This is a genomic window from Arthrobacter sp. MYb224, assembly GCF_002975455.1.
Lineage (GTDB): Bacteria > Actinomycetota > Actinomycetes > Actinomycetales > Micrococcaceae > Glutamicibacter.
Window position 1 is genome coordinate 400,314 of record NZ_PCPU01000002.1, and the last position, 56,664, is coordinate 456,977.

The following is a 56,664-nucleotide window of genomic DNA, read 5'->3' on the forward strand; positions in this document are numbered from 1 at the left end:
GAGATTATGGGCATCGGTTTCCAGCTGCCCGCGGAGTGGTACGTAGAAGAAGATTGCGATGGCGAATGCATCGAGTACGACAAATGGGAGATCAAGGATCGCAGCGGCGCACATGTGATGACCCTGCTCCCGAATACCGCGACCTCTCCGGACGGCGACATGAACCTCTATGAACGCGAGCTGCTCAAAGAAGTTCCGATACCCGCACTGGAAACTCCAACGAGTCTAATCGCCGAGTTTTGGACGGGCACCAGCCAGGATGACGGCGAAAAGGAAACCGGTTTCTCCTTGGCGCTCGTCGATGACCAGGTCCTGAAAGAGCGCACCGAACAACCCGATCTGGACTATTTCAAAATCGGCGACAGCCAGGCGCCGATGCTCTGGGTGGAAGAGGAATATATGGAGGATCAAGGCATCGGCGACGATCCCACTCGTGAGGGCGTGGACAACTTCCTGGCCAGCGACGAGTACCGAACCATCGAAAGCATCCTGCTCACCGTGCGCCATGCGGCGGGTTAAACACCAATGGTGTGGAGCCCGCTAGAACTCCACACCATTGGCAGGGTGATTAGACCAGTGCCTTCTCATTTCCCGAGTCGCCATTGCTTGCGCGCTCTGCAGCCAGGCGTGCGCTTGCCAGCTCGTTGATCCGCTTCCGGCTGGCGTACCAGCCGAGAATCAGCAGCGGAACGATGATCGCCAGCGAAGCGATGGTCCAGGTGCCCACCGGATTGTCGAAGGCCATCATGACCAGCACCGCGGCGAGGAAGACCAGGGTTACCCATCCGGAGATGGGAGCCAGCGGCATCCGGAAGCTCGGACGCTCCAGGCTGCCGCGGCGTGCGGCCTTGGCCAACGCCATCTGGCACAACACGATCATGCCCCAGGAGGCCAGGATTCCCACGGCGGCGAAGTTCAAGACGATTTCGAAGGCCTTGGCCGGAACAAAGGCGTTCAGGACCACGCCGAAGACCGCGACGGCCGCGGTGATCAGGATGCCGCCATAGGGCACCCCGGACTTGTTCATGCGTCCGGCGAAACGCGGGGCCGAACCGTTCAAGGACATGGAGCGCATAATGCGCCCGGTGGAGTACAAGCCGGCATTCAACGAAGACAGCGCGGCGGTGAGCACCACCAGGTTCATCACCACATCCATGCCCTGAATGCCGATGGAGCCGAAGAAGGTCACGAACGGGGATTCGCCGGCCTTGTAGGCGGAGTAGGGAAGCAGCAAGGAAAGCAATACCAGCGAGCCGACGTAGAACACCGCGATGCGGATGATCACCGTGTTCACCGCCTTCGGCATGACCTTCTCGGGATCCTTTGCCTCGCCGGCCGCGGTGCCGATCAGCTCGATCGACGCGTAGGAGAAGACCACGCCCTGCATGAGCACCAGCACCGGCAGCAAGCCGTTGGGCAGCAGCCCGCCGTTGTCGCTGAGAATCGAGAAGCCCACCTCATGGCCGTCGATCGGGGTGCCGAAGATGACGAAGTAGCAGCCAACAATGAGGAAGCCCACCAGCGCGACGACCTTGATCAAGGCGAACCAGAATTCCATCTCGCCGAAGGCCTTGACCGAAACCAGGTTCATGCCGAGCACCAGGGCAAGCGCCGCCAACGCCCAGACCCACTGCGGAACCGCGCCAATCCAGGAAACGTATTTGCCGAAGAACGCCATGTACAGGGCCACCGCGGTGATGTCCACAATTGAGGTCATGACCCAGTTCAGCCAGTACAGCCAGCCGGTGGCAAAGGCTGCCTTCTCGCCGTAGAACTCGCGGGCATAGGAAACAAAGGAACCCGAGGTCGGGCGGTGCATGACCAGTTCGCCCAGTGCGCGCAGGATCAGGAATGCGAAGAAGCCGCAGACCGCGTAGCTCACGACGATGCCCGGACCGGCAGCCGCCAGGCGCCCGCCGGCGCCCATGAACAGGCCGGTGCCGATGGCGCCGCCAATGGCGATCATCTGCATCTGGCGGGAAGAAAGCCCCTTGTGGTAGTCGTCGTCACCGGCGGTGAGACCCGCCTCGGGCACGTGCGCCGCGGTGGCGTGGGTGGTGGAATGCTCCATCGGAATCCTTGCGTGTTAGTCGGAGAGATTTGCCAGGCGCTCTGGCTTGAGCAGTTCGTTCAGGTCTGCGGCCGAGAGCAGGCCGCGTTCGAGCACCAGCTCGGCCACGCCGCGTCCGGAATGCAACGCTTCCAGCGCGATCGAGGTGGACTGGGCGTAGCCCAGCCGTGGGTTCAACGCGGTGACCAGGCCGATGGAGTTCTCCACCTCGCGGCGCAACGCGTCCTCATCGACGGTGATTCCATCGATGCAGCGGGTGGCCAGGGTGAGGCAACCGTTGGTCAGGTGCTTGAGCGAAAGCCCAATGGAGTGCGCGATCACCGGTTCGAAGGCGTTCAGCTGGAGCTGGCCGCCCTCGGCCGCCATAGTCACCGTCATATCGTGGCCGACCACCTGGTAGGCGATCTGGTTGACGACCTCCGGGATGACCGGGTTGACCTTTCCGGGCATGATCGAGGACCCGGACTGCACGGCCGGCAGCTGCAGGTCGTTGAGTCCGGCACGTGGTCCGGAAGAGAGCAGGCGCAAATCGTTGCAGATCTTCGAGATCTTCAGCGCCACACGCTTGAGCACTCCGGAGAGGTGCACGAAGGCTCCCACGTCGCTGGTGGCCTCGATCAGATCGGGACTGGTGGTCAACGGCAGGCCGGTCAAAGCGGCCAGATGGCCGCGCGCCGATTCGGCGTAGCCTGCCGGTGCGTTCAAACCGGTGCCGATCGCGGTGGCCCCGAGATTGATCTCGGTGACCAGCGACAGCGATTCGGCCAGCCGATCGCGGTCCTCGCGCAAGGTGACGGCCCACCCGCCAAATTCTTGGCCGACGGTCATCGGCACCGCATCTTGCAACTGGGTGCGTCCCATCTTCACCACGCTGCGGAATTCGCCGGCCTTGGCCAGGCAGGAATTCTCCAGCACCAGCATGGCTTCAAGCAGCGGCTGGGTGGCGAAGTGCGTGGCGATGTTCACCGCGGTCGGGTACGCGTCGTTGGTGGACTGCGAGAGGTTCACATGGTCATTGGGGTGCAGGTAGGAGTACTCGCCCTTTGCATGACCCATGATTTCCAGGGCGAGGTTTGCAATGACCTCGTTGGCGTTCATATTGGTGCTGGTGCCCGCGCCGCCCTGGATGGGGTCGATGATGAACTGTTCGTGCAGGGCGCCGGCGGCGATCTTTTCGCAAGCTTGGTCGATGGCCCCGGCGCGCTCGGCGTCGAGCAGGCCCAGCTCGTGGTTTGCCCGGGCGGCCGCCTGCTTCACGCGGGCCAGCGCGGCAATCAGATGCGGGTTGCCGGTGAGGCTGGTGCCGGTGATATCGAAGTTTTCCTTGGCGCGCAGGGTATGCACGCCCCAGTAGGCGTCGACCGGGATGTCGCGGTCGCCGATCAGATCGTGTTCGCTGCGTGTGACGGGAGCCTGAATGGTTTCAGACATGAGTGCTCACTCCTGATTTTAGGCGCACTAAATGCACCATGGGTGTTGGATAGAAATTGAAAATCGTCGGGTTAGAGTGCTGTCAGTTCGCCGACAGGCTCTCCGCCGCCCAGGGCGGGGGAAGACGCCAAATCTTCCAGCGCCGCGGGCGCCTGGTCTCCAAGATGGCTGGCCAGCAGCTTGACGGTGATCGGCATGCGTGCCCGGTCTGAGCCGTCGGAGATCTTGACCGCCAGCGAGGAACCGTCGGGCAGGCCAACGGCCTGGATTCCTTCGAAACCATCCTTGGCCACGGCACCGGGCACCGCGCGCATGAGCTCGGTGACGTCGCGCCCTTCGCCGGCGACCAGTTCTGGATAGGCGCGCATGGAAGCAGCTACGCGGCCCTCGGCGGTGTCCGGCGCGGCCTTGGCCAATTTGGCGAAGCCGCGAGCCAGCGCGGCGAGGGTCATGGGGTAGACCTGGGTGCCGCAGCCGTCGGTGCTGATCGTGGTGATGCGCTCTTCGGTGAGTTCTTCAACGATCTCGCGCAGCGCCGCCGCCAGCGGGTGGGAGGCAGCCAGATAGTTTTCGGTCGCCCAGCCGTTGTGCTTGCACATGGCCAGCAGCGCCGCATGCTTTCCCGAGCAGTTCTGCGCCAGTTGGGTGGCGCTGCCGCCGCCGGCAAGCCAGCTGGCCCGTTCGGCCACACCGTAGGGCAGGTCGGTGGAGTTCCCCAGCTCCGCGAGCTCCAGCCCTGCGTCGCGCAGCGTCGAATGGGCTACCTGCTGATGGCGCGGCGCACCGGAATGGCTGGCGGCAGCCAGCGCGATCTGCTCCTGGCTCAGTTCCAGGCCGGAGCGCAGAATGGCCACGGCAAAGAGCGGCTTCAGCGCCGAACGCGGGTAGAAGCGCGCCTGCTGATCTCCCAGCGCGGTGATGACCTCACCCTGCGGATCGAGCAGCACCGCCGAACCGTAGTGGATCGATTCGAGCATTTCGCCACGGCTGGCGGAGACCAGCGGCACATGTTTTGGAAGCTCTGCACCAGCGCACTGCGCCAATCCCGCGGAAGCGGCGGCTGAGGGGGTCACTTGGAACTCCTGACGATAGTTGAAACTGCTTGTTGCACGGCGCTCAGGTGTTCGGCCATCGCCTGGCCGGCGGCTTCGGCGTCGGACGAGCAGATGGCGGCGACGATCTTGCGGTGCTCGGAATTCGAGGGGGAGCGGCGTCCGGTGACGAGGTTGACCGTCTCGGATTGGCGGGCCATGGCCTCGCGGATGTCGCCCACGACGCGGTCGAAGACGGAGTTGCCGCTGGCGCGGGCGATCGCCGCATGGAAGGCGGCATCGAGTTCCACCCAGGCTTCGGCGCCGTCTTCGGCTTCCATCTCCTCGATGAGGCCGCTCAGCCGCTCCAGGTCCTCGGAGGTGCGCCGGGCGGCGGCCAATTCGGCGGCGGGGATCTCGATATGCGGGCGTGCCTCATAGAGGTCCGCCGAGGAGAAGGTGCCGAGCACCAGATCCCGGGTGGGCCGGTGGGAGATGACGAAGGTGCCGCGGCCGGTTTCGGTGCGGGTCAATCCGAGCGCGGCGCAGGAACGCAGGGCTTCGCGGACCACCGAGCGGCTGACCCCGTAGGTCGAGGCCAGACTCGCTTCGGAGCCGAGCTTGGCGCCGAGCGGGATCTCCTGGGCCTCGATGGCTGCGCGCAGGGTGTTGAAGACCGCTTCGGAGGCGCTGGTCCGGGCGATCGGTTGCTGTCCGGCTGTCCAGCTGTCTGACAGGTTCATGAGTACCAGTGTGCGGGTGTGATGCACCCTACGTCAAGTTGATTCGGCAGGGCTTGCGATCGGACTAGTCAACGGCGTGCGGACACCGGGAGAGTGGGGCGTTGCCCACTCTCCCGGCAGCCTGATTCAGCGTTCCGTGGATTCCAGGATCTGCTTCAAGGCCCGCAGGTCCGCGGCGTTCGCGCGGCGCATCAGCGGTGCCATGAGCGGAGCGAAGATCCGGCCGAAACCCGCCGGCTGGCCATCGTTGCGCAGGCGCACGCGGGTGCTGTGGGCATCGACGGTTTCGAAGCGGTAGCTGGTGCGCATCGGAAACGGGCCCTGCGCGGTGGACATCACGAGCAGCTTCTCAGGCACCAGCTCGATCACCTCGTAGACGTAGGACAGCTCCCGGCCTAGGAAGCGGGCCTCGAAGGCGGCGCGCGCTCCGATCGAGAATTCCCCGTCCGTCAACCGGCGCACCGAGCGGATGTTCCGGTACCAGGCCGGGGCATTAAGCGGATCCACTGCGTAGTCGGCCACCGCCCGAAGCGGGCGGTGGATGACGATGCTGGTGGTGACGTCGACCATGCTGCGTGGCCCCTACGCGCCGCTCGGAACTCGGCCGGTGAAGGCGACCAGTCGATCGAGGCTGCCGGCCGATTCGGCAACCACCGTTTGCGGCCCGAAGGAGCCGGATTCGCGTTGCGCTGCGCCGACGGTTCCTTGGGCAATTCCCAGCACGTAGTCGGCAAACCCCGGATCCACCGCATAGTCCTGGCCGGTGGCTTGGGCCAGGTCCCAGCCGTGCACCAGCAGTTCCAGGTTCAGAATTCCGGCGACCACCGGAGCGGGCAAAACCGCAAAACCGAGGTCGATCTCTCCGGCCAAGCCGCGCGCGTTGAGGGCTTCGAGGGCCGCTTGGGCGAGATTCGCGATGCGCGGTTCCGGCGCCAGCTCGGGAGCGTCGGCTAGCTGGGCGCCAAGGGCCGATCCGATGCCCGCGAGATTGCCGGCCAGGTGGTCAATCAGCTCCGAAACATTGAAATCCTCGCAGGGTGTAGGGCGCGTGGCATCCTCGGCGGTGAGGTGGTACAGCGCGAGCTGCAGTGCCGTGAGGGCGGCTTCGGCGGCTTGGATCGCGTTCTCCGGTTCCGGGGTGGCGTTCCATTCATCGGCCACGGCCTGCCCGGTTTCGGCGAAGCGCGCCAGCCGGTCCAGGAAGTGGTTCCAGCCCTCGGCATGGCCGGCGGACTGCTCGGCGTTCAGCCCCTCGTGCCGCAAGGTGACCGCGGTGCCTTGGGCGAGCGGTTCCAACGTGATGAAGACGGTGGAGTCGCCCGGCGGCACGGCGTCCGAGCCTTCCCAGCCCCAGGTGAAGACGAGGCGGCGGCCCGGCTCGATTTCGGTGAATGTGCCCGATGCCTGGTGGCCCGGACCCATGGTGAAGCGGAATCCGCCGCCAACGGTGAGGTCTACGCGGCAGGCGACGGTTTGCCAGCGGCGCAGGCGTTCGGGTTCGGTGACTAGTGCGAAGGCCGCGTCGGCGTCGACTGGAAGGATGACGGTTCTCTCGTAGCTCATGATGATTCTCCATCTCTCGGGGTTGCTGACGGGGCGGGCAGCTCTGCGGCGAGTTGCTTGGCCTCGGCAACGAGGAGGTCTAGCTCGTTGTTCCAGAATGAATCGAGCAGGGCTTTTAGCCGCAAGACCCCCGTGGTGTTGAGCGAATAGTAGCGGCTGCGGCCTTGCTTGCGGGCGTCCAGAAGCCCGACCTCGCAAAGCAGCAGCAGGTGCTGGGATATCGCGGAGCGAGAGACGGTGAAGTGTTCTGCCAGTTGCGACACCGTGCATTCACCTGAACCCAGCAATTGAAGCAGCCGCCTGCGGTTAGGCTCCGCGGCAACTTCCAGTAAATCCTGCATGGTTAATACGTTAGCGTCGACTAACGCATTAAGGCAAGGTTTTTCTCGGTCTATTTCGCCAGTTCCGTCGATACCCGTGGCGTTTTGATTGGCCGAATCGGGAAAGCAGTAATCATCCGGATTGCCTCGCGGGATATTGAGCGGAAAGTTTAATCAAAAAAAGGGGAGGACCGAGCGTACGCTCGGTCCTCCCCTTTGGGGATTCGTTGCTACTACGGGATTGTGATGATCTGCCCGGCGTAGGACAGGCCGCCGCCGAAGGCGAAGAGCAGGGCCTTGGAGCCCGAAGGCAGCGGATCATCCGAGGCCATCAGCTTGGAGAGGGCCAGCGGCACCGAGGCGGCGGAGGTGTTGCCGGAGTAGACCACATCGGTGGCAACCCGGGCGTTCGGTGCACCGATCTTCTCGGCCAGCGGTTCGATAATGCGCAGGTTCGCCTGGTGCAAGACGATTGCATCCAGCTCTTCGGGCTTCATATCTGCGCGCTCGATGATCTTCGAGGCGATCTTTGGAAGCTGCGTGACGGTCCAGCGGTAAACGCTCTGGCCATTCTGCGCGAACTTCATGTCGTTCTCAGCTTCGATGCGCACCGCGTCGGAAAGCGAAGGAACCGAGCCCCAAACCACCGGGGAAATCTCAGCGGTTTCCGAGGCGGTGATAATGAAAGCGCCCGCGCCATCGGCGGTCAGCACGCAGGTGGTGCGGTCGGTGTAGTCGGTGTAGTCGGTCAGCATTTCCGCGCCGATCACCAGCGCCTTGGTCGAGCTGCCGGCGGCGATGGAACCCTGGGCCAGGCCTACCGCGTGGGCAAAGCCGGAGCAGGCAGCGTTGACGTCCATCGTTGCCGGGCCCTGCTCCATGTCCAGCGCCTGCGCCACGCGGGCGGCCATATTCGGCGAACGGTCCTCGGCGGTGCAGGTGGCCACGATGATCAGGTCAATGTCCGTGGCATCGATATCCTCGGCATTGTCCAATGCCATTTTTGCGGCCTTGATGGCCATGGAATCGACGGTCTCGACTCCGGTGCCCCAACGGCGCTCCTGGATGCCAACGCGGCGGGTGATCCATTCGTCACTGGTTTCGACCAGCTTCTCCAACTCGGTGTTGGGCACGATGCGCTCTGGCTGGAAGTGGCCAAAGGCTACGACTTTGCTGCCGGTCATGAGTTTAGCTCCTTGGAAAATTAATACTCTTGCACTCAAGGTTAGTCGTTTTGTTGCCTACTCGCTGTTCACATCTGCTCTGCGGCCTATGAGATTGACCGGAAAACCGGCGAAGCCTCCGAGAAAAGCGTACTTTTCACGGCTTTTCGGCCGGATTCATGACGTTGTGGTTCGTTGTTCACCTGTCGGCCAACAGTGTGCGGTGCAATGGTGGGAAAGCTCCGGATCAGGAATCGAGGATAGGGGAGAACGATGTCTGCAACTCACGTAAAGACTGCCGAACTAATGAGCCTACGCCCGGTTCCGGGAATCGGGCCGAACCGGCTCTATCGGGCCACAGCCCTGAGCAGCTTTGGCCCGCGTGCTATGGAACAATTTCAGGGTTTAGACGTGGGCACGCTCATCGATCTGCGCGAATCTCAGGAAATCCAGCCAGAGTCCATTCCGGTGCTGGCGGGGCTGCGCTACCGAGCGATCTCGCTGTATTCCGGTCAGCTGCCGGTGGACAGGACCCTCGGCGAGGTGCAACGAATCCTCCTGGACGGCCGGGGTGCGCGGCTAGTGGCGGCCCTTCGTGCGATTGCCAATGCCACCGGCGGAAGCACCGTGGTGCAATGCCGAACCGGAGAAGAGCGTACCGGGTTGGTGATCGCTCTGTTGTCGGCGGCCCTCGGCATGGACCGGGCCCAGATCGTGGCCGATTTCGCTCCAGAGTCTTTTCGAACTGCAGACACGCAATGGCAACGTGACCGAGCGACCCTGAGCGACACCCTCGATTGGTTGACCGATAGCTACGGTTCGATCTCCGGCTACCTGCTCAGCAAGGGGTTCACCGGGGCAGAACTTCGACGGCTGCAATCGCTGGCCAAGCATGCGGCACCCCGTGAGCTGCGCAGCCTGGTGGCAAGCTGATGAAAACGCTGAACGTAGTTCATCTGAGCGACACCCACCTGTGTGCCGAAGGCAAGCTCCTGCACGGCACCATCGACGCGTGGGCTCGCTTGCGCGCCGCGCTCCACGCGGCCAAGCACTTCACTCCGGACGTTGTGGTGGTGACCGGGGATATCGCAGACCGTGGGGCACCGGTCCATGAACGAGCCGCGAAGCTATTTGCGAAGTTCGAAAATGAACTGGGCTGTCCCATCATTGCCGTGCCGGGCAATCACGACCCCCAAGAGTCGGTCAATGAAGCATTTAATACCTTCCGCCTGTCCACCGGACCCCATATCGCAAATACCGTGCACGAGATCGACGGACTGCGCATTATCGGTCTGGATAGCGGAGGCTATCGCGAGGCTCGCGGATGGCTCGATGCGCCGCAACTTCGCTGGCTATCCTCTCTGCTCACCCAGCCGGCCCCGCGCGGTTCGCTGATCCTGATGCACCACCCGCCGGTGGAAGCGATGGCCGCGGAGCTATCCGGACGCGGACTGGCAAATCCCGAAGACCTCGCCCTGATACTGAGCGGCAGCGATGTGCGCGGGATCCTATGCGGCCACTTCCACCAAGCCGGTGTCGGGCAGCTGAAGGGTACAAACGTTTTCATGGCCCCGGCAACCTCCTACAACACCAACGCCTACGCACCACAGGAGATCTTGAGCGGACCGGAAAGCTCATGGTTTTCCTTGCTGCAAGTTGATGCGCAGTCGATCCGGAACAGTCCCGTCCCGGTCCGGCACGGTACACGCAAGAACAAGAACCAAATCGCAAGTAAAACGACTAACGCAACACGTGCCAGAATTCCGGCACATTCGAGAGAGACATCATCATGAACGCAACAGAAATCGTCTTCGTGCGGCACGGAGAAACCGAATGGAATCGCGCCGGGCGCTTGCAAGGCCGCAGCGACCTGCCCATGAACGAAACCGGGCGCCGCCAGGCCCAGCAAGCGGGCATGGAACTGGCAGCGGCCGGGGCATGGGACGCGGTAGTTTCTTCCCCGCTTTTCCGCGCTCGCCAGTCTGCGCAGGTCATCGCCGATCTGCTCGCCGTGCCCCGCGTGCAAGAGTTCTCGGAGCTGATGGAACGGGACTACGGCGACGCCGAGGGCACCATCGTGGCCGGGTTGAGCGAGGAAAATATCCACCGCCTGATGGACCTGGGGGAGAGCGAAGAGCACCTAGTGGAACGCGCGATCAACGTGCTGTTCAAGATCTCCATGCAGCACCCGGGGCAGCGAGTAGTTGTGGTCAGCCACGGTTCGCTGATTCGCTCGGTGCTCACCGAGTTGCACGGACCGGGCCAGGAGAGGGTTGCGAACGGAGCGGTCATCCGGGTAGAGGCCGAGCTGCTGACCAATTATGTGGCCCGTGAGCCACTGTGGCACTGACTCCGTACTGAAAAGAGAAATCCACGTTGACCTCAAGTCAACGTGGATTTCATTTTTCGGCTGGCAACTGCCGCCGAGCTAGAGCGAACGCAGGAGCACCGAAGTGCCCTGACCGCCGCCGCCGCAGATGCCGACTGCCCCGAGCGAACCGGAGCCAAGTTCCTGCAGCTGGCGTGCCAGCGTACCGATGATGCGAGCGCCGGAGGCCCCGATCGGGTGGCCCAGCGCGATCGCGCCGCCGTGCGGGTTCACAATCTTGGCATCAAGGCCCAGCGTGGCCGTCGACTGCACCGAAACGGCGGCGAAAGCCTCATTGATTTCCACGACCTGCAAATCTGCGGCCTTGGCTCCTGCCTTGTCCAACGCGGTATTGATCGCGTTGGACGGCTGGTCGTGCAGGGTGCGGTCCGGGCCGGCGACGAATGCGTGGGAGAGGATTTCGGCCAGTGGCTTCAACCCCAGACGTTCCACGGCGGCATCGCTTGCCAGCACGATCGCGGCGGCGCCGTCGGTAATCTGCGAAGAGTTGCCGGCGGTCACGGTGCCGTCCTTGGCGAAGGCAGGACGAAGACCCGACAGGGAATCGACGGTAGTCTGCGGGCGGATCCCGTCGTCGGCAGCAAATACGGTATCGCCCTTTCGGCTGCTCACCGTGAAGGGGGCGATTTCCCCGGCAAAGAATTCCCCGGAGGCTGCGGCGCGCTGGTGCGAGGCCGCGGCGACCTCGTCCTGCGGCTGGCGGCCCAGCTTCAGCGTGGTGTTGTGTTCCTCGGTGGAGATGCCCATGGAACGCTTCTCATGCGCATCGGTCAAACCGTCATAATCCAGGGTGTCGAGCATTTCAATGGCACCGTACTTGGTGCCCGCGCGGGCGCGCTGCACATGGGGTGCCAAGGACATCGATTCCTGGCCGACGGCCAGCACCACGTCAATCTCGCCGCTGGCGATCAGCCGTTCGCCGGCCACCACGGCTTCGGCGCCCGAAAGGCATACCGCGTTCAGCGTGATGGCCGGAACATCCAGCCCCACCCCGGCGCCGACCGCGGTCTGCCGTGCCGGGTTCTGCCCGGCGCCAGCCTGCAATACCTGTCCGGCGATCACGCGCTGGACCTCGCTCGGTGCAACCCCGGCGCGTTCCAGTGCAGCCTTGGCCGCGTGGGCGCCCAGCTCGGTTGCGGGGATGCTTGCCAGCGCGCCGTTGAAGCGCATAAACGGGGTGCGTGCGTAGCCTACAATTTTGACGCTCATGCTGTGAGGTCCTCCTGGAGTTCGACGATGAATTTTGCTGCGGTGATGTCCTTGATGCTTTCCGGAGTTTCGCCCGGGGCCACCTGGCGTAGCACCAGTTTTGCATTAACTATGTCGAAGACGGCGCGGTCCGTGATGATTCGATCCACCACGCCGACCCCGGTCAGCGGCAGGTCGCACTTTTCCACGATCTTCGAGCTGCCGTCCTTGGCCACGTGATCGGTCAGCACGATGACCCGGGGGGTGCCTGCGACCAGATCCATGGCGCCGCCCATGCCCTTGACCAGCTTGCCCGGGATGGTCCAGTTGGCCAGGTCGCCGTTGGCGGCAACCTGCAGGGCACCGAGGATCGCCGTTTGCACGTGGCCGCCGCGGATCATGCCGAAGGACATGGCCGAATCGAAGAAGCTTCCGCCGGGAAGAATCGTCACCGTCTGCTTGCCGGCGTTGATCAGGTCCGCGTCCTCTTCGCCTTCGAAGGGGAAGGGGCCCATGCCCAACAGGCCATTCTCGCTTTGCAGCTTGACCGAGACGCCCGCCGGTAGGTTGTTCGCCACCAGGGTGGGAATGCCGATCCCAAGGTTTGCGTACTGGCCGTCGGTCAGTTCGCTGGCGGCCAGTGCCGCCATCTGATCTCTATTCCACATGCTTAGGCCTCCTGCTTCGGGCGGACGGTGCGCTGTTCGATGTCCTTGACGTCGTCGGCATCGACGAGCGTCGAGACGAAAATACCTGGCGTTTCCACCAGAGACGGATCGAGGTAGTCCGCACTAATATGCTCGGCCTCGGCGAAGGTATGCCGCCCGGACATGGCGGCAAGCGGATTGAAGTTCTTCGAGGTCATGCGGTAGCGCAGATTGCCTTCGCCGTCCGCCTCATAGGCGCGGACCAACGCGATGTCGGCGACGATGCCGCGTTCCAAGATCGCCAGCTTGCCGTCGAATTCCATGACTTCTTTGCCCTCGGCCACGGGGGTGCCGACGCCGGTCGGCGTGAAGAAGGCGGGGATCCCGGCGCCCCCTGCGCGCAAGCGTTCGGCCAAGGTGCCCTGGGGGACGAATTCAACTTCGAGATCCCCGTCGAGGAACTGCTGGGCGAAGAGCTTATTTTCCCCCACGTAGGAGGCCAGCACCTTGGAGACCTGCTTGTTCTCCAGCAGCACGCCTAGCCCTTTTCCATCAACGCCCATATTGTTGGACACGATGGTCAGGTTGCGAGCCCCCGAGTCGCGCAGGGCGGTGATCAGGCGGTTGGGTATCCCGCTGAGCCCAAAACCGCCAACGGCAACGGTCATTCCGTCCTTGACCACGGCGGCAAGTGCCTGAGCGGCGTCCTCACGATACTTCGTTGACATTTTCTGACTCCATCCGTCCATATTATGGATTTGAGTGTTCCCTATCTTCGAAGGTAGTAACTCGAAGTCCGTAGCTCAATAGTTATGGGAAAAGAACTCGATATTGCTCGACAGGTGAAGAGCAATCCCCAATTCGTTCACACTATGGACACTTGGAGGAGTAGTAGCCGCGCCGCCCAAAGTGCATCCGCGCCATTGCGTTGGGCCGCTTATTGAATGCGTCATGTTCCTCATATTATGGACTGCTTCGTTCATAATATGGTCATGAGCAAATCTCCTGCCGGTGCACAGGTCGTCGGACGCTTGGCCGCGGTATTGCGTGCGGTCAGCACCTCCATGCCGGAAGGAATCACGACCACGCAGGTCGCGCGGCTTACCGGGCTCGCGCGGCCGACGGTGCACCGGCTGCTGACAGCGCTGGTCGCCGAGGGCTTCTGCGACCACGACCACCGGGCGGGGCGCTGGCTGCTGGGCCCCGAGCTCTATCTGATGGGTGCGGTAGCGGCCGAACGCTACGACATCAGCGAGCTCGCCAGGGGGCACGTGACCGCGTTGGCCGAAGAATCCGGGGAGAGCGCCTTTCTCTCAGCCCGGCGCGGAGACGAAACGGTCTGCCTGCTGCGCCAAGACGGAGCATTCCCGATCCGTTCGTTTGTCCTCTATGAAGGCCGGCGCTTCCCGCTCGGGGTCGCCTCGGCAGGCATCGCGATTCTCGCCTTTCTTCCCGAAGAGCTCGTCGAACGCTATCTGGCTAGCAACAACCTCGTGGCCGAGTACGGCCAAGCGCACAGCGCCAAGCAATTGCGCCGCAAAGTGGAAGAGACCCGCACCCTTGGCTACTCGGTTAATCCGGGGCTCATCGTCGAAGGCAGCTGGGGGATCGGGGCCGCGGTCTTCGATGCCTCGGGCCAGCCAGCCTGGGCGCTGAGCCTGACCGGAATCGAATCGCGCTTCGAGGTGGCCCGGCAAGAATCGCTGGGCCAATTATTGCTGCACCACGCGCATGAGCTGTCGCTGAAACTTCGCGGATCGGGACTGCCGGCCAACAGATAGGCCAGGTCGTCCGATCCCACGCCAGGTCGCTGGGACTCGCTGGGTGTCAACGACGAGCCGGGCATTTTTCTCGGGTAACGTACGAATCAGATCGCCCGAGCACGAAGAGGAAAGCTGGCATTGGTGAACACCATCCCGCAAGGCTTATTAACCCCGCAAATCCTGGTCGACGTCGATATTCTCGAGCGGAACATCGACCGCGTGGCGCAGAACGTTGCAGGCAAAGGACTTGCCCTGCGACCGCACGCGAAAACGCACAAGATGCATGAGATCGCCGCCCGCCAGCTCGATTCCGGAGCAGTGGGACTGACGGTCGCAACCATCGGGGAAGCCCTGACCTTCGCGCTGCACGGGGTGGCGGATCTCTTTGTCGCTTTCCCCTTGTGGGTATCCGAGGTCCAAGCGGCACGCATTCGCAAGTTGCTGCGCTATGTCAGGCTCTCCTTGGGCACCGACTCCGTTGCAGCCGTCGAGCAGCTTGCCCGGCAGCTGGGAGACAAGGCCAACAAATTAGGATTGATGATCGAGATCGACAGCGGTCACCACCGCAGCGGTGTGCACCCCCGCGGCGCATTGGATGTCGCCCGCGCCGCCCGCGATGCCGGGCTGAACGTCATTGGCATTTTCACCTTCCCCGGTCATAGTTATGCACCGGGCCGGGCGCAAGAGGTAGCCGCGGAAGAACAGCAAGCGCTCGCCGAAGCGGCCGGCTTGCTCCGCGAAGACGGCTTCGAACTCAAACGCATCAGCGGCGGCTCCACGCCGACGGCAGAGCTTGCGGACAATTCGTTGCTGACCGAGGTGCGCCCCGGCGTTTATGTATTTGGCGACGCGCAGCAGTTCGAACTGGGACGCTGCCGCTGGGAAGACATCGCCTTGAGCGTTGCCTCCACGGTGATCAGCCGGCATGAAGGGGACGAACTCATCCCGCGGCGGATCGTCCTGGACGCGGGCAGCAAGATCCTCGGCGGCGACCGCCCCGCCTGGGCCAGCGGATTTGGCCGGATCCTTGAAAACCCGGACGCGCGGATCAGCGCGGTATCCGAACACCACGCAACGGTGGTGTGGCCCGAGGACCAGCCGCTTCCCGCCCATGGGGAGCAGCTCCGCGTGATCCCCAACCATGTGTGCGTGGCGGTGAACCTGGTGGATCAGGTCACCGTGCTCCGCGCCGGCGAGGTCGCCGAACGGTGGGACGTGGCGGCCCGCGGGCTGAACTACTAGGGTTTCGTATCTCGGATTCACTGAGGGCGCGAAAGGCAATATTTCGCGTTCAGGCAGTCTATGCATCCGGGATGGCCTGTAGCGCTGATGCGACTTCGCACCAGCGCTACAACGTGGTTAGACGTGTGCGGCGTGGTTGTCTGACCGCGCTGTTGCGGCCGGCGAAATCTGGTGCGCCGGGTCAAGGTCGATTTGCGACATATGCTCAAGGTATCCGCGCTGGATATCGATTTGCTCCGCGACATATTTGGCATCGTGCCAAACTCCCCAAATGAAGCTCGAGCCGCGGCTTGACTGCCAAGGCTGGCCCAAGAAGTAGACGCCGCTCTCTTCGGATACACCTCGCTGATGGAGAGGCCTTCCCTGCTCATCGAAGGTATCCACCTGCAGCCACTGGTAGTCGACAGCAAAACCCGTGGCCCAGATGATAGTAGTCACTCCAGCGGCTTCCAGATCCATTTCCAGGATGGGATGGACAAGTTCTTCCGGATCATCGCCGAGGACTCGGGCCTGCGGCTCTTCGGGGAAGTTCAACCCATTGCGCGCAATGTAGGCATCCGCCTCATCGAGTACTGACAGGAAGTTCGCATCTCCATTGGCAATGTTGCGGGCCAGATCCGGGGCGAAACGCATTTTCCCCATCGAATAAGTTTCGGTGCGTCCGAGCAGTTTGATGCCGCCTGCCGCCAGTTCGCGGAAGTTCACGGTATGTCCGCCGTTGGCGCCGCTGACCGCGATGGTGACGTGCTCGGCACCCTTGGGAGGCGCTGCGGCTGACCATTTATCCAGAACGCCAAGCCACCAGCAGAAGTCCTGGCCGCGATACTGGCGCGGCGGTCGATCGTGGGGACCAACCGACAGGTAGACCTGCCGGCCGGCTGCGCGCAGCTCGTTGGCGATCTGCACCCCCGAAGATCCTGCTCCGACTACCAGCACGCCACCATCCCGTAGCTGCTGCGGGTTTCGGTACGAATGCGAATGCATTTGGGTGAGCGGGGAAGAATCCGCGACGATGGGAGGAATAACGGGTATCTGGAATGGGCCGGTGGCCGCAACGACGAAGCGGGTGTTTATGATCCCCTCGGACGTTTCAACTTTAAAGCCCGGCTTGCCGTTGTTCCTCTGCACGGATTTAACTTCGACGCCGCTGCGAATTGGTGCCCCAAAGCCTTCTGCATAAGCGGCGAAGTAATCCGCAACGCTCTCCTTGGGTGCAAATCCGTCGGCGGGAACATCCGCAAAAGTCATGCCTGGGAAACGGTCATGCCAAGCCGGGCCATTGGCAACTAGCGAATCCCAGCGTCCGGTGCGCCAGCGTTCGGCTATGCGGTCCTTTTCCAGGACGATATGGGGAACCCCTAGATTTGTTAGATGTTCGCTCATCGCGACTCCGGCCTGTCCTGCGCCGACAACTAGAACTTCCGTCTCTTGACTCGACATGCCAACCTCCATTGCTATTAATAGTCAGATTCGATGCGACGTGGCACTGTCGTGTGCTCCCGATTCACCGCGTCGCGGGGAATCTTTCGTCTATTGGGGTACCTTCAGAAAACCGTATTTCAGCACATCATTCAAACATTTGTTCTCGCTAATCTGCATCGGATTTTCAGATGTAGAGTGGCGCTCAAACCAGGATGCCGGTGCGCCGATAGGCGATTCGAATTCCAGCCATCGAAGAATTCGCGGTTAGGCAACCCAAGCTGAGCGGGAACGATGCTTCTGCGCTTTGCTATGCCAGCGGAACGCTCGCCGCGACGCCAGTTAAGTTAGCGGGCGAGAGCAAGGTATCGAGGAGGCCGGGATCCACCAGGCCGTAGGACAGCACTAATTCCTTGATGCCTTGCCCGCTGGCTAGGGATTCCTTGGCCAGGTTCGCCGCGTTCGCGTAGCCGATATGGGGTGCTATTCCCGTGATGATGCTGACCGATTCGGACATGCGTCGTGCCAGAACTGGTTCGTTGGCCGTAATGCCGTCGACGCATCTGGTGCGCAGGGTATGGCAAGCGGAGGCCAGCCACTGCAACGACTCGAGGAGGCAATCGACCATCACCGGTTCAAAGGCGTTCAGCTGCAACTGGCCGGCTTCTACTGCCATTGTCACGGTTGCGTCGGCACCCACCACCCGGAAGGCGACCTGGTTCACGACCTCCGGAATCACCGGGTTCACCTTCCCCGGCATGATCGAAGAGCCGGCTTGGACCGCGGGCAGGAAGATTTCATTAAATCCTGTTTGCGGGCCGGAGGAAAGCAGGCGCAAATCATTGCAGATCTTCGACAGCTTGACGGCCGAACGCTTGAGCACGCCCGAGAGCAGCATGAATACTCCGGTGTCGGAGGTCGCTTCAACCAGATCGCGGGCGGATACCAATTCCAGGCCGGTCAGGTTGTTGAGTTCCCGAGTTACCAATGCGCGGTACTCCGGGTGGGCGGTGATTCCGGTGCCGATGGCCGTAGCGCCGAGGTTGATTTCCGATAAATGCGCCGGCAGCTCGGATAACCGGGCCAAGTCTTCGCGCAAGGTTTCGGAAAATGCAGCAAATTCCTGGCCTAAGGTCATCGGGACGGCATCCTGCAGCTGCGTCCTGCCGATCTTGAGGATCTGGGCAAACTCGAGTCCTTTGGCCGCAAAGGAATCAACCAGGAGCTGGTGTTCGGCGCTGTAGTCTCGCAACGCCGAGAGCAAGGCGATCTTCACCGCGGTGGGGTAGGTGTCGTTGGTGCTTTGGCCCATGTTGACGTGGTCAATCGGGTCGAGCTCGTGGTACGCGCCCTTGGCGAATCCCAGAATCTCCAGTGCACGGTTGGCGATGACCTCATTGAGGTTCATATTGGTGCTGGTGCCGGCGCCGCCCTGGATGCGGTCAACGGGGAAATGCGCGTCGAAGAGCCCGTCGCGGACCTCCAACGCGGCTTGGTCGATGGCGGCCGAACGTTGCGGATCGAGCAGCCCCAGGCTGGTGTTGGCCCTGGCCGCTGCACACTTGACTGCGCCAAAGGCCCAGACCAGTGAGCGCAGGCTGCCCACGGGGCGCCCGCTGATGGGGAAGTTCTCGACGGCTCGGAGGCTGCTGATGCCCCAATAGGCATCGGCCGGCACTAGGCGTTCGCCAAGCGAATCACGCTCAAGGCGTGTGGCGGGAACGTGGCGCTCTTCGGCTCCGGCGGCATTGGGTAGAGAGGTATTCATGATCGGTTCACTCGTTTCCTGCGTTTCGGGGTATCCCGACAAAATCCAGTGCCGTCAGCGCCAAAGCGATGGCACCGTCGTGGATGGCAAGGTTGGCCGCGCCGCCAATGCAATGTGCGGCAAATTCGGGTTGGTGATTGGCCGCAGGGAAGCAGCCCAACCCGATGTAGGGGTGGATCGCAGGGACTATTTGGGAGACGTTGCCCATGTCGGTTGAGGCGCGGTTCATGGTGGCTTGTTCTGGCGGGGCGTCGAAGGTTCGGCCCAGTGCCTGGGCATGGGCCGTATAGATATCCAGGGCCCGCTGCTCTGTGCGGAACTCCGAGTAGGGTTCGGACTCCGGGGTGATCTCCAGTTGGGCTCCGGTTGCCAAGGCCCCTGCTTCGAAGCACTTGTTCACGCGCTCGTGCAGCGGTTCCAGTTCGGCCAGTGTTTCGGCGCGGACGTACCAGCGGCCCCGGGTGGTCTCCGGAATCGCGTTGGGCGCTTCCCCGCCCCGGGTCTGCACTCCATGGACGCGGGTTTCCTGGGGCAGCTGCTGGCGCAGCAGCCCCAGAGCCACCTGGGCGATGACAAAGGCATCGTTGGCATTGATTCCTTGGTCTGGATACGCCGCGGCATGGGCAGATTTCCCGCGGTACTCCACCTGCTGGTGGGCGACGGCGAAGGGATTCGCCACCGCGGAGTCAACGGGGCTGGGGTGGACCATCATCGCCAAGTCGAGGCCTTGGAACGCGCCCTTCTTGAGCATTTCGATTTTTCCGCCGCCGCCTTCTTCCGCCGGGGTTCCGTACAGCTCGATGCACAGGTCGTACTCGTCGGCGAATCCAGCCAAGGCGCAGGCTGCGCCCACCGAAGCAGCGCTGATGATGTTGTGCCCACAGGCGTGGCCCAGCCCGGGCAGCGCGTCATATTCGGCCATCAGTCCGATACGGCGGCTTCCGGTGCCGAAACTGGCGCGCAGGGCTGTGGGAAAACCCAGGTATCCACCTTCGATGATGAATCCGCGCTCCGCCAAGAATTCTGCGGTCCAGCCCGCGGCGCGGTGCTCTTCCCAACCGAGCTCCGGATTCGCATGAATCCTCTCGGAGTAGGCGACCAGCGCTGGCTGTTCCCGGCGGACGGCATCCATCACGCGTTCCCGATTGGTGGCGAGGCCTGCCGTCAAGGGCGATGGTGGATTATCGATCATCGCCGGGCACTCCATAACCCTCGGAGACCAGTGGATCCAAGCCGCGAGTCACGTAGGCATCTCGCTGCGGCATCCAGATTTCCAGCAGCTTGCCCAATTCGGCAATCGGGCGCTCGTGCCAATCCACGCGCAGATCGGTATCCCGCCACCCATGCCCAGAGACCACCGACATGCCTGCGGAATAGACCGGCCCGGCTTCGCCGCCCGCGGCGATGGCAGCCTGGAGGCCCGCCAGCAGCTGCTCTTCAAGTTCGCCATCGGCCGCTTCGAATGCGTCGCAGGCTGCCTGCAGAACTCCCGGGTCGGCCAGCATGTTGCCGGCCGCTACGCAGGAAGCTCCCTTGCCCTGTCCGTAGACGCCCAGCGTCCGGGATCCGTTGAAGACCGCGGAACCGCCCTGGGAGTCCAGGACGACGAGCTGTCGGAAGTCGATGTTTTCGGCCGAGTCGGCCACGGCGTCCAATGCCTGTTGGGCGCTGTCTCCCGCTTCGAGACGGTCAAGCAGGGCCGGCCCCAGCCGGGGGTCGGTGATGTTCTGCGAGCTGACTGCCCCGACCCCGTCGCGCAGATGGATGCATCTGGCCGCAACGGCAGGAGACGAGGAGCAAACTGCCATGCCGAAGCGGCCATTGCCGTCGGTGCCTGCAATGCTGAAAGTCATTTTCTCTATTCCCCCGAAAGCACTGCGGTGGCATCGATTTCGACAAGCCACTCGGGGCGGGCCAGCGCCGAGACTACCAAGCCGGTGGATACGGGGAAGACGCCCTTGAGCCAACGGCCCATGGTCCGGTATACGGTTTCGCGGTAACGTGGGTCAATCAGGTAGACGGTCACCTTGACGATGTCCTCAAGTGATCCTCCGGCTTCCTCCAGCAGCATCTTGATATTGGCCATGGCCTTGTCGGTCTGTGCTTCCACATCGCCGAGGCCCACCGATTCGCGGGTGTCCAGATCCTGGCCGATCTGACCACGGAGGTATACGACGCCGCCGGCAACAACGGCCTGGCACAGGTCGTTGTCCAAGTTCTGTTCGGGGTATGTCTCTTTGGTATTGAAGGTGCGGATACGAGTGTGCTTCATTGTTTTACAACCTTTTCCTCTGACGGGTGGATGTCGGAATGCGCGCTTGGTTAGGGGCCATTCGTTGCCTCGGCACCCGCGCCAGTTGGCACGCGTGCTTTGACTCCAGCATTCACCGCGCCATCAAATCTGTCTAACAGTTTTTTTCGAGAAACTAAATCTGATATTCAGATTTAGTGGAATTTGCTGGTTGGCTGCCACGCCTACGCGGATGGGGGCGCAGCCGGTTTCCGTTTTTCGATGTTGGCGGGCTGCAAGGACTGCCGGCGCGGTTGCCGTAGCCTGCGCGGCATTAAGCGTGGGCTAGTTCCTTTGAGGGGTTCTCGCGGGATCCTTCGCTTGCTCCGCGACGGTGAATCCGCGCTTGGCCGCATCTTCTCGATCCAGCGTCATCAAGTCGATGCCCTTGGTTTCTTTCATGGTCAGCAAGGTCGCCAGGCCGAGGATGCCGATGGCGATCATGTAGAAGGCCGGTGCCATGATATTTCCGGTTTCTGCGATGAGCCAGGTCAAGATCAGCGGGACGGTGCCGACGAAGATGGCTGCGGTGACGCTGTAGGCAATGGAAAGGCCGGATTGCCGGGTGCGCGTTGGAAAAATCTCCGCGACGGTCACTGCATGGACGCCAAGGACAATGGCCAAGATGACGCCCAGTCCAATGGTGCTCACCGTACCGGCCCACGCGGTGTCCAGCTGCATGATCGAAAAGAGCGGGTAGGAGCAAACGATCATCAGCACCGCAGAGCCAACCATCAGTGGTTTGCGTCCAATCCGGTCGGACCAGGCGCCGAATAACGGCACAAGGACCAAGGCGGTCACAGAGGCGACGGTCGAGAGCAATGCGGCCGACTCAATGCTCATGCCAATGAATTCTTCCTGGTAGGTCAGCAGGTAGACCAAGACGATGTAGAAGGCGACGTTCATCATGATCTCGATGCCGCTGGTCTGCAGCAACTGTTTCCAGTTGTTCCGGAACACCTCCTTGAGCGGGCTTTGGGCGACTTCATCCAACTTCTCCAAGGCCTTGAACTCTGGAGTGTCCTCTACCTTCGCCCGGATATAGAAGCCAATGATGCCCAAGGGAGCGGTCAGGATGAACGGAATGCGCCAACCCCAATCCTGCACTGCATCGGGACCCAAGACGTTATTCATCAGCAGAACCATCAGCGAAGCGCCGAGGAAACCCAATAGGCTGCCGACCTCCAGCCAGCTGACGCCGAAACCGCGATGCCTAGCCGGGGAGGCTTCCGCCAGGAACGCCGCGGCGCTGCCGAACTCGCCGCCTGCGGCCAAGCCCTGGACCATCCGGGCGGCGACCAGCAGGATTGGCGCCCAGATGCCGATCGTGTTGTAGCCCGGGAGCAACCCGACGACGAGGGTAGCGACGGACATGGAGATGATGACCATGGACAATGTGCGCTTGCGGCCGAACTTGTCGCCGATATAGCCGAAGAGCAGCGCACCCAAGGGGCGGACTCCGAACGAGACGGCAAAAACGGCAAAGACGGCCAGCAAGCCTGCGGTCTTGTCCTGTGCGGGGAAGAAGACTACGGCAATGGTGGAAGCCATGTAGGCATAGATGGCCCAGTCGAACCAGTGGACAAGCACGCCGATGGAGCCGGCGGCCACTGATTTGCGCAGGCTCTTCTGTTCGATCGCAGGAGACGGTGGGATGCTCATGGTGGTCCCTTCGGTGAAGATGAACGCGGGGTCGAAGCTGGCATGGCGGCGGCCCGCTGATGGTCGAATGCTTGGTTCGTCTAAAATGCAGCTGAATTTCAGCTGCATCGATCCGCGGCTCCGGTGCAGTCCCCGCAGCGGAGGCGAGCGTCGTGCCTTGTGGTTGACGTGCAGGAGGCTCAGGTCGAGTGAGTTGCGCCCAAGCGTGAAGTCCGCTGTCCGGCGGGCAGCTGACTAAAGTATTCACGGCGCCATGAAACCTGTCTAACAGTTTTTTCAGAGGGCTGGCATCTGATATTCAGATGCAGTGCTCTATGCTGTAGGGATGGATGTCACTCTCACTCAAATGAGGTATTTCGCCGAGGCGGCGGCCCGGCTGTCAATGACTGGCGCCGCCGAGCGGCTAAACGTCGCGCAGTCTGCGGTCTCCAGTGCCGTTGCCCAGCTCGAACGCCAAATCGGTTCGCAGTTCTTCATCCGCCAACGCTCCAAAGGGCTGGTGCTCACTCCCGCGGGTGAGTCATTCCTCAGGGACGCGCGAGCCGTCCTGGCCCATGTCGAAGAGACCGTGGAGCACGCCCGCGGTGAACAGACGGCGCTCGCCGGACGAGTGCGCCTCGCCTGCTTCAGCACCTTGGCGCCATTCCTGCTTCCCGGTGTGCTCGGCAGGTTGCATGCAGAGCATCCGGATCTTGAACTGGAAGTGGTGGAGGCCGATGCGGCGGGCTGCTCGGCGGCATTGCTGAACGGCCAAGTTGACCTGGCGCTGTGCTATGACCTGGGGCTGCCAGAGGAGGTGGCCGCCACCTCGGTGCATGCGGCCCGCCCCTACCTGGCGTTGCCTCCGGAGCACCGTTTCGCGCAGCGCAAGGAAGTGGAGCTCAAGGAACTGCGCGATGAACCGTTCGTTTTGCTGGATCTGCCGCATACGCGGGAGCTGATGCTTTCCATCCTTGCCGCGGCGGGCCTGGAGCCGAATGTACGGTTCCGCTCTGGCAGCTATGAGACGGTGCGCACCTTTGTTGCCAACGGCCATGGGTATTCCATCTTGCATCAGCGCCCGCGCCATGACTTCACCTACGACGGCGGACGGGTGATACCGGTTGCGCTCAAGGGAAAGGTGCCGGAGTTGCAGACCGTCATTGCCCGATTGCGGATTCAGCGCCCGACGGCAAGAACGCGGGCGGTGGCGCAGGCGGTGCGGCAGCAGATCGCCGGGCTTCTGGCAGAATCCCCGGAGGGGTCCAGCTAGTTCTTCGCCTAGGAGATCCGCTCCAGCATGAAGTCGATCAGCCGGCGCTGGCGAGAGCCGCTCACGGTTTCTGGATCGAGCATCGCGGTGATGTGCAATCCCATCATCGTGTTCAACAGCTCGTGGGCAACCAGGTCGGGATCCCCGAAGGCCGCCTCCGGCCTGTCAGTTATTTCTTCTGCGAGGCAGGACATGATGGCCGCATGCCATTGGGTAAGCGCATCTCGGCCCACCCTGCGTAATTCGGGGTCGCTCTGTGCCCGTTGCCAGAAGGATACGGCCACCCTGGCCTCCACCGTGGTCAGGTCCTCGGCCGGGATGATCTCGAAGCACAGCGCGCGCAGGGCGTGCCGGCCCCGCTTGGCCTTCGTCGACAACGCAATGCGCTCATTGGTTCGTTGGCAGATGAGTTCATAGGCCGCTAGGAGCAGCGCGTTTTTATTGGGAAAGTAGTGCGCCAGGATCCCGGGGGCCGCGTATCCGCATTCGCGGGCGATGTCACGCATGCTGGCGTTCTCGATGCCCTGCTCGGCAATGATTCTCCACGTAGTCTCGATGATGACTTTACGGCGTTCGGTGTGGTCAACTAACCGGGGCATGGAGTTACTCCTTGAAAGATGAGGGGCTGGTGGAGGCCCTGAGCGTCTCCACCAGCCGTCACTGTACCATCGCCGAAGGCGAGCGCTATGGCAACTATTCGCCGCTGCAGCCGGTGGGGGTGCAATGGCCTGTCGCCGAAGCCGGCAGATTCAGGGTTGGATTCTGGTCGAAGAATCCATGGGGCTTGAGTTTGAAGCCCGTGGTGTCAACCGGCATGATCGGCCAATCTTCGGGACGGGGGAAGTGCGTGAGCCCGAATGAGTGCCACAGCACCAGATCCTGGCCATCGATATCCCGATCCTGCGCGGCGTATGCGGGAAGGCCCGCTCCGCCGGGATGCTGGTTGACGAAGTCTCCGGCGGCGTAGAGCTCGTTTTCCGCGAAGCGGGTGACCCACAGGTGGTGGCGGGCAAAGGCGGCGCGTGCGGCGATGGAGGAGTCCTCGGCCATGGCCAGGGTGGGGGCGCCTTCGGGGTAGAGGGTGTAGCCGACCGGCTCGTCCATCTGGTTCAGCGATTCCGGGTTGCTGATATGCCAAACCCTGCCCACGCTGCCGTCCGCGTCGCGGATGGCAGCGGTTTCGGAGCCCAGCACCTTCCGGGTTTGGGTGAACGCATTGCCGTGCGGATTGCCGGGCCCCTTGGGCAGGCGCTTCAGATCCAGCTCCTCCACGCGGTTGGTGGCCCCGTCGATCATCATGTCCATGCGGGCGCTGAACAGGTGCTGGTGGTAAGGAGCGCCGAGGCCCGGCGCGATCTCCGAGGCATATTCGTAGCCCTTGTGCGGCAGCGCGGCGGTGAAGACGATGCCGGTGGCCTTGGCCTCGAACTCGATCGTGCCATCCAGATAGAGGTACCAGTAGAAGCCGTAGTCGTAGTTCCCCACGGTGGTGAAGAAGGAAACTACCAGGCGCCGGTTGCGGCGCACCTCGTTGGATCCGGCCCACTCGTCGGTGTGCTTCCACGCGATCCCGGCGTCTTCCTCGTGGATGCAGATGCCATTGGGAATGGTCCGTGGATTGCCGAAGTCATCGGCCACCACGGGGGAGAGGTAGGTGATCTCGCCCAGGCAGTCGCAGCCGAGCTGCAACGAGTTCGCATCGCGGCCGACCAGGTATTCGCCTGAATCGAAGTAGTTCTGCCAGCTGCGGTAGGGCGCCGGGTCCCCGTAGGGGACGACCATTTCGGAGATGGCGGCCCGGTGCATCACCGGACGTCGCCGGCCGTCGAAGGTGTGGTGCAGCTGGTGCAGGACAAGTCCCTCGCGGGCGTCGAAGCCCACGCGCAGGTCCCAGCCTAGCCAGGACAGGTGGTTTCCCTCGAGGGTGAAGCTGGCGCCTTCGGGCTGGATGACCTCGATCGGCTTGAGGTCGGTGCGCAGCTCACCCTGAATTGCCGGATCGGTGTAGTTGCCGTTGACCTCCGGCACCGGGACCGGGCCGTCATCGATCAGGTGGTTCACGCGCCGGTTCTCCACGTCAACGAAGGCGACCAATCCGTCGATCGGGTGTGCCCAGGCGTGGTCCCCGGGATGGTCCTGGCGGAACCCCAGGCCGCGCAGCAGGCGCTTGCCGGTTTCGTTCTCGTACTCGAAGACCCCTGCGGACAAGGGGGCAACCCGGACCTGCTCGGAGGTCAGCCCGCGGGAAGCCAATGCGGCGATCCACTGCTCATCCGCGGCCAGGATTTCCTCGATGATCTCGAACTCTTCGAGCAGCACCGGCATTTGTCCATCCACCGCGGGGTCGAGCTCGCGCTTGGTGAGTACGGCCCGGCTGTCGAGGGACAGGGTGATGTCGAGGGAGCGGGATAGCGCGGCATCCCAGAGCATCACCCGGACACGGCGGTCAATATCGCTGGACGGGACTGGATACAGGGCTTCCTTGGCAGGTTCAAGCAGACCCACATAGGCGAACCTGGTCGAATCCAGCACCAGGCCTGCACCTTCCAATATGGCGCGAGTTGCCTGGTATTCGTCGGCTGTGAGCTGTTCCAGGGGATGCGCGGGGCGCGTCACTGCGCGATCGCTTTGGAGTGTCATGGGGCTTCCTTAATGCATGGTTTTGATGATACAACTGTTCAATCAACAATTTTATGTTACCCAAGTCACCCCCTCTCGTAAAGGGGTGTCTTGAAAAGAATCAGCCACCTGCCCGGAGAAGTCGAGATCCGAACATGGACCCAAAAAACAAGAGCTCGAAAACGCTGTGCGCGCTGCGCTATTTGCTGAGCATCGTGGTGCTCGCGGTTTCGACCGCGCATGTGCTCGCCGCGTTTCAGGGGCCCAAGTCCATGTTTTTGGCCATGAGCGCGATGGGGGTCCTGTGCCTGGTTTGCCTGCCGCATCTCGTGTCGGCGACCTGCGAAATCGAGAAGTCGACGCTTCAGGTCATGCTCATGTCCGCTGCAATGGCAGTGGCCCATTTGCTCTGGATCAGCATGTCCGGCCACCAGGGGCACGGGCAGGCGCATGGGCACGTCGCCGATCGGCTCTCCCCGCTTGCGGCAGACGCTGCCGGGCAGCACTCCGCCACGATGCTTGGCCTGATTGCCCTCGAACTTGCGACGTTGGCGGTGGCATCCATCGTGTTGCGCGCCAGCCGTGCACTGCGCAATCAACCAGCTCTGCCAGTCAATTAACCTGTCACCCAACCAACCCAGATACCCAACCAATGGAGATCAACATGAGAAACCAAACCCTTTCCTCCTGGGATGCCGCCGCAAATGCCCTGCGAATCGACGGGCGCGCCTTCATCGGCGGGCGGCGCCAGGAGGCCTCGTCGGGAATCCAGCGACTGACCACCAGCCCTATCGACAACCGTGAGCTGGCCTTGCTGAGCTCGTGCGGCCAAGAGGAGGTCGATTTGGCTGTTTCTGCCGCCCGGCGTTCATTCCCGGCGTGGTCGCGTTCGGGGGCGGAGAGCAGGAAGGCTGTGCTTCTGGCCTGGGCGGACCTCATGGAAGCGCAGGCCGAGGAATTGGCCCTGCTTGAGAGCCTCGACAGCGGCAAGCCGATCCTGCAGACCAGCACGGTGGACGTTCCCGGCGCCATCTCCACCCTGCGCTGGTATGCCGAGGCCATCGACAAGCAATCCGGGGAATTGCCTGCTGTTCCGCCGGGAGCCACGGCACTGGTGACGCGCGAGCCGCTGGGTGTGGTGGCGGCCATCGTGCCGTGGAACTATCCGCTGGAAATTGCCATGTGGAAGCTGGCGCCAGCGCTGGCAGCCGGGAACTCGGTGGTCTTGAAGCCCGCGGAGCAGACGTCGTTGAGTATCTTGCGTACCGCGGAGCTGGCGGCCGAAGCGGGGGTGCCCGATGGTGTGTTGAGCGTGCTAACCGGCTCTGGGCGAGAAGTGGGTTCGGCGCTAGCCCTGCACATGGATGTTGACGCCCTGGCCTTCACCGGCTCGACCGCCGTTTCGCGGACGCTGCTTGAAGCCTCGGGGCAGAGCAATCTCAAGCGTTTGAGCCTGGAGGCGGGTGGCAAAAGTTCCAATCTGATTTTTGCAGACACCGCCGATCTGGCGGCGGCCGCCGAGAAAGCTGCTTTCGGTGCTTTTTATAATCAGGGCCAGGTGTGTTCGGCAAATTCTCGGATTCTGGTCCAGCGGTCGGTCCATGATGAGTTCGCCGAGTTGCTCGAGCAGGCGACAAAAGCCTACCTGCCGGCCGACCCGCTGGCTGGGGTAGGCGGAAATGGGGCACTGATTTCAAGTGCGCACACGGATTCGGTCGAGGCGTGGATCGACCGCGGACGCAAAGAATCCGCAGTACTTTTCGGCGGGCGCAGGTTGGAGATACGCGGGTCAAGCGCGTATTTGGAGCCGACGGTGCTAGGCGGGCTGGATTCCGCGCATGACGTGCACCGGGAAGAGATTTTCGGGCCCGTGGCTGTGCTCCAATCCTTCGATACGGAAGCGGAAGCGATTGCCATGGCCAATGCCACCGATTATGGGCTGGCCGCTTCAGTGTGGACCGCCGATCTTGGACGTGCGCACCGGGTAGCTACGGAACTGGTGGCCGGTACGGTTTCCGTCAACACGGTTGACGCGCTGGGCAATACCACGCCGTTCGGAGGCTTTAAGCAGTCAGGGTTCGGGCGTGATCTTTCGCTGCACGCATTCGATAACTACACGGCCGCCAAGACCACCTGGATCCAATTCGGCTAAGCCTGTTGGTGCGGTAACCCCGACCGGAGAGGCTGCATCTATTATTCAGATGACCCGCATCACACGAAACTTCTTTACGTGATGCGGGTCATAGCTTTAGCGTTGACCTAAGTTCACACCCCCGGTGCCGAGTTTGTTGCACGTTGCCGCTCCCAGTCAGGAATGCCATGAGTACTCACAACTACTCCCAGTTATTTGAAATTGAGCAGGAATCCATCGCGCCCATCCCTGAAAATGCCAGGCACGGCAAGGCAAAAGACCTGTTCACCATCTGGTTTGGCATGAACATGACGCCATTGACGGTAGTCACCGGCGCCACCGCCACGACGTTGCTGGGCCTTCCGCTGCTTGGCTCGCTTATTGCGATCCTGCTGGGCCACGCGCTGGGCGGTGTCGGCATGGCTTTGCACGCCGCGCAGGGACCGGTGCTAGGCGTACCTCAGATGCTGCAGGCACGCGGGCAGTTCGGTTCCAAAGGTGCCAGCCTGATCGTGGCAGTGGCAATCCTGATGTTCGTGGGCTACTTTTCGTCGAATCTCATTGTTTCTTCGGAATCGATTATGACGCTCCTGCCGGGCGCCAACAAGACGTTCTTGATTGTCGCCTGTGCAGCTCTAAGCTTTGTAATCGCCGCATTCGGCTACAACTTAGTTCGAAAGGTAACTCAGCTAGGCGCGGTCATCGTTGGCGGCCTAGTTGTGGTTTCCTTTATTGCCCTATTCCTGAACGGGGACTTTTGGGGCAACATATCCGCCGGAGCATTCACCTGGCCCGGGTTTTTCGCCATGCTGGCCATTGGCATCGTCTGGCAGCTGACTTACGCGCCGTACGTTTCGGACTATTCCCGCTATATGCCCGCCAGCTCGGGCACCAAGGGTGCGTTCTGGGGCACCTATCTCGGCTGCGTTATCTCCAGCGCGCTACTTATGGTGCTCGGCGCGGGCGTCGGACTGGCGGTCAATGGCGTCGATGCGATGGCGGGCCTGCATGGAATCCTGGGTCCGGTTTTGGGCGCGCTGGTCCTGATCGGTTTTGCCCTTGTTGCTGCGTCGGGAAACGCCGTGAACGCATATTGCAGCGCGCTGTGCGCCTTGACGCTGGTCGAGACGTTCCGCACCGGCTGGCATCCGGGAGTCAAGGCCCGCCTGATGACTTCGACCATCCTGCATGTGCTCGGGGTCGGCTTGGCGGTGACGGCCGCCAGCAGTTTCGCTTCGTCCTACTTCAGTTTCCTGAGCGTACTGCTCTACGTGTTGATCCCATGGTCTGCCGTAAATCTGGTGGACTACTACATCATCCGCCATGGCTCCTACGCGGTCTCGGAATTCTACGCTGCGGACGGTGGACGCTACGGCGCATGGAATACCGGAGCGTTGCTGGTATTTGCCGTCGGAGTGGCGGCCCAGATCCCCTTTATGGCGACGGCCTTCTACACCGGCCCGCTAGCGGCAGCATTGAACGGCATCGATATCGCATGGTTTATCGGCTTGACCGTCAGCTCGGTCGTTTATGTGGCAGTAGCCCGTTTTGCTCCCGCTCTGGTGCGTTTGGACAACAACACCGAGCCCACCAACTCCCTTCGAAAGTAGGCAGTCATGACATACGCAGATCTGCTGTTCGCCAACGGACCAGTTTTGACAATGGACACCGCCAACCCCCGGAGCCATGCGCTGGCGGTGAAGGATGGACGGATCCTAGCGCTGGGCGATCGAGCCCTCGGTCTTCGCGGTCCCGGAACACAGGTCATAGACCTTTCCGGAAAAGCACTGCTCCCTGGCTTCCAAGACGCCCACGTGCACCCGCTCATGGGCGGGCTGCAGATGGTGGCTTGCGACCTTTCTGAAGTGCATTCATTGTCAGAGTACCGAAGGATCATCGCAAATTATGCCCGCACGCATGCGGAACAAGACTGGATTGAAGGCGCCGGCTGGTATGGAGACGTCTTCGACGGTGGATTCCCGCACCGAGACTTGCTCGACGAGTTAGTCCCGGACCGCCCCGCCTATTTTCTGAGTCATGATGGACACGGAGCGTGGGTCAATACCAGAGCCCTGGAATTGGCAGGGATCACCGATTCAACGCCTCACCCCGATGGGGGAATCATTGCCAGGGAAGAAAACGGCCGTGCGACCGGCATGCTCATTGAACACGCCGCCGATTTGGTGTCCAGAATGCTCCCGGCACCGGATAAATCCCATATTAGAAATGCCTTGCTAGAGGCGCAGAAGTTCATGCATTCCAAAGGGATCACCGCTTGGCAGGATGCCGCGGTGGGAGAGGCCCTCGGTTCCCCGGATGCTTTTGAGCACTATCTGGCATTGGACGAACAAGGACTTCTGACCGCGACCGTGACCGGGGCGCTTTGGTGGCATCGCGAACAAGGACTGGAACAACTTGAGTTGTTCCGGGACCGGCGTTCCCGAGCTCGGGGCAGGTTCCGGGCATCGGCGGTCAAACTCATGCTGGATGGAGTGTGTGAAAATCTGACGGCCGCGATGACGCGTCCCTACGTGGGGCACCCGCAGCAGCGGGGAATGACGTTGATCGAGCCAGAAGTGCTGTGCGACATCACCCGATCGCTGGATGCCGAAGGGTTTGATCTGCATCTTCACGCGGTGGGCGACCAGGCGGTTCGGGACAGCCTTTCGGCGTTGGAACTGCAGGCTAGGACGGGGTGGGATCCACGGCACCAGATAGCGCATCTGGATATCATCGACGCGGGCGACATTGCGCAGTTCTCCCGGGTTGGGGCCATCGCCAATATCCAGCCGTTGTGGGCCCGGCAGGACCCGGTGCTGACGGAGACAAAACTTCCCTATCTCGATTCAGCTCACCAAAGCATGCACTTTGCCTTCCAATCCCTTCACGAGGCGGGCGTGCCGCTGGCTATGGGCAGCGACTGGCCTGTTTCGAGCCCGGATCCGATGTGGGGAGTCCATTCGGCGGTGAATCGTACGGCACCACCAGCCGATCCGCATGCCAAAGATGAACGATCGCAAAACAGCCCCCTGCTCGGGCACGAAGCTATTGCCCTGGATGCGGCCTTGCATGCGGCAACCGCCGGTGCTGCATTTGCCAACAGGCTTGATCAGGATCGTGGAACGCTTCGCGAGGGCATGATCGCCGATCTTGCCGTCCTGGAGGCTGACCCCTATGCCGTGCCCGCCCGCGCTCTCGGCGATTTAGCGGTTGAACGAACGTATGTGGATGGGGTGCTGATCTTCCATCGGGCAACTAGCGAATAAATTCTTAATCCAGTTTTTGATGTTTTTCAAACTAGCGGCAACGCAGATCTAGAACCAATTCCTAGATCGTGTCATTTCTCGGTCCCAGCGACCGCAAATTCCACAATCAGTTACGACAGAGGACTGAGCATGAAAAATTCCGAATCGTCCACGTTTCTTGCACAGGAGCAGAGCAAGCATCTGCAAAAATCCCTAGGCAGAATGGACATTCTCCTGCTGGTGGTTGCAGCAGTTATCTCCATTGAAGTCTTGGGCCAGGTCTCCGGTTTTGGAGGTGAGACGTTTACCTGGACGTTGGTTCTCGCTATTACCTTCATGATTCCCTACGGGCTGATCTTTGCGGAGACTGGCGGTGCCTTCACCGAGGAGGGTGGCGTTTATGTCTGGACGAAGATGGCCTTTGGCCGAGTAGTTGCGGCCATCGCTTCCCTCTTCACTTGGGTGACTCAGCCGGTATGGGTTGGCGGTGCGATGGCATTCGTTGCCGTGGAAACCTGGTCGGAGTACGTGGGGCACATTGAGGCTGGTGGGGTGGGCGATTATCTATTCAAGCTCGGGTTCATCTGGATCACGGTCACCTCGGCGGTTATCAGCCTCAAGCATGGCAAATGGCTGCCATCGCTTGGAGCGATACTCAAGATCCTCTTCCTTTTCTGCTTCTTGGTGGTAACCGCAATCTATGGATTCAAGAATGGATTTAACGGTCTGAACCTGGGGTTCTTCTCGCCGACGATGGCCGGCTTCCTCGGGGTCACCCCCTTGCTGCTTTTCTCGTTCCTTGGCTTTGAATCGGGGAACAGCGCCGCAGGGGAGATGAAAAATCCTGCCAAGGATGTTCCGGTCTCTATCGCCCGCACATCCATGCTCGCAGCCGCGAGTTACTTGTTACCTGTCTTAGCTATTTTGCTGGTCGTTCCGCTGGACGAAATTACCGGTATCGGCGGACTCTTCGGGGCAATTGCGACGGTCTTCACGGTGTTCGGACCGGCCGCCGATGCCATGCTCGCGTTGTTTGCCATCGTATTCTGCTTTGTCCTGGTTTCGCAGGGCGCCGCCTGGATGATCATCAGCGACCGGATGCAGGCCATGGCTGCTGCGGATGGGTCGTTCTTCGGTGGATTCTTCGGGCACTTCAATCCAAAACTCGGTACTCCAATCCGAGTTAATACTCTTTCGGGTGTAGTCGCTACCATCTTCATGCTTGCCGCAATGCAGATGTCAGGATCAAACGGGGCGATGTTCGGAGTGGTCCTGACCATCTCGATTTCGACGTTCCTCCTGAGCTATTTGATTGCGATTCCCGCCGTGGTGATGCTCCGGTTCAAGTACCCCTCGGTAGTACGCCCCTTTAGAGTTCCAGTTTCAAACTCAACGTTTGCGGTGCTCGGGGGTATCTGTTTCGCATGGATCCTCATCGGTTCCTGGATCGCCGTATTCCCAGGCAGCCTGGAATATGCCTTTGGCATGGACTATGACTTCGAAGCGATCTGGGGCCTTTCATGGAGCCAGTTTGAGTCGTTTGCGCTAGGCACCTTGGCCAGCATCCTCGCGCTGGGCATCGTCGGATATATTCTCGGCAGAAAAGTCCGCGAAGAAGAGCGAACCGAGGTGGACGCAATGGCGCCTCCGGAAGTTTCCGTTTCTCATAAATAAGCATCAATTGCTATCTACGAGGCCGCCCGAGCAAGGGCGAATGGAAAATCATTCACCCTTGCTCGGGCACCAAGTACGTGGGTGGTTCTCCGGTTGCCAAGACCTTCTATCGGTGGACTCCTAGTTCCCGGAGGTTTTCAGCTGAGGCAACGGGTTGATCGTCGGCTGCTGGAGCAGCTCGAAACCCCCAGTGCAGGTTGCGTTGCCGAGCTAGCCGAGGCCTTGGCGAACTACGCCGAATCGTGAATTCCAATGAGCAAGTGCCGCTGATTAATCACCGAAAGTCCACCTCGCGTTTAACCTGAAACCGTGGGTATCGGGCATGATTGGAGGCATGGAGAATACTGCTGCCCCGGCCTGGGTCGCCAACTATCAGCCGGGCGTCCCTGCCGAAATCAAGCTTCCTACCGAGTCGTTAAGCCATATGTTCGAGCGTTCGGTCCGCGAGGCCGGCGAGAGCCCGGCCACCGAATTCTTCGGTCGACGGATGAGCTACCTCGAATTGGGCCGACAAGTCGAGAAGGCGGCCAAGGGGCTGCGCCAGCTGGGTGTGAAGCCCGGAGATCGGGTTGCGCTGGTCCTGCCCAATTGCCCGCAGCACGTCGTCGCGTTCTACGCGGTGCTTCGGCTGGGCGCGGTGGTTGTGGAGCACAACCCGCTGTACACCTCGCGCGAACTGCGCCACCAGTTCGAAGACCACCAGGCGCGGGTGGTGATCGCCTGGGACAAGGTCGTGCCGAACCTGCAGCAGTTCCCCAAAGACGTGCGGATCGATACGATTGTCGCCGTCAATCTGCTCGAGGCATTCCCTGCGGTCAAGCGCCTGGCACTGAACTTGCCGGTGAAAAAGCTGCGCGAGACCAAGGACTCGCTGACCGCCTCCACGGCAGGCACCATGGCTTGGAGGCAATTGCTGAAATCCGGGCGATTAAATCCGGCACATCGATACCCCGAGGTTCAGGATCTGGCGGTCATCCAGTACACCTCGGGAACCACCGGGCGTCCAAAGGGCGCAATGCTTACCCACTACAACCTGTATGCCAACGCGTTGCAGGGCGAAGCCTGGATGGAAGGCGCCGAAGAGCGCAAGGAAATCCTGTATGCGATCCTGCCGATGTTCCATGCATTCGGAATGACCTTGTATCTGACCTTCGGGGTGAAAAAGCAGGGGCTGCTGGTGCTCTTCCCGAAGTTTGAACCGCAGATGATCCTGGATGCGTGGAAGAAGTCCCCGGCCACCGTGTACTGCGCGGTCCCACCGATCTACGAGCGTACCGCCATGGCAGCCAAAGAGCAGGGCATTTCGCTGCGTTCGGCCAAGTACTGCATCTCGGGTGCGATGAATCTGCCTGACCACGTGGTGGAGCTATGGGAGTCGATGTCCGGCGGACTGCTGGTCGAAGGCTACGGGATGACCGAATCCTCACCGGTGGCCTTGGGCAACCCGTTCCACCCTTCGCGTCGAAACGGCACTATCGGGGTGCCATTTCCTTCGACGCTGATGAAGGTTGTGGATGTGGATGAACCTGGCCGTGAGGTGGAACAGGGCGAAGCGGGCGAGCTGCTGATCAAGGGGCCCCAGGTGTTCCGCGGATACTGGAATAACCCGGAGGAGACCGCGAAAACACTTACCGAGGATGGCTGGCTGCACACCGGCGACGTAGTCACCGTCGACCAGGACGGGTTTACCCAGATCGTCGATCGCGCCAAGGAGCTGATCATTACCGGCGGATTTAATGTCTCGCCTAGCGAGGTGGAGAACGCGCTGCGCCAGCATCCTGCTGTCGCCGACGCCGCGGTGTTCGGCAAGGCGCTGGAACGCGGCGGCGAAATGGTGGTCGCCGCGGTACAACTCGACGAGGGGGCAACCCTGGACGAGGCCGACCTGCGCGAACACTGCCGCACCTTGCTGGCGGCCTACAAGGTGCCTAAGCGCATCGTTGCCATCGAGGAAATGCCCCGCTCGATGCTGGGCAAGGTGTTGCGCAAGCAGGTCCGCGAACAGTTCGGTGAAGGGCTCTAGCCCAAACGATACGGTTCGAACCGGCCATGCCGCGGTTGCTAACGCAGCCGCGGCATGGCTGTCAGCAGCGAGCGGGTGTACTCGTGCTGCGGGTCGCCGAACACGTCGGCGGTAGCGCCCTGCTCGACGATGCTTCCCCGGTACATCACCGCTACGGTATCGCTCATATGCTCGATGACCGACAGATCGTGGCTGATGAACAGGTAGCTGGTTCCGGTCTCTTGCTGCAGCCGGTCCAGCAGGTCCAAGACGGTCGCCTGAATTGAAACATCCAGGGCCGAGACCGGTTCATCCAAGACGAGCACCTTAGGTCTCGGTGCCAGTGCACGGGCGATCGCCAAGCGTTGGCGCTGCCCGCCGGAAAGCTCGCGCGGATTGCGCGAGCCCAGTGCCGGATCCAGTTCCACCTGTTCAAGGAGTCGGGAGACTTGGGTCCGGTAGCTCGCCCCGCGTTTGCTGCGACCGGCGGAGAGCGCATCGGTGAGCAACTGGCCCACGTTATAGCGTGGGTCGAAAGAACCCAGCGGGTTCTGGTAGATCGCCCCGATGTTTTCGCGCAGGTATCGGCGCTGGGCTTCGCGTTGCGGTGCAAAATGCTCGCCAAAGAGCCGCACCGAGCCGGTATCCGGACGTTCCAAGCCGAGCACCAGTCGGGCGGTGGTGGTCTTGCCCGACCCGGATTCGCCGACCAGGCCCAGCGTCTGTCCTTGCTGAACGACGAAACCGGCCCCCTGCACCGCGGCATGTTTGCCGAAGCTTTTGGACAGGTCCTCCACCACAAGAGCCGGCATCCGAGCAGGCTTCGCCGGTTCTTGTGCCACGACAGCCGCCTTCGGGGGAGCGAGGCTCAAGGGCTGAAAGCGGGGCACCCCGGACGGGATTGCACGTAAAAGAGTGCGCGTGTACTCGTGCTGCGGGCGGTTCAGCACCTGGTCGGTGTCGCCGGCCTCGACGATCTTTCCGGCACGCATCACCGCGATCCGATCCGCCAGCTGGGCAACCTGTGCCAGGTCGTGGCTGATCATCAGCACCGCCCGGCCCGCATTTTTGAGCGCCCGGAGTTGTTCGAGCACCAGGGCGGTCAGCCTGGAGTCCAAGGCGGTGGTCGCCTCATCGGCGATCACAACTTGCGGGTCCCCGATCATCGCCTGGGCAATGAGCACGCGTTGGCGCATGCCGCCGGATAATTGGGAGCTGCGCTGCTTCATCCGCCACGCAGGTTCGGGCAGATCCACCGCTTCCAAGGCCTCGCGGACCTTCGCCGTGCGTTCGGGCTTGGACAGCGAGCTGTGTTCCTTCAGCGCGTCGGCGATTTCGCGGCCCACCGGGCGCAAGGGATCCAAAGCCATGAGCGCATCTTGCAGAATCATCGCCACGGAATTTCCGCGCATCTGCTGCCAGGCCCGCTCGCTCATCGCGGTGGCGTCCTGCCCCAAGACCGAGAATTTCTCGGCGCTGACCTTGCCGCCGGACAGGCCCAGCAGGCTACGGGCGGTGACGGACTTACCGGACCCGGATTCACCTACCAGCGCCAGGCATTCGCCGGCGGACAGCTCGAAGGACACCGAGTCCACCGCGAGCTGCCCGGCGAAGCCCACCGAGAGGTTCTCGACTTCTAATAAAGGACTCATGCGGCGTTGACCTTTCCGCCCAGCGAACGCCCGATCAGCGTGGCCCCGGCCGCGACCACCACGATCGCCAAGCCAGGGAAGAAGCTCAGCCACCAGGCCAGATGCAGATAGGTGCGCCCGGCCGAGAGCATGGCACCCCATTCGGGAGCCGGTGGCGGGGTGCCCAGGCCGAGGAAGGACAGCGCGGCGGCCCAAATGACCGCCTGTCCAATGCCCAAGGTCACCAGCGCCAGCAAGGGGCGAAGGGCGTTGGGCACCAGGTGGTTTTGTACCTTCAGCCAGGTGCCGCGGCCGAGCACCGTGGCGGCTTCCAGCATTTCGGAGTTCTTCACAGAACGGATCTGGCTGCGCACCAAGCGGGCGTAGCCCGGCGCGGTGGAAAGGCCAACGGCAACGATTGCCGGCCCTACCCCGGGGCCGGTAAAGGCGATGATCAGCAGTGCCAGCAGCAGCGAGGGCACCGCGTAGAGGGCTTCGAGCACACGCAAGATCGCTCCATCGAGCCAGCGCGGGGCAAGCGCCGCGGCGGTACCCAGGACTAGGGCAATGCCCATGCCCAGGGCCGTGGCGGCCAGGCCGATATACAGCGAGTCACCGGCGCCATGGATGACGCGGGTGAACACGTCGCGTCCCGATTCGTCGGTCCCCATCGGGTGCGCCAGGCTAGGCGCGTGGAATGCCTGCGCGGGGTCAACCGCCAAGGGGTCGCCCGGGGCGATGAGCCCCGGCGCAAGCGCGGTTAGCAGCCAGAAGAGGATAAAGACGGTGCCTAGAATTTTGGCGGTTCGGCTCATGACTCGGCCCCCGCCGGGTCGATGAGGCGTTCGATGGCTTCGGTCAGCGCCATCACCACGATATACACGAGGGCGGAGAACAGCGCGATGCCGGTGACCATGGGAATATCGCGGGAGAGCACCGCCGAAAGCAGGGAACGCCCCAGCCCCGGCCGGGCAAAGATCGCCTCGACAACCACCGCTCCGGACAGCAAGGAGGAAAAGGCCCAGCCGGTCAACCCCAAGGCGGGCAACGCCGCGTGGCGCAATCCGTGGCGCCAGAACACCGTCAACCTGCTTTCGCCGCGGGTTCGGGCGGCCAGCGCGAACTGGCTTCCCAACGCGGTGGACAGCGAGTCGCGCATCAGCTGGGTGAGAAAACCTGCCAGCGGCAGCGCGAGGGTGAGCACCGGCAAGACCAGTCCCGCCCCGGTCCCGTTGTCCACCGCGGGGAACCAGCCGAGCATCGAGGAGAAAAGCATGATCAGCACCGCGCCGAGCCAGAAGTGAGGCACGGCCGCGGCGATGATCTCCACCGCGTTGCCGACCCACTGGCCGGCCCGGGTGGCTCGCATGGCCAGCATCGCAAAGATGAGCGACAGCAGCCAGGCCGCCGCCAATGAGATGAGTGCCAGCGTGATGGTCGGCGGCAGCACCTCGGCGATCACCTGCAGAACCGGGTCCTTCAGCGCATAGGAGGTCCCGAAATCCAGGCGGATCAGCTTGGCCAGAAACATGAGGTACTGGGTAATCAGCGGAAGATCCAAGCCGTACTCGCTGCGCGCGGCGGCCAGGGCCTCGGCCGAGGCCTGCGAGCCCGGGCCGCCCATAATCGCCTCGGCCGGGTCGCCGGGGATCAGCCGCACGCCGATGAAGATGGCGGTGGCCACCAGCCACAGCACCACCAGCGCGCCGCCAACCTTGCGACCCAACCAAGCGAGCATTTTCATCTCTGGATGTGTTCGTTGGCTACTTGTTCAGGAACACGTTGAAGTAGGTCGGTGAGGAGACCGCGGTGGTTTCACCCATGCCGTGCACGTTCTTCGAAAACAGGAAGTGGTTCTGCTGATCGTAGAGCGGGATCACGTAATAGCCGTCCAAGACGATCTGCTGCGCCCGTTCGTAGAGTTCTGCACGTTTGGCTTCGTCGTTGGTCTGCTCGGCTTCCACCAGCAACCGGTCCAGCTGCGGGTTTTTGATCTGCGCGTTGTTTGCAAAGTAGCCGCTCGGCGCCGGGACGGTGGAATCCGAATGGAACAAGATGCGCAGCACGCTCGGACCGACCTTGGTATACGGTGCCGAAACGAGGTCGTACTCGTGTTTTGCCAGAGCGCCGTACCAGCTGGAGAGGTCCAGCAAGTCGATCTTAACCTCGATGCCAACATTCTTGGCGGCCGCCTGCATCTGCTCGAAGAGCGACTGCTCGGCCGGAACCGACTGGTTCGTGGATACCGGGAAGCTCAGGCTCAGGCGCTTGCCGTCCTTGAGCCGGTAGCCCTGTGCATCGCGTTCGGTCCAGCCTGCCTCGTCGAGGAGCTGGTTGGCCCGCTCAACATCGGTGCCGAATTTTTCTTCGGCCGAAATACCCAGCGGCTCAACGCTTGAAAGCAGCGAGTAGCTGCGCTCGGCGGTGTTGAAGTACAGCGCGTCGATTCCGGTGTTCACGTCGAGGGAACGGATGAACGCCTCGCGCACCGAGGCGTCGTCAAAAGGCGCCTTGGAGCTGTTGAGCTCCACCCGGTTCGAGGCACCCGGACGCGGCGCCGCGAGGTGGCCCAGCCCGCTATCGGCGGCGGTGGCGATGGTGTCAGGCTGCGGATTGTCGATCACGTCGACCTCGCCGGACTGCAGAGCTGCATAGCGGCTGGCTGCCTCCGGGATGAAGCGCCAGGTAATGCCGTCCAGGTGCGCGGTGGAGCCGGCACGCTCGGGGTCAGCTGCCGGCGCGGCATAGTCTTCGTAGCGAACCAGATTGACGGCCTGCTGGCGGTCCCAGGACTCAACCTTGAAGGGGCCGGTGCCTGCCGGGGCGGCGCAGTTCGCCGCCTGGTCGCGCTTGAGCCCCTCGGGGGACTGGATTGCCGTCCACGGCATGGACAGCGACTCGAGCAGCGCGTTATCCGGGGCGGAGAGTTCCAGCTGCGCGGTCAACTCGTCGACGATCGTGATTTCGGTGACCTTGCCGACGGCAAGATAACCGGTGGAGGAAGCCGTATTCGGATCCTGCAGGTGCTCGATATTTGCCTTGATGGCTTCGGCGGTGAGCGGGGTGCCGTCGTGGAAGCTGATCCCCTCACGCAGCGTGATGGTGCGCGTCAACCCATCCTCGGAGACCTCGGACTTTTCGGCCAGCCACGGGACGATTTCGCCCTTGGCGTCCTTGCTGAACAGCGATTCCATGAACTGCGAGGCAACCAGCGCCTGCGGATAGTTTCCGCCCACATGCGGGTCCAAGCAGTTCGGCTCGGCATCACCCGATGCGTAAACCAGCGTCCCGCCGGCGACGGGCTTCAGATCCTCCGTGGCCGAGGGATCGGAGGTGGTGGAGCAGCCTGCGATGAGGGCCCCGGCCAGCGGGAGAGCTAATGCTCCGGTGAGCAGGCGGGTGGCGCGCTGTGTTCGTTGCATGAACGGTGAGTGACCTTTGAATAAGTGAGCGATGACGTACTCAACCTTAGTCAACCAAGGCCGAAAGGTCAGATCGTTTCCCTGCCAGAGGAAGCGAGAGCCGAGCCTTCGGTCTTGGCTGGCCGGGTGGCTGGCGTTTTACTTTTCGCTGGCGACGGTGAAGCGGCGGTTGTCGTGCACCGGGGTGTCGATTTCGTCGAGGATCGCTACGGCGAAGTCCTGGGTGGAAACGAAGTCGCCGGCAGGGGAGTTGGTGCCGAGGGTGTAGTTGCCGGTGCGGGTGCCCGGTGCGATCACCGGGGCAGGTGCGGCCATGGTCCAGGTAATCCCGGAGACCGAGGTCAACATGTCATACACGGCGCCACTGCTGAGGGCTTCGGCCTTGTATTCTTCGGGGAATCCGGGGGTGTCGTAGAGGCGGACTCCGTCGACTTCGGTAGCGCCGGCGCCGCCGACAACGATCAGACGTGCCGGGACGAGGGTTTCGGTGATCTCCTCGAAGGCGTCAAGGTATTCCTGGTGGTCGCCACCGGTGCGCGATGGCGGCACGGAGATCACGACGACGTCGTGGTTCTTTCCCAGATCGCGGTAGGCGGCGGTATCGTCGAGCTTGGCGGTGACCGCGCTGGTGCCTTCGACGGTTTTGCCGCTGCTGCTGACGGCGGTGACCTCGTGGCCGCGGCTCAATGCTTCAGAGGTGATCTGGCTGCCGACCATTCCGGTGGCTCCGTAGACTGCAATCTTCATGATGGTCCTCTCGTAGTTGTGTTCTTCGTGTTTATAGTATCCTTTAGATACCGACTACTTCAAAGGAACTTGGTTACCAAATGGATAGCGCCCTCACCTACAACGTGCTTGCGCAAGACTGTCCCTCACGTGAAATTATGCAACGTTTGGGGGATAAATGGACCCCTTTAGTGATGCTTAACTTAGCCAGCGGGCCGCTACGTTTCTCCGCGTTACGCCAGCGGATCGGTGCGGTGACGCCCAAGGTGCTGACCAGCACGCTGCGCACCCTGGAGCGCGATGGCCTGGTGGCTCGCACCGTCACGGCGCAGGTGCCGGTCCGGGTGGACTATGAATTGACCGATCTGGGTTCCAGCCTGCTCGAACCCATGGATGCCATCCGCATCTGGTCCGAGGCGCACGCGGCCAAGGTGCTGGCCGCCCGAGAAATCTTTGACGATAAATAGGCCTCCTGCCGAGGCAAATTCAGCTGTTCGATTAGTTCCTTGATCGCGGCCGATATCCCACGAACAATGAGTGCGAAGAGCTCGATTCGCTGTGGCGCGAAGCGCCGCACTGTGGGAAGGAAGATCCATGACCAACCAGGCAGTATCCAGCCGACCAAATTTCCTTGACCAGCTTCCGGCGCAATTATTCATCGCCGGGCAATGGCGCGATGGGCGCAGTTCTTCCGTTCTGGTCACCCGCAACCCGTTCGACGACGCGGTGCTGGCAGAAATCCGCCAGGCTTCCATCGAGGATGTGGACGAGGCTTATTCGAGCGCAGCCCAGGCCCATCGCGATTGGGCTGCGCTCATTCCGGCAAAACGTGCTGCGGTGCTCACCAAGGCTGCGGACTATCTGCAAGCCAACTACGATGACCTGGTTGCGCTGCTAGTGGCCGAATCCGGTTCGTCGGTGCTCAAGGCCAACGTGGAGGTTTCTGGCACGATCGCCGCAACGCGTGAGGCGGCCACCTTCCCGACTCGGGTGCACGGCCAGATCCTGCCGTCGAACAGTGCGGGTAAGGAAAACCGTGTTTACCGCGAACCGGTGGGTGTGGTGGGCGTGATTAGCCCGTGGAACTTCCCGATGCTGCTTTCCCAGCGCTCAGTGGCCCCTGCGCTGGCGCTGGGCAACTCGGTGGTGCTCAAGCCGGCCAGCGACACACCGCTGGTTGGCGCGCTGGTGCTGGCCAAGGCCTTCGAAGCAGCCGGGATCCCCCGGGGCGTGTTCAGCGTGGTTGTTGGTTCAGGCACCGAAATTGGGGACCACTTTGTGGCGCACAGCGTTCCTTCGTTGATTTCCTTCACTGGGTCCACCCCGGTGGGGAAAAACGTCGGCAAGCTCGCCGTTTCGGGCAAGCATATGAAGCGGGTCGCGCTGGAACTTGGCGGCAACGCACCATTTGTGGTGCTCGCCGACGCCAACCTCGAACAAGCGGTCCGCGCCGCTGCCATGGGCAAGTTCCTGCATCAGGGGCAGATCTGCATGGCAATCAACCGAATTATCGTTCAAGCCCCGGTCTATGACCAGTTCGTCGAGGAGTTCGCCGCCCATGCAGCCACCATCAAGTACGGTGATGCGGCGGAGCCCGCAAATGTGGTGGGGCCAATTATTAACGACGCGCAGCTGGCAAGCGTGCAGGGAAAGATCACGCAGGCTCGAAGCGAGGGAGCCCGCGAGGTGCTCTCCGGCGAGGTCGTAGGCAGAGTGGTGCCGCCGCATGTTTTCGCCGATGTCACCAGTGAGATGGAACTGTTCCGTGAGGAGATCTTCGGCCCGGTGGTTGGCATCACTAGGGCCGAAGATGAGGCGCATGCGCTCGAACTGGCAAATGACACCGAATTCGGATTATCCAGCGCGGTATTCACCACCGATATTGAGAAGGGTGTGCGCTTTGCCCGCGGGATCAAGGCGGGAATGACCCACATCAATGACATCACCGTGAATGATGAACCACATGTGATGTTCGGTGGGGAGAAGAACTCCGGATTGGGCCGCTTTAACGGTGAGTGGGCTATCGAGGAATTCACCACCGACCATTGGATCGGGGTGCAGAGCACCGATAAGCAGTACCCATTCTAGGGATTGCCAAGGATCCTTCGAATGGCCAGGGGTCCCCGGAGCGGTGGTTCGTGCGCTCCGGGGCCTCGACGAGCAGGCACATGTGCTCTGCAAGGAATGCGGTAGTCAATAACGGAGTGTGAGAACTCCCGCGGGAGTTTGTGGAGCCCGAACTCCTGCCCCGTCGCCAGGGGTTCGGGCAGCGGTACTGCGCCAGCCAAGGGGTACCGGGCCAGGCGCGGCTAGCTCGTGCGTTCCTTCTTGGAATCCGCGGCCGGTGGCATGCGCTGGGGCCGGACCGTGACGATGGGCGTTTGCGAGCTCATGGCGGCTTCAACGGTTTCAAACGCCGCAAGGTTGCGCAGGGTTGTGCGGGTGGGGGTCATCAAGCCCACCTCGCCGCGCTCGTAGGCGGAGAACAGCTTGGCGGGCTGGACCCATTCGGAGTTTGAGGCCTCGGTGGTCTGGTGCATGGGTGCTTGTCCAGGCTGCACCTGGGCCACGTAGAAAAAGGTGTCGAAGCGTTTGGGATTATCCGGCGGCGTGATCCAGTTCGCCCACGGACGCAGCTGGCTCACGTCCAAACGCGCGCCGGTCTCTTCGAAGATCTCGCGGCGGGCGGCGGCCAGCAGGGTTGCCGCCTCGAGGACGGCCTGCTCTTCGCCGTCTTCCCAGATGGAGGAATCCTCCCAAAGCCGTGCGTGCTCGATGGCCAGCGCTTGCGCGATATTCCCCGATTGCGCCTCGGCCAGATCTTGAGCATCGACCCGACCACCGGGATAGACAACCATGCCGGCGGCGAAGTCCATGGTGGAAACCCGGTGTTGGATGAACACTTCCAAGCCTTCGCTTCCCTCGCGAATCATCAGGACGCTTGCGGCACGTCGCGGCGTCACCGGCTGCTTATTCGGGTCAGTAGAGGCGGAATCCATAAGTCCAAGTATGGCCGAGAACCGAAACGGAACCGCGCACTGTGACGATTGGGTGTTCCCCGGGACTGCCGAGAGCGGCTCGAAAGGTTTTCTTGACGCGGTGGCCATACCTCGCATTACGAGAGTGAATCTCGGGGTAATTTCCCGCTGCTGCCATCCAAAATCCTTCGCCATGGCTGTAGTGTGAGTCACAAGTAGCGGTGGTCAGATAGGGGTTAGCGATGTTTGAACTAAATGAGGAGCAACGCGAGCTGGTGGAGGCGGTGCGCGAATTTGCTGCGGAGAAAATCGCTCCGCATGCCCTGGAGTGGGACGAGAAGCAGCATTTCCCCGTCGATGTGCTTGCCGAAGCCGGCGAATTGGGGATGGGTGGCATCTACGTCAGCGAAGCCTATGGCGGTTCCGGGCTGAGCCGCAGCGACGCGGTGCTGATCTTCGAAGAACTGTCCAAGGCCTGCCCCACCATTGCGGCCTATATCTCCATCCACAATATGGTGGTGTGGATGATCGACAGCTTCGGCACCGAGGCGCAACGAGCCCACTGGCTGCCGGGCATGGTGGCGATGCAGGACCTGGGATCCTATTGCCTGACCGAACCCGGGACCGGATCGGACGCAGCGGCGCTGACTACCAGTGCGGTCCGGGATGGCGATGAATACGTGCTCAACGGGGTCAAGCAGTTCATCTCCGGGGCGGGTTCGTCAGCGCTCTATCTGGTGATGGCCCGCACGGCCGATACCGGTGGGCGGGGGATCAGCGCCTTCTTGCTGCCCGCCGACGCGCCGGGGCTGTCCTTCGGGGCCAAGGAGAAGAAGATGGGCTGGAATGCGCAGCCTACCCGTCAGGTCATCATGCAAGACGTGCGGATCCCCGTCGAGAACTTGTTGGGTGCCGAAGGAGATGGCTTCACCATTGCGATGCGCGGGCTCAATGGTGGCCGGCTGAATATCGGTGCCTGCTCGATCGGCGGCGGCCAGCTGGCCCTGGAGAAATCCGTGGCCTACCTCAAGGAGCGTGAGGCCTTTGGCGGTCCGCTCACGCGCCAAGAGGCCCTGGTCTTCAAGCTGGCCGACATGGATATGGAATTGGAAGCGGCGCGCACGCTGCTGCGCCGGGCGGCGGCAGCCTTGGACGCGCAGACCTCCGACGCGCTGCGGCTGTGCGCGATGGCGAAGAAGGTGGCTACCGATGCCGGGTTCAACGCGGCCAATGCCGCGATCCAATTGCATGGCGGTTATGGCTACCTCAGCGAGTACGGGCTGGAAAAGATCGTCCGCGATCTGCGCGTGCATCAGATCCTGGAAGGCACGAACGAAATTATGCAGCTGATCGTGGGGCGCGGGCTGGTCGATTCCTAGGACCTGAAATCACTGGCAGCACCGGGTGCCGCCGCGCACGATGGCTTTGCAAAAGCGCACACCCTTTTTATGGTTTCCGTGCCTCAGATCCGTTGACTCCTGCGACAGGTCGCCATAGTTTGGGGGTGTAACCAGAATCGCGGTTCGGGTTTTGTGCAAACGTGCACCGCACAATCTGACTTCGGGGCCAGCTGCAACAAGGGAAGCCCCACGAGGAAAGGCATCATTCGTGAATCGAACCGGCAAGGTTTTGACTGCGCTGTCCCTCGGCGCAGTAATGGCCTTGACCGCCTGCGCGCCCACCGCGGAACCCGGGAGCAACGGCGCTGCTGGGCCCGGGGCAGCCGAAGACTCGGTGAACATTGGGATCATCTACTCCAAGACCGGCCCGCTTGCTGCCGAGGGAGATGCCTACCTCGAAGGCCTGCAGGCGGGACTCGATTACGCCACCGATGGTACGGGCAGGGTGGGGGACTTCGAACTGAACATCACCTACCACGACGACGGCGGCGAGGCGGACCAGGCCGCCGCGGTAGCCGGCGAGCTGGTCGGCAAGGACTACAAGGTCCTGGCCGGAGCGGCCTCCTCGGAGATCGCGCTGAAGCTTGCCGGCCTGGCGGCCCAGGACAAGGTGCTCTACATTTCCGGCTCGGCCGCGACGGATGCCATCAGCGGCGCCAACAAATACACCTTCCGCTCTGGACGCCAGTACATGCAGGACGCAGCCACCGCCGGCACCTTCCTTGATGATGTGAACGGCAAGAAGATCGCCGTTTTCACCCAGGACAACGCGTTCGGGCAGGAACATCTCGCAGCGGCGGAAGCGGTCCTAGGGTTGCAAGGCGCCAATGTCAGCAATATTCTCGTGCCCGAAGACGTCACCGACTTCGCACCCTTCGCCCGGCAGCTGGTGGATGCAAAGCCCGACCTCATCTACGCGGCCTGGGCCGGGGCCTCCTCCGGTTCCATGTGGCAGGCGTTGGACCGGCAAGGAGCGTTCGAGATTGCTCCCATCGTCACCGGGCTGGGCGAGGTAACAACCTATGGTGCCTTCGGCGGCGCGGGTGAGAAGATCTCCTTCTTCAGCCACTACTTCCCGGGCGCTGCAGGCACCGACGTTGAACAAGAGATGATCTCCGCTGTTGCGGAAGCGGGCAAAGAAGCCGGCCAGTTCTCCCCGGATGGATTTGTGGCAGGGCAGATGATTGCCCGGGCCGTGGGCGAAGGCGGCAACGACGTGGAGCAGATGGTCACCGCCTTGGAAGGATGGAGCTTCGAAGGACCCCAGGGCGAAACCACCGTGCGCGCCTCGGATCATGGATTGGTGCAGAACATGTACCGGGTGTCCTTGGCCAGGGAGGGCGAGAATTGGATCCCGGACCTGCTGGAGACCGTGCCGGGCGAGGACATCGCCCCGCCCGAGATCGTCAACTAGTCTTCGCGAGCCACGCATTGTCCTGTTCGGAGTCAGGCCATGCGGCGGGTTGAATTCGGTTCTCCCGAAGTGCTCCGTGGCCAGTGCATGAAAAACGTTGAGGGGAGTGTCCCGGGGTACAAGTTTCGCATCCCCGAGGTCCTCGATGAGGTGATTGAAGAAAAGGCGAATTTATTGTCCGTGCGTTGCTATCAGTCGACGCGCAACCGACTGCGGAGGGTTGAGCCACATGGCCGAAATAAAGACACAGCACGGGCCGGTTGGCGGTGCATTGTCCGGACGTACCGCGTTGGTCACCGGGGGTGCTTCGGGGATCGGGCTGGCCTGTGCCAGAAGGCTGAGCGCCCAAGGTGCAGCAGTCACCGTCGCGGATCTGAACGAGCAGGCAGCCAGCGCGGCGGCAGACGAGCTGGGCGGCAAGGCCTGGGCGGTGGATCTGGCCGATACCAAGGCGCTGGAAGAGCTCAGCCTGGATACCGACATTCTGGTCAATAATGCCGGGGTGCAACGTGTTGCGCCGATCCACGAATTTGATCCCGAGGCCTGGCGGCTCATACACCGGCTGATGCTCGAATCCCCATTCCTGCTCATCCGTGCGGCATTGCCCGGCATGTATGCGCGCGGGTTCGGGCGCATCATCAACGTCTCCAGCGTGCACGGCGTTCGAGCCAGTTCGTTCAAGAGCGCCTATGTGTCGGCCAAGCACGGGTTGGAGGGACTGTCCAAGGTCACCGCGTTGGAGGGGGCGGAGCATGGGGTGACGAGCAACTGCGTCAACCCCGGCTACGTGCGCACCGCCCTGGTGGAGAAGCAGATCCGAGATCAGGCGCAGCTCCATGGCATCGCCCCGACCGAGGTCGTGGAGAAGATCATGCTCACCGAAGCGGCGGTCAAGCGGCTGGTGGAGCCGGAGGAAGTGGCATCCTTGGTGTCCTGGCTGGCCCAGGATGAGGCGGGGATGGTCACCGGCGCCTCCTATGCCATGGACGGCGGGTGGAGCGCCCGATGAGTACCGCCGGCGACCGTGCCGAAACGGTGGCTGGCCCATTACGCGGTCGGGACGCACCGCTGCGGCGGCGAATCCGAAGTGTTCTGATTTGTGGCTGAACACAGCAAAAAGCGAGGCCTTGCTCCCGTTCTCCGGGGAGCCGAGCCTCGCTTACTTGCTGCCTGGCGAGTGCTACTTTCGCACGAGCTCGGCAGTGGTACCCAGCTGCGCGGTTGGCACCCGGTAGGTTTCCTTGGCGGTCAGCGCCGAGATCGCCGCGATGAGCGCGATTCCCGCGGTGAAGAGGCTGATCTTGACCCAGCCGCCAGGTTCCAGGCCGCCCATGGCCGCCACGATGGACGGTGCGAAGCCGGCCATGAGGAAGCCGAGCTGGGTGCCGATGGCCAGGCCGGAGAAGCGCACCTTGGAGGAGAACATCTCGGCATAGAAGCTTGGCCAGACCGCGTTGGCCGCGGAGTAGGCGCAGGAGAAAACCACCAGGGACAGCACGAACTGCAGCACCGTGTTGTCGGTTTCCATGCTGCGCAGGTAGAACGGCATGGCTGCCGCCGAGGCGAGCGCACCGTAGATGAACACCGGCTTGCGGCCAATGGCATCGGCCAGCATGCCGAACAGCGGCTGGGTGAGCAGCGCACCGATATTGCCGGCAACCACCAGCCACAGCGTGATCGAGGCATCGATATTGCCGATGTTCTTGCCGTAGGAGATGGCCAGGGTCCCGTACACGGTGGATACCGCGGCAATGAAGGCGCACAGCACCACGCGCAAGACGTCTTTCCAGTGGAACTTCAGCAGTACCGCCAGCGGCAGCTTGGCGATGTTATTGCTCTTCTTGGCTTCTTCGAATTCCGGGGTCTCGTGCAGCGAGCGGCGGATGAAGAAGGTCACCAGCACCACAACGGCCGAGAGCCAGAACGGGATGCGCCAGCCGATGCCGTACTTGATGTCATCGGGCAGCGCCACCACGGGAATGAAGATCAAGGCCGCGAGGATCTGGCCGCCCTGGGTGCCGGTCAGGGTCCAGGAGGTGAAGAAGCTGCGTCGGCGATCCGGTGCGTGCTCCAAGGTCATCGAGGAGGCGCCGGCCTGCTCGCCGGCCGCGGAGAGGCCCTGGCAAAGCCGGGCGAGGACCAGCAGGATCGGGGAGAGCCAACCGACCTGGTCGAAGGTTGGCAGGCAGCCGATCGCGAAGGTCGAGGCGCCCATGAGCACCAGCGTGAACATCAGCACCTTCTGGCGCCCGATGCGGTCCCCGAAGTGGCCGAGGACGACCGCGCCAATGGGCCGGGCAACGTAGGCGAAGCCGAAGGTGGCCAGCGACATCACCGAGGCATTGGCATCCGCGTCGGGGAAGAAGATGTGCGGAAAGATCAGCGCCGCAGCGGAGCCGAAGATGAAGAAGTCGTAGTATTCAACTGCGCTTCCCATGAAACTGGCAACGGCCGCCTTGACGGGGGTGCGTTTCCCGGTGCCGGGCACCTCGGACGCCGACGGTTCACGTGTGGATGGCATCGGAAAACTCCTTTGTTTGCTGAGTGACGAACGCTGAAAACATAAACAGTGTGCGCTATACGTACAGTTGTACGGAATGTGTACGTTGATATAGAGTAGATGCAAATCACAGCTGAGGCAATACCTGCGTCAAGCATGACGGAAAGTTGGGTAATACGGTGAGTACTCTTACGCAGTCATATCTAGTTGGACTCATAGGCGATGGCGTGTTGCCTTCGCTGACCCCGCCCATGCACGAGCGGGAAGCAGATGCGCATTCGCTGCGGTACCTCTATCGCCCCATTGATCTCACGGTTCTTGACCGCCCCGGCGAAGATGTGGGGAAGTTATTGAAGGCCGGTGCCGAATTGGGATTTAACGCCTTCAACATCACCCATCCCTGCAAGCAATTGGTGATCGAGCACCTGGACGAGATCAGCGACAATGCCACGGCCATCGGCGCGGTCAACACGGTGCTCATCAAAGACGGTAAATTCCATGGCTACAATACCGATGCCTCCGGATTCGGCTGGGCTCTGGCTACCGGGCTTCCCGGTGCAGCCTTGGGCAAGGTGCTGCAACTCGGTGCGGGAGGAGCCGGCGCGGCCGTCGCCTTTGCGCTGCTCGACGCGGGAGTCAAGGAACTGTTCCTGGTCGATCCGGATATCTCCCGGGCTAGCGAGCGAGCCAAGGAACTGGCCCTCCACTTCCCGAATGCCAGCATTACTCCGGCCAGCCCCGAAGAAGCGCCGGCGCTGCTGGCGAAGGTCGATGGGCTGCTCAACGCGAGCCCCATTGGAATGCATCACCACCCGGGGCTTCCCCTTGATATTTCCGGGCTCCACTCCCGGCAGTGGGTTGCCGACTGCGTGTATCGCCCGGTGGATACCGAACTGATCACCGCGGCCCGCGACCTTGGCTGCAGGGTGCTGGACGGCGGAAATATGGCGGTCGGCCAAGCGGTGGATGCCTTCGGCATCATCACCGGGCTGACCCCCGATGCGGCACGGATGCGCGCCCATCTGCTAGAGATGCTGGAAGCAGGACTCTAATGCGCACCTCAATCGCCACGGTGTGCCTCTCGGGCACGCTGGAAGAAAAGATGCTCGCCTGCGCCAAGGCAGGTTTTGACGGAATCGAAATCTTCGAGCAAGACCTCACCGTCAGCCCCATGTCTCCCGAGGAGGTCAAGGCGCTTGCCCACCGTTTGGGGCTGACCCTGGACCTGTTCCAGCCCTTCCGCGACTTCGAAGGCGTGGAAGAAGAGCTGCTGCTGGCAAATCTGCGCCGCGCCGAAGCGAAGTTCGAGCTCATGCAACGCCTGGGCATGGATCTCATGCTGCTCTGCTCGAACGTGGGAACCGCGACCATCGATGATGACGAGCTGTTCGCCGAGCAGATTCGCCGGTTGGCGGACGTGGCCGCCCGCTACGGGGTGCGCATCGCCTACGAGGCGCTGGCCTGGGGCAAATATGTGGACACCTACCAGCACTCGTGGGAGATCGTGAAGCTGGTGGACCGCGAGAATGTGGGGCTGTGCATCGACAGTTTCCATATTCTTTCCCGCGGGGATGATCCGGCGCAGATCGCCCGGATTCCGGGGGAGAAGATCTTCTTCGTCCAGCTTGCGGACGCCCCGGTCCTGACCATGGATATCTTGTCCTGGTCCCGCCACTACCGGGTGTTCCCCGGTGAGGGCGGCTTCGAGCTGGATGCGTTCCTGGGCCACCTGGTGCGTTCGGGGTACTCCGGAATTGTTTCGCTCGAAATTTTCAATGACGTATTCAGGCAATCGAATGTCGAGCGGACGGCCGTGGACGGGCTGCGTTCGTTGATCTGGCTGCAGGCCCGCACGGCCGCACTGCTCGGAAGCGACGCGCAGGACTACCCGCTGGAACTTGATGCACTGCCCGGAGTCCAGCAAGCCCTCGGGTTCGACTTCGCCGAGATTCGCACCGAAGACCCGGAACTGATCGCCGGAATGCTCGCCCAACTGGGGTTCGCGTTCCTCGGCCAGCATCGGCGCAAGCCGGTGCAGCTCTGGCGCGCCGGAAACGCACGGATTATCGTCAACTCGCAACGCAGCCGCGGGGTGACCGCAACCGTCTCCGGCCTCGGCGTGCAGGTTCCGGACCCGGTCGCCGGGCGTGCGCGCGCAACCGACTTGCTGGCCAAACCGGTGCTGCGGCACCACACCAGGGACGAGCAGGAACTTGCGGGCTTCAGGGCCCCGGATGCCACCGAAGTGTTCTTCGGATCGGTTGCCGGGACACGCCTGTGGGAAACCGAATTCGGCGCGCACCGCCACTCACCGGAGGAAGCGCAGCGCGGGGGTATCACCGGGATCGATCATATAAACCTCGCCCAGCCGTGGCAGGCTTTTGACGAATCGGTGCTGTTCTATACCAGCGTGCTGAATTTGCAGGCAAGGCCTGGAACCGAGGTGCCAAGCCCCATGGGCCTGGTCCGCTCCCAGGTGCTGCGCACCGAGGATGGCTGCGTGCGCCTGGCCCTGAATATTGTGCCCAAGGGGCTCGAAGCGGCGATCGAAAGCCACCACGAATACCCCGAGCACGTTGCCTTGCATACCGATGATGTGGTGGCCTTGGCGCGCCGGGCACAGCGGGCCGGCATGGAATTCCTGCAAGTTCCGGCCAACTACTATGAGGACCTGGCCGCCCGATTCAGCATTGATGAGCGGTCGCTGTCCACGCTGAAGGAGCTGAACCTGCTGTACGACAGGGATGAGCACGGAGAATTCCTGCATTTCTACACCGCCACGGTAGGCAACATGTTCTTTGAGGTGCTGGAACGCCGTGACGGCTACGATGGCTATGGGGCTCCTAACGCCCCGGTTCGCCTCGCAGCGCAATTCGAGCACAATCGTTTCGACCGGCATTAGGCATGTGAGCGGCAAGATAACTGAGTGAAAATGGGGACCCCTATCGTGGCGGAGCAGCCTGACTATTACGTTAAGTCGGCGGAGAAGACCTTGGCGGTGCTTCTTGCGTTCAAAGGCGAAAACTCGGCCCTGACGGTCTCGCAGGTGGCAGCGGCTACCGATCAGACGCGTGCCTCTGCCCGCAGGTTCTTGCTCACCCTCGTTGACCTGGGATACCTCGCGGTCGTTGGGAACACCTACCAGCAGACTCCACGAGTGCTGGATGTGGGCGCTTCGTACCTTTCGGGTCTCACCTTGCCGCGTGCCGCGATTTCACACCTGCAGCGATTGGCTCGCGAGCTGGATGAAACCACTTCCCTATGTGTCCTCGAAGGCCAAGACATCTTGTACGTGGAGCGGGTTTCGGCTCCGCGCCTGCATCAGATGAACGTCTCGATTGGCAACCGGCTCCCGGCCTGGGTCACCTCGATGGGTCGCGTGCTGATCGCGAACCTGACCGCCGGAGAACGCGAAGATTTCTTGCAGGGCATTGAACTGCGCAGCTACACCGAGCATACGGTGGGCAGCCTGGAGGAGTTGCGCGCGGAACTGGAACGAGTAGCGGAGCAGGGCTGGTCGCTGGTCAACCAGGAGCTTGACGAAGGGCTGCGCGGGTTGGCGGTGCCGGTGCGCCGTGGAAACCAACTGCTCGGAGCGCTGAACGTGTCGGTACAGTCGGGCCGCGCCGACGCGTCGACGATTTCCGAAACCATGCTCCCGGCCTTATTTCGCACGGCGAAGGATATCGCAGGCGACTTCGGAGGCCGGGTGGACTAGCCTCGCCGGTCAAGATCATCGGCGTCATCCGCCCGCAAGTATTCTCGGCAAGGACACCGTTGGCCGCGCTGGAAGCGGGGCCCGTGACCTGTTCGGGGCAGATGTCTGGACCTCGGGCCTATGCGGGCGGGTAGAGCATGGTTCCACCAGCAGCGACGCATACGATGATCAGCGTGCCGAGCAAGCCCAGGAGCAACGCTTGGCCACCGGATTTCACGATGCTGCGGAGGTGCACACCAAGGCCGAGCGCAAACATCGCGGCCGCAAGCAGCAACGTCTGTACGCTCTGCGCAATCGAGAGGGCGGAATCTGGGAGCAGGCCGGTGGTGCGCAACAGCATGGCAGCGATGAATCCCAGGACAAAAAGTGGCACGAGCGGAGGATTCTTGCCGCCTTCTACCGAGTGCTTGCGGCGCATGTAGATACCGAGCCCGGCGATGATCGGGGCCAGCAGGGCTACGCGTGCGAGCTTCACGGTCACTGCCACCGCCAGGGCCGCGGCGCTCACCGAACCGCCGGCGGCTACAACCTGGGCAACCTCATGCGTTGAAGCGCCGATTAGCATTCCGGTGCTGCGATCGTCCAGGCCTAGCAGGGCTCCGAGCAATGGCATGGCAGGAATCATCAGCGTTCCGAAAAGCACGACCAAACCGATTGCGGTGGCCACTTGAGCCTGCTTGGCCCGTGTCACGTTTTCGGCCGCCGCCACCGCAGCCGCGCCGCAAATCGAAAATCCGGTGGCGATCAGTAGGCGTTGCGGTAGATCCATGCCCATCTTGCCGCCAATCCACAACGTCAGCGCAAAGGTGACGGAGACGGAGAGGAAAACTACCAGCAGAACTCCGGGGCCCAAGCCGAGGATCGTCCCAAGCGAAAGCTGCAGACCCAGCAGCACGATACCCATTCGCAGGAGTTGTTTCGAAGCGATGGCTATGCCCGGATCCAGCACCTGCGGGACCGGTGCGACATTGCGCCACACTGCGCCGAGGATGATCGCCAGCAAGAGCGCGCTGAGCCCGTTGAGGAATTGACTGGCGAATATGCACAGTAAGCCGGTGGCCAGGCAGGCCGCGAGACCGGGGAGCACCATCCGGAGTTTGCCTACCGTCGGTGGATGGGGGGAGGAGTTTGCGGGACTGTGCTGCTCATTCATTCCCGGGGCCTGACTGTTCTGTGGCATATATTCAACTTCTCACGCGAGCCTTGCGGCCGGTATTCCTTGATTCGCTATCACGGGCATATGATCATGATATGGATCAGCATTCGAATGTCATGCAGGATATCGCCCAATGGATCCAGGTCTCATCGCTGACCTTGCTGGTAGGCATCGCGGACCATGGCAGCCTCAGCGCCGGGGCGCGGGCTACCGGGATTGCGCAGCCTAACGCCACGCGGGCGCTGAAAACCCTCGAGCGTCGCTTGGGCTATCCGCTGGTCATCCGGAAGACTACCGGCTCAACGTTGACAGCCGAGGGCGTGCTCACGGTGCAGTGGGCTCGGGAGGTGCTCATTTCGCTGGAAAACCTGGCTGCCGGGGCACGCACGCTCGCCACGCCGGGAGAATCCGAGCTCGCATTCGGCGCCAGCATGACCGTGGCCGAATACCTCGCACCAACGTGGATCGGCACGCTGCATCGGAGGTTTTCGAAGGTCAAGCCGCGGATGCGGATCATGAACTCGCAAGATGTAATCTCGGCGGTTCAAAACGGCGAAATGAACTTCGGCTTCGTCGAGACACCTGAAGTTCCGCGGTCTCTGCGCTATCACAAGGTATGGAGCGATGAGATGGTGGTGGTTACCGCCCCATCGCACCCATGGGCACAACGCACAACGCCGCTCGGTCTCCATGAGCTGCAGAGCACGCCGCTGATCGAACGCGAGGACGGTTCTGGCACAAGGGCGTTTTTGGACTATATCGCCCACGTTGAACGCCCCGAACCGATCGCTGAGTTCAACAGCAACTCAACGATCTGCCAGTGCGTGGCCGCGGGCATGGGTCCGGCGGTACTGAGCCAGCTCGCCGTCGAGAGCCAGCTGAGGCTTGGGAATCTAGTTGAGATCCCCTTCGACGGGCCGAGCCTGCTCCGTGAATTTCGTGCGATATGGGTACACAGCCACTCGCTGAGCCCCACGGAGCAGGCCTTGCTGGACATCGCCAGCGCCTAGCGCCCGGCGGATCCAGCTACTTCTGCAGCTTCGAAATCTCGGTTTCCAGCAGCGCCGACAAACGACGCACACCCTCAGTGATCGTCTGTTCATCCACCGCGCAAAAGGCCAGGCGCAGCTTGTGGTGCGCCGATTCCGAGGAGCTGAACGCGGCGCCGGGAATGAAGATTACACCGGCTTTCACGCCTTCCTGCAATAGCTCATAGGTATCGATTCCGGCCGGAAGGGTCAGCCAGATAAAGAATCCGCCCTCGGGGTGCGTATGGGTGATCCCTGCCGGAAGATATTTGGCCAAGGCTTCGAGCATTGCATCGCGTCGCGAACGGTAGAGCTCGTTGTAGGTCTGGATTTGCCCGCGCCAGTCATGCTCTTCGAGGTAGGCGCTGATGATCATCTGATTGAGCGTTGGCGGGCACAGCGCCACCGCCTCGCCAGCCAGGTAGAAACGGCGGAACAGGTGAGTTGGTACCGCGGCCCAGCCGATGCGCAACCCAGGGGAGAGGATCTTGGAGAAGGAGCCCATATAGATGACGTTCTGCTCGTCTAGGCTGCGCAGGGTCGGGGCGGCTTCGCCTTCGTAGCGCAGCATCCCGTAAGGATTGTCTTCGAGGATCAGCACGCCTTCTTCGCGGCAGATGTCCACGATTTCTGGGCGCCTCTCGGCGGCCAGCGTGATGCCAGAAGGGTTGTTGAAGTTCGGAATGGTGTAGAGGAATTTGATCTTTTCGCCGGCCGCACGCAATTCTTGGATCTTTGTCCGTAGCGCGTCCGGAACCAAACCGTTTTCGTCGGTGAGCACCGGGGCTGCCTTCACCTGATAGGCCTCGAAGGAGTTCAGCGCGCCCACGTAGGTAGGGTCTTCGCACAGTACCGTGTCGCCGGGGTTGCAGAATACCTTGCAGGCCATGTCCTGCGCCGACTGCGAACCGTTGGTAATGACAACGTCTTCTACCGAAACGTTGGTAATTCCCTCGGCTGCCATGACTTCGAGAATCTGCGACCGCAATTCTGGAGTACCCAGTCCCGAGCCGTACTGCAATGCGACATGGCCCTGTTCGGTGATGATCCGCTTGGAGATCTCGCCAATCTTTTCAAG

The 56,664-nt window shown here is 62.2% G+C and carries 50 protein-coding genes (2 of these 50 running past the window's edge); 22 read left to right on the forward strand and 28 right to left on the reverse strand.

What is annotated here, in order from left to right:
- Positions 1-519 carry the 3' portion of a hypothetical protein gene (locus CQ017_RS05010; RefSeq protein ID WP_146112431.1) on the forward strand. 237 nt of this gene lie to the left of the window's left edge, so 519 of the gene's 756 nt are visible here — the last part of the coding sequence; its start codon lies off the left edge, out of view; the stop codon is at positions 517-519.
- Positions 520-568: 49 nt separating this feature from the next.
- On the opposite strand, the gene CQ017_RS05015 is transcribed toward CQ017_RS05010, so the two are convergent.
- The 8 genes from CQ017_RS05015 to CQ017_RS05050 all read right to left on the reverse strand — a co-directional run bounded on the left by CQ017_RS05015 (position 569) and on the right by CQ017_RS05050 (position 8,343).
- A complete protein-coding gene (locus tag CQ017_RS05015; protein ID WP_105552795.1) occupies positions 569-2,071 on the reverse strand; it encodes an amino acid permease in 1,503 nt (500 codons plus the stop codon).
- A 15-nt stretch (positions 2,072-2,086) separates the two neighbouring features.
- Positions 2,087-3,502 carry an aspartate ammonia-lyase gene (locus CQ017_RS05020; protein WP_105552796.1) on the reverse strand — a complete coding sequence of 472 codons (1,416 nt, stop codon included), beginning with the start codon at positions 3,500-3,502 and terminating at the stop codon, positions 2,087-2,089.
- Between the two features lie 71 nt (positions 3,503-3,573).
- On the reverse strand, positions 3,574-4,575 hold the full coding sequence (locus CQ017_RS05025; protein WP_258133496.1) for an asparaginase: 1,002 nt from the start codon (positions 4,573-4,575) through the stop codon (positions 3,574-3,576).
- Positions 4,572-5,276 carry a FadR/GntR family transcriptional regulator gene (locus CQ017_RS05030; protein ID WP_105552797.1) on the reverse strand — a complete coding sequence of 235 codons (705 nt, stop codon included), beginning with the start codon at positions 5,274-5,276 and terminating at the stop codon, positions 4,572-4,574. The genes CQ017_RS05025 and CQ017_RS05030 overlap by 4 nt, the downstream gene beginning before the upstream one ends.
- 126 nt (positions 5,277-5,402) lie before the next feature.
- The gene (locus CQ017_RS05035) at positions 5,403-5,846 is read right to left on the reverse strand and encodes an SRPBCC family protein (protein ID WP_105552798.1); all 444 of its coding nucleotides are present in this window, start codon (positions 5,844-5,846) and stop codon (positions 5,403-5,405) included.
- A gap of 12 nt (positions 5,847-5,858) precedes the next feature.
- Positions 5,859-6,839 (reverse strand): TIGR03086 family metal-binding protein, encoded by a 981-nt coding sequence (locus CQ017_RS05040; RefSeq protein WP_105552799.1) that lies wholly within the window; start codon positions 6,837-6,839, stop codon positions 5,859-5,861.
- Entirely contained in the window at positions 6,836-7,180 is a 345-nt protein-coding gene (locus tag CQ017_RS05045; protein ID WP_105552800.1) for a helix-turn-helix transcriptional regulator, read from the reverse strand. Before CQ017_RS05045 ends, CQ017_RS05040 begins: the two co-directional genes overlap by 4 nt.
- A gap of 212 nt (positions 7,181-7,392) precedes the next feature.
- Positions 7,393-8,343, reverse strand: coding sequence for a beta-ketoacyl-ACP synthase III (locus tag CQ017_RS05050; protein ID WP_105552801.1), 951 nt, complete (start codon positions 8,341-8,343; stop codon positions 7,393-7,395).
- Positions 8,344-8,628: 285 nt separating this feature from the next.
- On the opposite strand from CQ017_RS05050, the gene CQ017_RS05055 reads away from it, so the two are divergent.
- The 3 genes from CQ017_RS05055 to CQ017_RS05065 are packed head-to-tail and all read left to right on the forward strand — an operon-like array spanning position 8,629 to position 10,672.
- Positions 8,629-9,255 carry a tyrosine-protein phosphatase gene (locus tag CQ017_RS05055; protein ID WP_181148382.1) on the forward strand — a complete coding sequence of 209 codons (627 nt, stop codon included), beginning with the start codon at positions 8,629-8,631 and terminating at the stop codon, positions 9,253-9,255.
- Entirely contained in the window at positions 9,255-10,115 is an 861-nt protein-coding gene (locus CQ017_RS05060; RefSeq protein ID WP_105552803.1) for a metallophosphoesterase, read from the forward strand. Before CQ017_RS05055 ends, CQ017_RS05060 begins: the two co-directional genes overlap by 1 nt.
- Complete coding sequence (locus CQ017_RS05065; protein ID WP_105552804.1) at positions 10,112-10,672, forward strand: histidine phosphatase family protein; 561 nt, start codon at positions 10,112-10,114, stop codon at positions 10,670-10,672. The genes CQ017_RS05060 and CQ017_RS05065 overlap by 4 nt, the downstream gene beginning before the upstream one ends.
- A gap of 78 nt (positions 10,673-10,750) precedes the next feature.
- On the opposite strand, the gene CQ017_RS05070 is transcribed toward CQ017_RS05065, so the two are convergent.
- The 3 genes from CQ017_RS05070 to CQ017_RS05080 are packed head-to-tail and all read right to left on the reverse strand — an operon-like array spanning position 10,751 to position 13,274.
- Entirely contained in the window at positions 10,751-11,920 is a 1,170-nt protein-coding gene (locus CQ017_RS05070) for an acetyl-CoA C-acyltransferase (protein WP_105552805.1), read from the reverse strand.
- A complete protein-coding gene (locus tag CQ017_RS05075; protein ID WP_105552806.1) occupies positions 11,917-12,567 on the reverse strand; it encodes a 3-oxoacid CoA-transferase subunit B in 651 nt (216 codons plus the stop codon). The genes CQ017_RS05070 and CQ017_RS05075 overlap by 4 nt, the downstream gene beginning before the upstream one ends.
- 2 nt (positions 12,568-12,569) lie before the next feature.
- Complete coding sequence (locus tag CQ017_RS05080; RefSeq protein ID WP_105552807.1) at positions 12,570-13,274, reverse strand: CoA transferase subunit A; 705 nt, start codon at positions 13,272-13,274, stop codon at positions 12,570-12,572.
- Positions 13,275-13,538: 264 nt separating this feature from the next.
- Here CQ017_RS05080 and CQ017_RS05085 point away from each other — a divergent pair, with 264 nt between their 5' ends.
- Together CQ017_RS05085 and CQ017_RS05090 are read left to right on the forward strand one after the other, a co-directional pair.
- Positions 13,539-14,327, forward strand: a complete 789-nt coding sequence (locus CQ017_RS05085) for an IclR family transcriptional regulator (RefSeq protein WP_105552982.1) — start codon at positions 13,539-13,541, stop codon at positions 14,325-14,327.
- A 123-nt stretch (positions 14,328-14,450) separates the two neighbouring features.
- Positions 14,451-15,551 (forward strand): alanine racemase, encoded by a 1,101-nt coding sequence (locus CQ017_RS05090; RefSeq protein WP_105552983.1) that lies wholly within the window; start codon positions 14,451-14,453, stop codon positions 15,549-15,551.
- 117 nt (positions 15,552-15,668) lie between these two features.
- Here CQ017_RS05090 and CQ017_RS05095 read toward each other — a convergent pair whose 3' ends face one another.
- The 6 genes from CQ017_RS05095 to CQ017_RS05120 form a co-directional block, all read right to left on the reverse strand.
- Entirely contained in the window at positions 15,669-16,991 is a 1,323-nt protein-coding gene (locus CQ017_RS05095) for an NAD(P)/FAD-dependent oxidoreductase (protein ID WP_105552808.1), read from the reverse strand.
- Positions 16,992-17,280: 289 nt separating this feature from the next.
- Positions 17,281-18,738, reverse strand: a complete 1,458-nt coding sequence (locus CQ017_RS05100; RefSeq protein WP_105552809.1) for an aspartate ammonia-lyase — start codon at positions 18,736-18,738, stop codon at positions 17,281-17,283.
- 7 nt (positions 18,739-18,745) lie between these two features.
- Positions 18,746-19,930 carry a M20 family metallopeptidase gene (locus CQ017_RS05105; protein WP_105552810.1) on the reverse strand — a complete coding sequence of 395 codons (1,185 nt, stop codon included), beginning with the start codon at positions 19,928-19,930 and terminating at the stop codon, positions 18,746-18,748.
- Positions 19,920-20,591 (reverse strand): DUF1028 domain-containing protein, encoded by a 672-nt coding sequence (locus CQ017_RS05110; RefSeq protein WP_105552811.1) that lies wholly within the window; start codon positions 20,589-20,591, stop codon positions 19,920-19,922. Before CQ017_RS05110 ends, CQ017_RS05105 begins: the two co-directional genes overlap by 11 nt.
- 5 nt (positions 20,592-20,596) lie before the next feature.
- Positions 20,597-21,010 (reverse strand): RidA family protein, encoded by a 414-nt coding sequence (locus CQ017_RS05115; RefSeq protein ID WP_105552812.1) that lies wholly within the window; start codon positions 21,008-21,010, stop codon positions 20,597-20,599.
- 303 nt (positions 21,011-21,313) lie between these two features.
- Positions 21,314-22,690, reverse strand: coding sequence for an MFS transporter (locus CQ017_RS05120; protein WP_105552984.1), 1,377 nt, complete (start codon positions 22,688-22,690; stop codon positions 21,314-21,316).
- A 325-nt stretch (positions 22,691-23,015) separates the two neighbouring features.
- Here CQ017_RS05120 and CQ017_RS05125 point away from each other — a divergent pair, with 325 nt between their 5' ends.
- Positions 23,016-23,942, forward strand: coding sequence for a LysR substrate-binding domain-containing protein (locus tag CQ017_RS05125; protein ID WP_105552813.1), 927 nt, complete (start codon positions 23,016-23,018; stop codon positions 23,940-23,942).
- Between the two features lie 8 nt (positions 23,943-23,950).
- Here CQ017_RS05125 and CQ017_RS05130 read toward each other — a convergent pair whose 3' ends face one another.
- On the reverse strand, positions 23,951-24,541 hold the full coding sequence (locus tag CQ017_RS05130) for a TetR/AcrR family transcriptional regulator (RefSeq protein ID WP_105552814.1): 591 nt from the start codon (positions 24,539-24,541) through the stop codon (positions 23,951-23,953).
- A 94-nt stretch (positions 24,542-24,635) separates the two neighbouring features.
- Entirely contained in the window at positions 24,636-26,582 is a 1,947-nt protein-coding gene (locus CQ017_RS05135; protein ID WP_105552815.1) for a primary-amine oxidase, read from the reverse strand.
- Between the two features lie 134 nt (positions 26,583-26,716).
- Between CQ017_RS05135 and CQ017_RS05140 the strand changes: the two genes are divergently transcribed.
- The 6 genes from CQ017_RS05140 to CQ017_RS05165 all read left to right on the forward strand — a co-directional run bounded on the left by CQ017_RS05140 (position 26,717) and on the right by CQ017_RS05165 (position 35,634).
- Positions 26,717-27,181: a hypothetical protein gene (locus CQ017_RS05140; protein ID WP_105552816.1), complete on the forward strand. Its 465-nt coding sequence runs from the start codon at positions 26,717-26,719 to the stop codon at positions 27,179-27,181.
- Between the two features lie 44 nt (positions 27,182-27,225).
- On the forward strand, positions 27,226-28,713 hold the full coding sequence (locus CQ017_RS05145; RefSeq protein ID WP_105552817.1) for an aldehyde dehydrogenase family protein: 1,488 nt from the start codon (positions 27,226-27,228) through the stop codon (positions 28,711-28,713).
- A 167-nt stretch (positions 28,714-28,880) separates the two neighbouring features.
- Positions 28,881-30,302: a cytosine permease gene (locus CQ017_RS05150; protein ID WP_105552818.1), complete on the forward strand. Its 1,422-nt coding sequence runs from the start codon at positions 28,881-28,883 to the stop codon at positions 30,300-30,302.
- 6 nt (positions 30,303-30,308) lie between these two features.
- A complete protein-coding gene (locus CQ017_RS05155; RefSeq protein WP_105552819.1) occupies positions 30,309-31,958 on the forward strand; it encodes an amidohydrolase in 1,650 nt (549 codons plus the stop codon).
- Positions 31,959-32,087: 129 nt separating this feature from the next.
- Positions 32,088-33,611, forward strand: a complete 1,524-nt coding sequence (locus CQ017_RS05160) for an APC family permease (protein WP_105552820.1) — start codon at positions 32,088-32,090, stop codon at positions 33,609-33,611.
- A gap of 334 nt (positions 33,612-33,945) precedes the next feature.
- Positions 33,946-35,634 carry a long-chain-fatty-acid--CoA ligase gene (locus tag CQ017_RS05165; protein WP_105552821.1) on the forward strand — a complete coding sequence of 563 codons (1,689 nt, stop codon included), beginning with the start codon at positions 33,946-33,948 and terminating at the stop codon, positions 35,632-35,634.
- 38 nt (positions 35,635-35,672) lie between these two features.
- Here CQ017_RS05165 and CQ017_RS05170 read toward each other — a convergent pair whose 3' ends face one another.
- From CQ017_RS05170 to CQ017_RS05190, 5 genes are all read right to left on the reverse strand, one after another.
- Positions 35,673-37,265 carry an ABC transporter ATP-binding protein gene (locus tag CQ017_RS05170; RefSeq protein WP_105552822.1) on the reverse strand — a complete coding sequence of 531 codons (1,593 nt, stop codon included), beginning with the start codon at positions 37,263-37,265 and terminating at the stop codon, positions 35,673-35,675.
- Positions 37,262-38,059 carry an ABC transporter permease gene (locus CQ017_RS05175; RefSeq protein ID WP_105552823.1) on the reverse strand — a complete coding sequence of 266 codons (798 nt, stop codon included), beginning with the start codon at positions 38,057-38,059 and terminating at the stop codon, positions 37,262-37,264. Before CQ017_RS05175 ends, CQ017_RS05170 begins: the two co-directional genes overlap by 4 nt.
- Positions 38,056-38,988 carry an ABC transporter permease gene (locus CQ017_RS05180; protein WP_105552824.1) on the reverse strand — a complete coding sequence of 311 codons (933 nt, stop codon included), beginning with the start codon at positions 38,986-38,988 and terminating at the stop codon, positions 38,056-38,058. Before CQ017_RS05180 ends, CQ017_RS05175 begins: the two co-directional genes overlap by 4 nt.
- Positions 38,989-39,007: 19 nt before the next feature.
- Positions 39,008-40,666, reverse strand: a complete 1,659-nt coding sequence (locus tag CQ017_RS05185; RefSeq protein ID WP_105552825.1) for an ABC transporter substrate-binding protein — start codon at positions 40,664-40,666, stop codon at positions 39,008-39,010.
- A gap of 138 nt (positions 40,667-40,804) precedes the next feature.
- Positions 40,805-41,413 carry an NAD(P)-dependent oxidoreductase gene (locus tag CQ017_RS05190; protein ID WP_105552826.1) on the reverse strand — a complete coding sequence of 203 codons (609 nt, stop codon included), beginning with the start codon at positions 41,411-41,413 and terminating at the stop codon, positions 40,805-40,807.
- A 137-nt stretch (positions 41,414-41,550) separates the two neighbouring features.
- On the opposite strand from CQ017_RS05190, the gene CQ017_RS05195 reads away from it, so the two are divergent.
- Together CQ017_RS05195 and CQ017_RS05200 are read left to right on the forward strand one after the other, a co-directional pair.
- Positions 41,551-41,859, forward strand: a complete 309-nt coding sequence (locus CQ017_RS05195; RefSeq protein WP_308729554.1) for a helix-turn-helix domain-containing protein — start codon at positions 41,551-41,553, stop codon at positions 41,857-41,859.
- 127 nt (positions 41,860-41,986) lie between these two features.
- Positions 41,987-43,480, forward strand: coding sequence for an aldehyde dehydrogenase family protein (locus CQ017_RS05200; protein ID WP_105552828.1), 1,494 nt, complete (start codon positions 41,987-41,989; stop codon positions 43,478-43,480).
- Positions 43,481-43,701: 221 nt separating this feature from the next.
- Here CQ017_RS05200 and CQ017_RS05205 read toward each other — a convergent pair whose 3' ends face one another.
- On the reverse strand, positions 43,702-44,391 hold the full coding sequence (locus CQ017_RS05205; protein ID WP_105552829.1) for an NUDIX hydrolase: 690 nt from the start codon (positions 44,389-44,391) through the stop codon (positions 43,702-43,704).
- Between the two features lie 221 nt (positions 44,392-44,612).
- On the opposite strand from CQ017_RS05205, the gene CQ017_RS05210 reads away from it, so the two are divergent.
- The 3 genes from CQ017_RS05210 (at position 44,613) to CQ017_RS05220 (ending at position 48,193) form a co-directional block, all read left to right on the forward strand.
- On the forward strand, positions 44,613-45,749 hold the full coding sequence (locus CQ017_RS05210) for an acyl-CoA dehydrogenase family protein (protein WP_105552830.1): 1,137 nt from the start codon (positions 44,613-44,615) through the stop codon (positions 45,747-45,749).
- 229 nt (positions 45,750-45,978) lie between these two features.
- Positions 45,979-47,184, forward strand: coding sequence for a substrate-binding domain-containing protein (locus tag CQ017_RS05215; RefSeq protein WP_258133498.1), 1,206 nt, complete (start codon positions 45,979-45,981; stop codon positions 47,182-47,184).
- A gap of 229 nt (positions 47,185-47,413) precedes the next feature.
- Complete coding sequence (locus CQ017_RS05220; protein WP_105552831.1) at positions 47,414-48,193, forward strand: 3-hydroxybutyrate dehydrogenase; 780 nt, start codon at positions 47,414-47,416, stop codon at positions 48,191-48,193.
- A gap of 171 nt (positions 48,194-48,364) precedes the next feature.
- Here the strand turns inward: CQ017_RS05220 and CQ017_RS05225 are convergent, their stop codons facing one another.
- On the reverse strand, positions 48,365-49,705 hold the full coding sequence (locus CQ017_RS05225; protein WP_105552832.1) for an MFS transporter: 1,341 nt from the start codon (positions 49,703-49,705) through the stop codon (positions 48,365-48,367).
- 158 nt (positions 49,706-49,863) lie between these two features.
- Between CQ017_RS05225 and CQ017_RS05230 the strand changes: the two genes are divergently transcribed.
- From CQ017_RS05230 to CQ017_RS05240, 3 genes are read left to right on the forward strand one after another with little or no spacing between them, the layout of a single operon-like run.
- Positions 49,864-50,736 carry a shikimate dehydrogenase gene (locus CQ017_RS05230; RefSeq protein ID WP_105552833.1) on the forward strand — a complete coding sequence of 291 codons (873 nt, stop codon included), beginning with the start codon at positions 49,864-49,866 and terminating at the stop codon, positions 50,734-50,736.
- Positions 50,736-52,586 (forward strand): bifunctional sugar phosphate isomerase/epimerase/4-hydroxyphenylpyruvate dioxygenase family protein, encoded by a 1,851-nt coding sequence (locus CQ017_RS05235; protein ID WP_105552834.1) that lies wholly within the window; start codon positions 50,736-50,738, stop codon positions 52,584-52,586. The genes CQ017_RS05230 and CQ017_RS05235 overlap by 1 nt, the downstream gene beginning before the upstream one ends.
- 45 nt (positions 52,587-52,631) lie before the next feature.
- Positions 52,632-53,402 (forward strand): IclR family transcriptional regulator C-terminal domain-containing protein, encoded by a 771-nt coding sequence (locus CQ017_RS05240; protein WP_105552986.1) that lies wholly within the window; start codon positions 52,632-52,634, stop codon positions 53,400-53,402.
- 118 nt (positions 53,403-53,520) lie between these two features.
- On the opposite strand, the gene CQ017_RS05245 is transcribed toward CQ017_RS05240, so the two are convergent.
- Positions 53,521-54,582 carry a YeiH family protein gene (locus tag CQ017_RS05245; RefSeq protein WP_258133499.1) on the reverse strand — a complete coding sequence of 354 codons (1,062 nt, stop codon included), beginning with the start codon at positions 54,580-54,582 and terminating at the stop codon, positions 53,521-53,523.
- A 71-nt stretch (positions 54,583-54,653) separates the two neighbouring features.
- Here CQ017_RS05245 and CQ017_RS05250 point away from each other — a divergent pair, with 71 nt between their 5' ends.
- Positions 54,654-55,568: a LysR family transcriptional regulator gene (locus CQ017_RS05250; RefSeq protein ID WP_105552836.1), complete on the forward strand. Its 915-nt coding sequence runs from the start codon at positions 54,654-54,656 to the stop codon at positions 55,566-55,568.
- 16 nt (positions 55,569-55,584) lie between these two features.
- On the opposite strand, the gene CQ017_RS05255 is transcribed toward CQ017_RS05250, so the two are convergent.
- Positions 55,585-56,664, reverse strand: partial view of a PLP-dependent aminotransferase family protein gene (locus CQ017_RS05255; protein WP_105552837.1) — the 3' portion only. It continues 168 nt past the right edge of the window; only the last 1,080 of its 1,248 coding nucleotides appear in the window; its start codon lies off the right edge, out of view — the gene reads right to left on this strand; it ends in the stop codon at positions 55,585-55,587.

Excerpts from the sequence above, each read along its gene's own strand:
- CQ017_RS05015 (WP_105552795.1), bottom strand. The coding sequence starts at position 2,071 with ATGGAGCATTCCACCACCCACGCCACCGCGGCGCACGTGCCCGAGGCG.
- CQ017_RS05020 (WP_105552796.1), bottom strand. The coding sequence starts at position 3,502 with ATGTCTGAAACCATTCAGGCTCCCGTCACACGCAGCGAACACGATCTG.
- CQ017_RS05030 (WP_105552797.1), bottom strand. The coding sequence starts at position 5,276 with ATGAACCTGTCAGACAGCTGGACAGCCGGACAGCAACCGATCGCCCGG.
- CQ017_RS05035 (WP_105552798.1), bottom strand. The coding sequence starts at position 5,846 with ATGGTCGACGTCACCACCAGCATCGTCATCCACCGCCCGCTTCGGGCG.
- CQ017_RS05040 (WP_105552799.1), bottom strand. The coding sequence starts at position 6,839 with ATGAGCTACGAGAGAACCGTCATCCTTCCAGTCGACGCCGACGCGGCC.
- CQ017_RS05045 (WP_105552800.1), bottom strand. The coding sequence starts at position 7,180 with ATGCAGGATTTACTGGAAGTTGCCGCGGAGCCTAACCGCAGGCGGCTG.
- CQ017_RS05050 (WP_105552801.1), bottom strand. The coding sequence starts at position 8,343 with ATGACCGGCAGCAAAGTCGTAGCCTTTGGCCACTTCCAGCCAGAGCGC.
- CQ017_RS05055 (WP_181148382.1), top strand. The coding sequence starts at position 8,629 with ATGAGCCTACGCCCGGTTCCGGGAATCGGGCCGAACCGGCTCTATCGG.
- CQ017_RS05060 (WP_105552803.1), top strand. The coding sequence starts at position 9,255 with ATGAAAACGCTGAACGTAGTTCATCTGAGCGACACCCACCTGTGTGCC.
- CQ017_RS05065 (WP_105552804.1), top strand. The coding sequence starts at position 10,112 with ATGAACGCAACAGAAATCGTCTTCGTGCGGCACGGAGAAACCGAATGG.
- CQ017_RS05070 (WP_105552805.1), bottom strand. The coding sequence starts at position 11,920 with ATGAGCGTCAAAATTGTAGGCTACGCACGCACCCCGTTTATGCGCTTC.
- CQ017_RS05075 (WP_105552806.1), bottom strand. The coding sequence starts at position 12,567 with ATGTGGAATAGAGATCAGATGGCGGCACTGGCCGCCAGCGAACTGACC.
- CQ017_RS05080 (WP_105552807.1), bottom strand. The coding sequence starts at position 13,274 with ATGTCAACGAAGTATCGTGAGGACGCCGCTCAGGCACTTGCCGCCGTG.
- CQ017_RS05085 (WP_105552982.1), top strand. The coding sequence starts at position 13,539 with ATGAGCAAATCTCCTGCCGGTGCACAGGTCGTCGGACGCTTGGCCGCG.
- CQ017_RS05095 (WP_105552808.1), bottom strand. The coding sequence starts at position 16,991 with ATGTCGAGTCAAGAGACGGAAGTTCTAGTTGTCGGCGCAGGACAGGCC.
- CQ017_RS05100 (WP_105552809.1), bottom strand. The coding sequence starts at position 18,738 with ATGAATACCTCTCTACCCAATGCCGCCGGAGCCGAAGAGCGCCACGTT.
- CQ017_RS05105 (WP_105552810.1), bottom strand. The coding sequence starts at position 19,930 with ATGATCGATAATCCACCATCGCCCTTGACGGCAGGCCTCGCCACCAAT.
- CQ017_RS05110 (WP_105552811.1), bottom strand. The coding sequence starts at position 20,591 with ATGACTTTCAGCATTGCAGGCACCGACGGCAATGGCCGCTTCGGCATG.
- CQ017_RS05115 (WP_105552812.1), bottom strand. The coding sequence starts at position 21,010 with ATGAAGCACACTCGTATCCGCACCTTCAATACCAAAGAGACATACCCC.
- CQ017_RS05120 (WP_105552984.1), bottom strand. The coding sequence starts at position 22,690 with ATGAGCATCCCACCGTCTCCTGCGATCGAACAGAAGAGCCTGCGCAAA.
- CQ017_RS05125 (WP_105552813.1), top strand. The coding sequence starts at position 23,016 with ATGGATGTCACTCTCACTCAAATGAGGTATTTCGCCGAGGCGGCGGCC.
- CQ017_RS05130 (WP_105552814.1), bottom strand. The coding sequence starts at position 24,541 with ATGCCCCGGTTAGTTGACCACACCGAACGCCGTAAAGTCATCATCGAG.
- CQ017_RS05135 (WP_105552815.1), bottom strand. The coding sequence starts at position 26,582 with ATGACACTCCAAAGCGATCGCGCAGTGACGCGCCCCGCGCATCCCCTG.
- CQ017_RS05140 (WP_105552816.1), top strand. The coding sequence starts at position 26,717 with ATGGACCCAAAAAACAAGAGCTCGAAAACGCTGTGCGCGCTGCGCTAT.
- CQ017_RS05145 (WP_105552817.1), top strand. The coding sequence starts at position 27,226 with ATGAGAAACCAAACCCTTTCCTCCTGGGATGCCGCCGCAAATGCCCTG.
- CQ017_RS05150 (WP_105552818.1), top strand. The coding sequence starts at position 28,881 with ATGAGTACTCACAACTACTCCCAGTTATTTGAAATTGAGCAGGAATCC.
- CQ017_RS05155 (WP_105552819.1), top strand. The coding sequence starts at position 30,309 with ATGACATACGCAGATCTGCTGTTCGCCAACGGACCAGTTTTGACAATG.
- CQ017_RS05160 (WP_105552820.1), top strand. The coding sequence starts at position 32,088 with ATGAAAAATTCCGAATCGTCCACGTTTCTTGCACAGGAGCAGAGCAAG.
- CQ017_RS05165 (WP_105552821.1), top strand. The coding sequence starts at position 33,946 with ATGGAGAATACTGCTGCCCCGGCCTGGGTCGCCAACTATCAGCCGGGC.
- CQ017_RS05170 (WP_105552822.1), bottom strand. The coding sequence starts at position 37,265 with ATGAGTCCTTTATTAGAAGTCGAGAACCTCTCGGTGGGCTTCGCCGGG.
- CQ017_RS05175 (WP_105552823.1), bottom strand. The coding sequence starts at position 38,059 with ATGAGCCGAACCGCCAAAATTCTAGGCACCGTCTTTATCCTCTTCTGG.
- CQ017_RS05180 (WP_105552824.1), bottom strand. The coding sequence starts at position 38,988 with ATGAAAATGCTCGCTTGGTTGGGTCGCAAGGTTGGCGGCGCGCTGGTG.
- CQ017_RS05185 (WP_105552825.1), bottom strand. The coding sequence starts at position 40,666 with ATGCAACGAACACAGCGCGCCACCCGCCTGCTCACCGGAGCATTAGCT.
- CQ017_RS05190 (WP_105552826.1), bottom strand. The coding sequence starts at position 41,413 with ATGAAGATTGCAGTCTACGGAGCCACCGGAATGGTCGGCAGCCAGATC.
- CQ017_RS05195 (WP_308729554.1), top strand. The coding sequence starts at position 41,551 with ATGCAACGTTTGGGGGATAAATGGACCCCTTTAGTGATGCTTAACTTA.
- CQ017_RS05200 (WP_105552828.1), top strand. The coding sequence starts at position 41,987 with ATGACCAACCAGGCAGTATCCAGCCGACCAAATTTCCTTGACCAGCTT.
- CQ017_RS05205 (WP_105552829.1), bottom strand. The coding sequence starts at position 44,391 with ATGGATTCCGCCTCTACTGACCCGAATAAGCAGCCGGTGACGCCGCGA.
- CQ017_RS05210 (WP_105552830.1), top strand. The coding sequence starts at position 44,613 with ATGTTTGAACTAAATGAGGAGCAACGCGAGCTGGTGGAGGCGGTGCGC.
- CQ017_RS05220 (WP_105552831.1), top strand. The coding sequence starts at position 47,414 with ATGGCCGAAATAAAGACACAGCACGGGCCGGTTGGCGGTGCATTGTCC.
- CQ017_RS05225 (WP_105552832.1), bottom strand. The coding sequence starts at position 49,705 with ATGCCATCCACACGTGAACCGTCGGCGTCCGAGGTGCCCGGCACCGGG.
- CQ017_RS05235 (WP_105552834.1), top strand. The coding sequence starts at position 50,736 with ATGCGCACCTCAATCGCCACGGTGTGCCTCTCGGGCACGCTGGAAGAA.
- CQ017_RS05245 (WP_258133499.1), bottom strand. The coding sequence starts at position 54,582 with ATGCCACAGAACAGTCAGGCCCCGGGAATGAATGAGCAGCACAGTCCC.
- CQ017_RS05250 (WP_105552836.1), top strand. The coding sequence starts at position 54,654 with ATGGATCAGCATTCGAATGTCATGCAGGATATCGCCCAATGGATCCAG.